The organism is Phenylobacterium sp. T106 (assembly GCF_057219735.1).
On sequence record NZ_JBXVWA010000006.1, the window covers coordinates 1 to 53748 of the forward strand.

Sequence of the window (53748 nt, forward strand, 5' to 3'; positions counted from 1 at the left end):
CAGGAGGACGACCTGGCCGACGGTGCGGGCGAAGGCGTTGGCCGTTCGGCCGCAGCGTTCGAAGCCTTCGATGTCCTGGCCCTCGGCGGCATGGGCCATGAGGCCCCTCGCGAGCTCCACGCCTTCCACGCAGGCGTCGAGGACGCGCGCCAGGGCGGCGTCCATGCGCTCAGGGGTGAGGGCTTCGGCCATAGAGAACAAAGGTAGAACATCTATCCACCAAAGTCAAGCTTGGCGGCGGCGCTGTGCGGGGTTTGCTTGAGGCGCGGAGTCTATGGGTCCCGGCTCTCCGCTTCGCTTCGGCCGGGATGACAGGTCGGGAGGGGGCGGTCAGGTTTCGACGATGAGGCGCTCCAGGCCGCGGAAGCCGGGGAGGGCGCGGTAGGTGAGAGCCTGGTCGGCGAGCTTCAGGGTCGGGAAGCGCTGGAACAGCTTCCAGAGCGCGACCTGGCCCTCCATGCGGGCCAGGGGGGCGCCGATGCAGATGTGGGCGCCGCCGCCGAAGGCCATGTGGGGCACATGCTTGCGGGTGATGTCGAAGCGGTCGGGGTCCTCGTAGACCGACGGGTCGCGGTTGGCGGCCCGCAGCGAGTTGATCAGCGCGTCCTTGCAGGCCACCGGCGCCCCGCGGATCTCGAGGTCGCGCGAGGCGATGCGGCCGGTGATGCTGATCGGCGGGTCGTAGCGCAGGATCTCCTCGACGGCCGGCGCGACCAGCCTGGGGTCGGCGCGGAGCTTGGCGAGCTCGGCCGGGTGGCGCAGGAACGCCAGCACGCCGTTGCCGATCAGGTCGGTGGTCGTGAGGTTGCCGCCCACCAGCAGGCTCTGGAGGTTCACGCTCACCTCGCTGTCGGTCAGCTCCGCGCCCTCGGCCTGCAGCTGGACCATGTCGGTGATGAGGTCGTCGCGGGGGGCCTTCCGGCGCTCGGCCATGGCCTCGGCGAAGAAGGCGTCCAGGGCGGTGGCGGCGGCGGCGAGCTGGGCCTCCTCCGCCGGCGTCCGCATGGCGTTGAGCGACTGGATGATGCCCTCGGACCACTCGCGGAATTCCCGCAGCCGCGCCTTCTCGATCCCCAGCACGGCGGCGATGACGAGGATGGGCACGGGCACGCCGTAGTCGGCGATGATGTCGAAGGACGCCCGGTCCGAGAGGCCGTCGAGGACCTCGTCGACGATCACCTCGACCTGCGGCTTCATCCGGGCCGCGCGCTTGTAGAAGGCCTGGGTGAGGGGGCCGCGGACCCGGGCGTGGTCCGGGTCGTCCATGAACAGGATCGTCTGCGGCGCCTCGCCGGAGGCGGCGGCGCCGCGGTTGAAGAGGGCGCGGGGGTTGCCGCGCGCCGGGTTCCGCCAGAGCGAGCGGTCGTTCACGACGGCGCGGACGTCCTCGTATCCCGTGAGCACCACCGCCTCGAGCACCGGGTCGTGGCGGACCGGGCATTTCTCCTGCAGCTCGGCGAGCCGAGGGTAGGGATCGGCCCGGAACTCGGGATCGATCTCCAGGAGCTGAAGTCCGGTGGGGAGCTGCTGCTCGGACATAGCCGATCTCCGTGACGCCGGCGTCAAGTTTGGAGCCGCGCGCCGCCGAGTCAACCGATGCGCGAGGGGGGAAGACCTATCTCCGCTGGTCGAGCCAGCCGCGGATGGTCTTGTTCACCTGGTCCCGGGCGTCGTGCTGCACGAAGTGCGCGGCCTGGGGGAACATGACGACCGTGGTGTCCGCGTCGACCCAGTTCCACGTACCCGCATGGCCGGCCGCGTTGAGGGCGGTGTCCTTCATGCCGTGGATGACCAGCACCGGGACCTTGATCCGCGGCGGCGCCGGCGGGGGCGCGGCGCCTTCGCCGACCCCGCGAGGATAGTTGGCGCGGTAGTAGTTCATCATGGCCGCGAAGTCCGACCGCCTGAACGCCTCGATGTAGCCCGCCTTCGCCTCCGGATCGCGCACCCATCCCGCGAGGCCCTCGGCGGTCAGGCTCTTCTCGGAGCCTTCGCGCTGGAAGTTGCGGGCGTACTGGCTGTTGCGCTGCTGGTCGGCGTTGGTGGCCAGCTCGCGGGCCATGCCGGCGGGGTGCGGCACGGACAGGATCACCAGCTTGTTGACGAGATCGGGACGCGCGAACGTCGTCTGCCAGGCGATGGCGGCGCCCCAGTCGTGGCCGACCACGGCGGCGTTCTTCTCGCCCTCGGCGGCGATCACCGCGGCGACGTCGCCGATCAGGTTGGGCATGGCGTACGCCGCCTCGCCCTGGGGCTTGTCCGAGAGGTTGTAGCCGCGCGTGTCGAGGGCGGCGGCGCGGTAGCCGGCCTTGCTGAGCTCGGCCATCAGCGGCTTCCAGGTGGCCCAGTAGTCCGGGAACCCGTGGATCAGCACCACGAGCGGGCCCTTGCCCTCCACGACGTAGTGGATCTTCACGCCGTTGTTGGTCGCGTACCTGTCCTGGGGCGCGGCGTGCGCCGCGGCGGCCACCAGGAGCGCGGCGAGGAACGCCAGGGCCTGCCGGATCATCGTCCCCTCCGTTTTTCGTTTACGACGTAGAGTAACCGCGACACGGGCGGCTGAACAGGTCCGACCCGTAGAGGCGTGCTGACGGGCAGGCTCGGGCGGGTTCGGGCCCGTGTGCGAACTGAGCTTGTCGGCGTGCGGCCGCTTTCCCTTCCCACCGCTCGCTCTTCGGCGAGCGGTCCCCCCTTCCCGCAGGCGGGAAGGGAAGGTGTGAGATACCTAGCGCCACATAGTATGTGCTAGACACTGTGTATCGCATAGTGTATGTCGCCCAGTATGCCGACTGACGCGGACATCTTCGAAACCCTCCGGCAGGAGCTTCGCCGCGGCTCGCTGATCCTCGCGGTCCTCGGGCAGCTGCAGCGCGAGCACTACGGCTACACGCTGCGCAAGGCGCTGGCCGACGCCGGCGTGGAGATCGAGGAAGGGGCGCTCTACCCGATGCTGCGCCGGCTGGAGTCCCAGGGGCTCCTGACCAGCGAGTGGCGCGAGGAAGAGCGGCGCAACAAGCGGTTCTACCGGCTCTCGACCGACGGCCGTGCGGTGCTGGACCGCCTGGTCGCGGAGTGGTCGGCCCTGAACGCCTCGGTCGACTCCATTCTCAAGGACGATGGCAGATGACACAGCCTGACGACCTCATCGAACGCTACCTGGGCGCGATCGCGCGCCACCTGCCGGAAGGCCAGAAGGGCGACGTCACCGCCGAGCTGCGGGACGTGCTGCTGAGCCAGGCCGAGGAGGAAGAGGCGCGCCTGGGCCGGCCGCAGACGCGGGAGGAGCGGGAGGCCCTGCTCGTCCGCTTCGGGCACCCGCTGACCGTCGCGGGCCGCTACCGGAAGGTGCAGCACCTGATCGGGCCCGAGATCTTCCCGTTCTGGTGGGCGGCGATCAAGGCGACGACGGCCGTGATCCTCGGGATCTGGCTGGTGCTGGTCATCCTCGTGCTGATCGGGGGCGAGCCCGTGGCCGCGGCGCGCGGGACCGACGACCCCTCGCTGGTGGGCGTCCTGGTCTTCGCGTTCGGGCTGATCACCCTCGTCTGCGCGCTCATCGAGCGGTTCGGGAAGACGGCGTTGCTGCAGAAGTGGAAGCCGGCGGAACTGCCGCCGCCCGAGGGCAAGAGCAAGAGCCGCTTCGAGCGCGCGGTCGAGATCGGGATGAACGTGGTCTTCATGCTGTGGTGGATCGGCGCGATCCGGTTCAGCCCGCTGCTGCCGGAATACCGGATGAGCATCGAACTGGCGCCGATCTGGGACGAGGTCTTCTGGCCGATCCTGATCTACGCGGGCCTCGACGTGGCCGCCAACGTCTTCGCGCTGGTCCGGCCGGGCGCCACGGCCGTGCACCGCGCGGTGTCCCTCGTCCACAACCTGCTGGGCGTCGCCCTGCTCGGGTACGTCTACCAGGCCGGACACTGGCTGGTGGTCCGGTGGGACGTCTGGACGCCGGAGGTCCGCGCGCAGGTGCAGGCCAACTTCGATGTCGGGATGCGGATCGGCATCGCGGCGACGATCCTGCTCATGCTGTCGCTGGCCGCGTTCGACGCGTGGCGGCTCTGGCAGATCCGGCAGGCGCGGCAGGGGTCTCCGGCGGCCGTCTGACCGTCGGTCAGAACGCGCCGTGCGCGGCGTTGGCGGCCACCATGATCACGCTCATCAGCGTGGCCACGGCCAAGATGAGATGGCGCATGCTGCGCTCCCGTTCCTCCTGGGAGCTACGCAGCAAGCTTCGGGCCAGATGCGCCCGGTAGGGGAACTAGTTCTTGTCGTCGGCCGCCTTGGAGACTGCCGTACCGATGCCTGCGCCCGCGGCTGCGCCGACGGGCCCGCCCACCACGGCGCCGGCGACCGCGCCGGTGGCGGCCCGCTGCTCGGTGTTGTGACCGCAGGCGCCGAGGGCCAGGGCGGCGGCGGAAAGGCTGATGGTCAGGAACGCACGCATGTCGGTCTCCGGGCAGGAACGACCCTAGAAACAGCTGAGCCTGCGGAGGGTTCCGCGAGATCTTCGCGTCTCAGGCGTAAGGTAAACGGACATGGTTTCAGAAGACTTCAGCATTACTTGAAGAACCTGTGCAGATCCTCAGGCGTTCGCGAGAAAAGGCGAGGGTTCTCAGGCAGCTGCGCCATTTGCGCGACTCGGCGTCTCCTGCGGCGTTAATGCTGCGATGCAAAAAAGTCTTGCCAGCGGCGCTTCGACGATTCATAAGCCCGCCATCATTTGCCGTCGCCTGACCCACAACGGAACTCGGGATCAGGCTTAGCCGGCGGACGCTGCCAGCATGAGCGGGGGCGGCGCCGGCACTGGAATCCGCAGAGTCGGACTCCGGGGCGACAAGTCGGGGGGCCGTTCGCCCTCGCCGTTGAGGACCGTCAGTCTTGCAGTTTGGAACATGGATGCGCGCCGAGCGGCGTGCGCCGATAAGCGCCGCATTGATCGGCCTGGGCGTCGGCCTTGGCCTGGGCGCAACCTATCTCGTCGCCGGCATGGGCGATCGCGCGGCGGATTACGCGCACGCCCAGCGGATGACCGAGGCCGCGACGCGCGGCTACGCGGGTTCGCACCTGGAAGCCGAGGGCGCCGGCCTGCGCACCGGTCTCCAGCTTTACGGGCTGCGCGATCCCGTGGATGCGCTGAACGTCGGCCATCTTTTCGGGGCGAAGCGGCCGGAGCCGGCGAAGGCGGGCAGGCGCGCCGATCTCGAGTGCCTCACCCAGGCCGTCTACTACGAAGCGCGCGGCGAGAGTTCGCGGGGCCAGTACGCCGTCGCCCAGGTGGTGATGAACCGGGTCAGGCACCCGGCCTTCCCGAAGAGCGTCTGCGCCGTGGTGTTCCAGGGCGCCGGGCGGCGGGGCTGCCAGTTCAGCTTCGCCTGCGACGGCTCCATGCGCGCGCGCCGCGAGGCCGAGGCGTGGGCCGAGGCCCGCCGGGTGGCCGCCCGCGCGCTGGCCGGGGCGGCGCTGGCCGACATCGGCTCGGCGACGCACTTCCACACCACCGCGGTGTCGCCGATCTGGGCGCCCCAGATGCTGCGCGTGAGCCAGGTCGGCATGCACGTGTTCTACCGCTTCTCGCCGCGCAAGGCGCGCTCGGCGCCGGTGCTGGCCAGCGTGGAGAAGGCCGTGCTGACCTCGGGCCCGTTGCCCGCCGGGCAGGCCCAGCCGGCGGCGGAGAAGGCCATCGAGGCCTCGCTCGAGCCGGCGGCGGCCGCCGCGCCCATCGAGATCAAGGCCAAGCCGGCCGCCCCGCCGCCGCCTGCGCCCGCGGCCGAGGAAGCCAAGCTCTCGCTGCCGCAGACGACCGGGGCCTTCTAGAGGGCCTCGGCCTGCCGCCGGAGCCGCCGGCGGACGAAGCCGGGGGCCAGCCGGTTCAGCCACCCGATCTGGCGGGCCTGGCGTCCCACCAGGTGGTGCAGCGACGGCTTGCCGTGCACCGCGGCCCAGACGGCCTCGGACACCTCCTCGACGGGGTAGATCGGCACCTTCTCGCTTCGCAGGGAGACCCGCAGGTCCTCGTTTCCCGAGAAGCGCGCCTTGTCGAGCAGCGGCGTGTCGATGAACCACGGCATGATGCACCGGACGCCGACGCCCACTCGGGCGAACTCGCCTTCGAGCGCTTCCGACAGGCCGCGCACGGCGAACTTCGTCGCCGCGTAGACGGCCATCCGCGGCGCGGCGATGACGCCGGCCACCGACGCCACGTTCACGACCATCGACCCCGGGGTGGCGCACAGCAGGTCGAAGGCGGCCTGGCAGCCGTTGAGCACGCCCTTGAGGTTCACGTCCACCTGCAGGTCGACCTCGTCAGGGCTCTGGGTCTCCAGATAGCCGCCCCTGGCGACGCCGGCGTTGTTCACCAGGACGTCGAGCCGGCCTTCCGTCCGCGCGGCGAAGGCGGCGAGCTCCCGCTTCCAGCCGCTGCGGTGGCGGACGTCGAGCGCGCAGGTCATGCCGTTCTCGGCGCCGATCGCCTCGAGCGCGGCGGCGAGACCCTTGGCGTCGATGTCGGCCAGCCCGACGAACCAGCCGCCGGCCGCGAACCTGCGGGCCGTCGCGAGGCCGATCCCGCTGGCCGCGCCGGTGATGAAGATCGCGCGGCGGCCGTCCGCCTGCGCTTTGCCGCTTGCCGCCATTCGAACGCCCCCGGAAGCTGACGCCGTGTAGCTTACGTGCGGCCGAGGAGAAACGGATGACGACCGATACGCGCGACCAGCTGGCGAAGGATCTCCTGGGCCGCCGCTACGAGGAGCTCAATCACATCCAGCGCAGCGTCATCGACCTGATCCACACCGAGGCCCCCACCGACGTCTCGGACGAGCTGAAGGTCGACGATCGAACGCCGGGGCAGAAGCTGGCCGACCGGGTCGCGGCCGTGGGCGGCTCGTGGTCGTTCATCGCGGGCTTCGGCCTGGCCCTGGTGCTGTGGATGGGCTGGAACGTCGTCACCAGGGGCGTCGGGCTCGCCTTCGACCCGTTCCCCTTCATCTTCCTGAACCTGATGCTCTCCATGCTGGCCGCGATCCAGGCGCCGATCATCATGATGAGCCAGAACCGGGCCGCGCAGCGCGACCGGGAGGCGGCCGAGCACGACTACATCGTCAACCTGCGCGCCGAGCTGGAGATCATGCACCTGCACGACAAGGTCGACGCCCTGCGGCGGCGCGAGCTCCTGGGCATCGTCAAGCGCCAGAACGAGGCCCTGCGCCTGCTGCGGGCCCACGGCCGGGCGGACTAGGGGCGCCGAGCGGCCGCGTCAGGCGCGGGCGGCGCGGCGGAGGGCCTGGGGCGGCTGGCCGAAGGCGCGGAGGAAGGCCCGGCGCATGCGCTCGGGGTCGCCGAAGCCGGCGATCTCGGCCACGCGGTCGATGGGCGCGCGGCCGGCCTCGACCTCGGTGCGTGCGGCCTCCAGGCGCAGGCGCTCGACCGCCTTGGCCGGCGTGGTCCCCGTCTCGGCGGCGAAGGCGCGCGCGAAGTTGCGCGGGCTCATGGCCGCCTGTTCGGCGAGGCGCTCGACGGTGAGCGGCTCGGCGAGGTGGGCGCGCATCCAGTCCATCAGCTCGGCGAAGCGGCCGGTGCGGCCGCCGAGGTCGACCAGCGCCGAGAACTGCGACTGCCCGCCGGGGCGGCGCTGGTGGACGACCAGCTGCTGGGCGACGCGGCGGGCCGCCTCGACGCCGAGGTCGTCTTCGACGAGCGCCAGGGCCAGGTCGATGCCGGCGGTGATGCCGGCCGAGGTCCAGACGTCGCCATCGCGCACGAAGATGCGGTCGGCGTCCAGCTTCGCCCTGGGATAGCGGCGCGCGAAGTCGTCGGTGCGGCCCCAGTGGGTGGTGCAGCGGCGGCCATCCAGCAGCCCCGCCTCGGCCAGCAGATAGGCGCCCGAGCAGACGCTGGCGCGGCGGCGCGCCGGCGTCGCCTTCAGCCAGGCGACGATGCTCGCGAGCGCGGCGAGGTCGCGGGTGCCGTCGCCCCCGGCGACCAGGACGGTGTCGAACGGCCCCGGCCCCAGCGGCTCGGCGTCCATGGCCGCGCCGCAGGAGCTGGCGATGGACCCGCCGCCCGGCGCCTGGAGCGACAGGGCGTAGGCGCCCGGCCGCAGGCGCTCGGCGATCTCGAACGCCGCGAGCGGACCGGCGGTGTCGAGGATCTGGAAGCCCGGGAAGATGACGAAGGCGATGTGGCGCGTCATGGCAGGATTCGCGGGAACTCTGTCGTTTCGGACAAGGCGTAGCGCGCCTAAACGGTGCGGGTCAACTCGCCGGAGGCCGCCCATGTCCCCACTGCAGATCGTCATCGCGCTGTACCCCGGCGTGACCCACCTGGACTTCACCGGGCCCCACCAGGTGCTGGTGCGGACGCCCGACGCCGACGTCGTCGCCGCCTCGGTCGGCGGCCAGGACATCGACGCCGAGGGGCTGACGTTCACGAAGCTGGCGGACCTGGCCAAGCTGGAGCGCTGCGACGTGCTGCTCGTGCCCGGCGGTTTCGGCACCGCCGCGGCCATGCTGGACGAGCCGTTCATGCGCGAGATCCGGCGGCTGGGCGCCGGCGCCCGCTACCTCACCTCGGTCTGCACGGGCTCGTTGATCCTGGGCGCGGCAGGGTTCCTGAAGGGCCGGCGGGCCGCGTCCCACTGGGCGTGGCGTCACCTGCTGGAGCCGCTGGGCGCCACCGTGAGCGAGGAGCGCGTCTGCCGCGACGGGAATGTCATCACCGGCGGCGGGGTCACGGCCGGCATCGACTTCGCGCTGGTGCTGCTGGAGGAGCTGGCGGGGCGCGATTTCGCCGAGTCGATCCAGCTCGGCCTGGAGTACGCCCCCGCGCCGCCCTTCGACGGCGGCCGGCCCGAGCTGGCGCGGCCGGAGATCCTGGCGCAGGTCAAGGCGAACATGGCCCAGGTGGCCGACGCCCGTTTCGCCGCGGCGACCGAGGCGGCGGCGCGGATGGAGACGGCGGGCTGAGTACGCGCTGACCGGGGCGGACGCCGTTTCCCGCTGACGCGGGATTGTCATCCCGGTTTCGCCGCAGGCGAAGACCGGGACCCATAGACTCCGCGCCTCAGAACCACCGCAGCCGCGCCGCCGCACCGCGGCGACAACCATCGGGCGCGTATGGGTCCCGGTTTTCCGCGGCGCGGAAACCGGGATGACAGCTGCGAAAGGAGCGCCTCAACCCCACTAACTGTGGGGGCGCCTCTGCAGGCGCCACGAAGGCCCCCACCCGATCAGTGCTGGCCCGACTTGCCGCGCTGGACGCTGTTCTGCTGGCTGTCCGTCTTGCCCTTGGCGTCGTGCGCGTGGTGGCGGTCGCGTTCGCCGCCGCCGCCGGACACGCCGCTGAACTGGGTGTTGGTCGGCTCGTCCGGGCCGCGCCCGTCGCGAGGCTTGTCCTTCGGCTTCGGCTCGGAGCGGTCCTCGTGGCTGGCGCCGGGGCCGCCCCAGCGTTCGGTGTCGGGATGCTTGTCCGGCATGTCAGCGGTCCTGCTGGTAACCCTGGTGGTGGGTGTTCTGGTTGATGTCGCCGTGCCGGCCCTGCTGGTCGAGGTTCGTGTCGTCGTCGCCCGGCTGGCTCGACTGATGGCCCGTGACGCGGTCGCGGCGGCCGATGTCGGCGCCGGCGACGTCCGGCTTCTCGTCGGGGGACGAGCGCTGTTCGGGCGGGATCGGGGGGGCTTTCGAAGTCATCGGGTCCTCCTCGTCTGGGACGAGGTCAACCCGCGGGCCCCGGGTTAGTTGCCGACGGCGTCGAGGCCGATGTCGAGCACCCGGGCGGAATGGGTCAGCGCGCCGACGCTGATGACGTCGACGCCGGTCTCGGCGATCTCGCGCACCGTCTCGAGCGTCACCCCGCCCGACGCCTCGATCGTGACGCGGCCGGCGGCCAGCTTCACCGCCTCGCGCATGTCCTCGAGGTTGAAGTTGTCCAGCATCACGACGTCGGGATCGTGGGCGAGGGCCTCCTGGAGCTGAACCAGGCTGTCGACCTCGACCTCGACCTTGACCAAGTGGCCGGCGAAGGCCTTGGCGCGGCGCACGGCCTCGCCCACGGAGCCGCAGGCGGCGACGTGGTTGTCCTTGATGAGGATGGCGTCGTCGAGGCCGAAGCGGTGGTTGATCCCGCCGCCGCAGCGCACCGCGTACTTCTCGAGGTGGCGCAGGCCCGGCGTGGTCTTGCGGGTGTCGGTGATCCTGGCCCCCGTGCCGGCCACGGCGTCCACGAAGTCCTGGGTCAGGGTGGCGACGCCGCAGAGGCGGCCGAGCAGGTTCAGGGCCGTGCGCTCGGCCGTGAGGATCGCGCGGGCGTTGCCGCTGACGCGCGCGAGCCGCGTGCCGGCGGGGACCGCCTGACCGTCGTCGGTGAGCAGGTCGATGGCGACGCCGGCGTCGAGCTCCGCGAGCGCGAGGCGGATGACCGACAGGCCCGCCACCACCCCGCCGCGGCGGGCGGCGAAGTCGGCGGTCAGCCGCGCGTCGGCGGGGACGCAGGCGCGGGCCGTGATGTCGCCCGCCCGGCCCAGGTCCTCGGCGAGGGCGGCGCGGACCACGGGGGCGATCAGGAGGTCGGGAAGGGGCTCGATCATTCGGCGGCGTACCTCACTCCAGGCCGGTCCACGTCGGCGAGCGTGGCCATGCTGCGCCGCGCGTCGGTTCCCGTCGCCGGGAAGTCCTTGCGGAAGTGCCCCCCACGACTCTCGCGGCGGGCGAGGGCGCCCTGCGCGACGAAGCGAGCCGCAACCAGCGCGGCGCTGCGGCCGCGCCGGGCCTCGAGCGCGTCGATCACCCCGAGAAGCCGGGAAAGGCCCTCGGCGTCCCGCACGACGCCCGCGTCGCGGCTCATGGCGCCGCGCAGGAGCTGGAGGTCGTCCGCGGGCAGCTCGGGCGCCGTCACCGCGTAGAGCGGGCGGGCCTCGGGCGTCTCCGCCGCCGCGGCGCGGCCGGCGCGCGCGCCGAGGACCGCCGCCTCCAGCAGCGAATTGGACGCGAGCCGGTTGGCCCCGTGCAGGCCGGTCGAGGCGCACTCGCCGGCGGCGTAGAGGCCGGGCAGCGAGGTGCGGCCGTCCGTGTCGGTGGCGATGCCGCCCATGTGGTAGTGGCAGGCCGGCGCCACCGGGATCGGCTGGACCCGGGGATCCACGCCGCCGCCCATGCAGGCGGCGAACACCGCCGGGAACTCGGCCGGAAAGTGCGCCCCCACCGCATCGCGCGCGTCCAGGAAGGCGCCGCGGCCGGCGGCCAGCTCGGCGTGGATAGCCCGGGCCACCACGTCGCGCGGCGCCAGCTCGGCGTCGGGATGATAGCGGGCCATGAAGCGTTCGCCGTCGGCGTTGACCAGGACGGCGCCCTCGCCGCGCAGGGCCTCGGTGGCCAGCGGCGCCGGGTCACGGCCGATGTCGATCGCCGTCGGGTGGAACTGGACGAACTCGGGGTCGGCGATGGTCGCGCCGGCCAGGGCCGCCAGGCCGAGGCCTTCGCCGAGGAGCTCGGCCGGGGTGGTCGTGACCTTGTAGAGCCCGCCGACGCCGCCGGTGGCCAGCACCACCGCGCGGGCGACGATCTCGACGGAGCGGCCGCCCATCCGGACGACCACGCCGCCGACGCGGCCGGCGGCGTCCTGCAAAAGCCCCGTGAGCTTGGCCCCGGTGCGGACCTCCACGTGCGCGGCCGCGAGCACGGCCACGGTCACCGCGTCCATGATCGCGCGGCCGGCCTGGTCGCCTTTCACGCGTGCGACCCGGGCGCGGGAGTGCGCGGCCTCGAGGCTCTGGGCGAAGTCGCCGTCGGCCGTCCGGTCGAACGGCGCGCCCAGGTCGGCCAGCCGGCGCACCGCGGCCGGGCCTTCCGCGGCCAGCAGGCGGGCGACCTCGGGCACGACCAGCCCGGCGCCGGCGGCGATGGTGTCGGCCGCGTGCAGGTCGGGCGTGTCGTCGGACGACAGCGCGGCGGCGAGGCCGCCCTGCGCCCAGGCCGACGAGCAGCCCTGGTTCAGCGGGGCCTCGCTGAGCAGCAGCACCCTGGCGGGCGTAGCGGCCAGGGCGGCGGACAGGCCGGCGAGCCCGGCGCCCACCACGACCACGCCCTCATGACGAATGCGCTCAGCCATGGACAGCCTCGTAGAAGATGTCGGTGGGCCGCGTGCGGGCGGCGAGGTCGAAGGCGCCGTGCACTTCCCAGTGCACGCCGGTCAGCCGGCGGCCCAGGCGGGCCGCGGCGTCCCTGGCGGCCTGATGAGCCGAGAGGCGTTCGGACCACGCCCCGCGATGGGTGACCTGCACCGCCTCGCCCCCGGGCGTGTTCCAGGGCGCGATGGCGCCCAGCCCCGGGAAGGGGCGCGCGACGCCGACGCCGATGCGAAGCTCCATGACGCCGTCGTCGTCCTCGCCCTCGCACAGGACCACGTCGCCCCAGTACGGGCTGTACGCGCCGCCCGCCCGGAGGGCCGCGTGGACGCGCTCCAGCGCGCCGAACACGACCTGCCCCATCTGGTCGGCGCGGACGCGCGCCGCGACGGCCGCGATGGGCCGGGCCGTCACGGTCGCGATGACCGGCGCGTGGGTCGCCTCCAGGGCCACCTCAGATCAGCTCCACGTCCACGTGATGACGGGCCTTCACGAGGTCGTAGCGGGCCGGCTGCGCCGGCGGCGGCAGGTCGACCATCCGCTGCACCGCCAGGCGCGCGCGCTCGGCGATGGCCGGATCGACGGTGACCTCGTAGCGGTCGTGCACGAGGGCCTCGTAGATGTTCTCGAGGCTGATGCGCTTCATGTGCGGGCAGAGGTTGCACGGGCGCACGAACTCGGTGTCCACCGCGTCGGCCGCCACGTTGTCGGCCATCGAGCATTCGGTGATCAGCACCACGCGCTTGGGCCGGCGCTGGATGACGTAGTCGTTCATCGCCGCCGTCGAGCCGGCGAAGTCCGACACCTCCAGCACCTCGGCGGGGCACTCGGGGTGCGCCAGAACCTCGGCGCCGGGGTAGGCGGCCTTGATCTCCAGGATGTCCTCGGCGGTGAAGCGCTCGTGCACCTCGCAGCGCCCTTTCCAGGCGATGATGCCGATGTGCGTCTGGCGCGCGACGTTGCGGGCGAGGAACTCGTCGGGGATCAGAATGACCCGGTCGACGCCCCACTGCCGCGCGGCTTCCTCCACCACCTGGACGGCGTTGGCGCTGGTGCAGCAGATGTCGGTCTCGGCCTTCACGTCGGCGGTCGTGTTGACGTAGGTGACCACCGGCAGGCCCGGGTAGCGCTGCTTGATCAGGCGCACGTCGGCGCCCGTGATCGAGGACGCGAGGCTGCAGCCGGCGCGCAGGTCGGGGATCAGGACGCGCTTCTCGGGCGACAGGATCTTCGAGGTCTCGGCCATGAAGTGCACGCCGGCCTGGACGATGATCTTCGCATCCGAGCGCGCGGCTTCCTTGGCGAGGCCCAGGCTGTCGCCCACATAGTCGCCCACGCCGTGGAAGATCTCGGGCGTCATGTAGTTGTGCGCCAGGATGACCGCGTCCTTCTCCCGCTTCAGGCGGTTGATCTCGGCGATCAGCGGGGCGTGCAGGCGCCACTCCATCGGCGTGACGTGGCGCTTCACCTTCTCCCATGCGGGGGCGGTGGCTGCCTCGACGTCTGGCGTGAACGCGAACTGGAACCCGTCGGCCATGGCGCGCCTCCTTATGCTCAAAGTGAGCATTTCTCAGGCCTATGAAAGGGCGCCTGGCCCGCAAGACCGGCGCCCGCACCCCTTATGCTCACTTCGAGCATAAGGCGCATGATATAGGCCTGACGTGGGGATGTGCAAGGGCGATTCGAACGATGATCCGGCGGGGCGGCCGCGCCGGAGCGGCACGCGATTTGCGATCAGGGGTCAAAATGCCGCCCGTTTGCGCCTATATGCGACGGCCGCAGGTTTGCTCGGAGGGGTAGTCCCTGGCGTTTTCGGATTTGAGACGGCCTCGCCCGCGCTGGGCGATGGCGAGGACCGCGGCGGTCCTGACCGTGCTCGTGGGCGCGACGGCCTGTGCGCCGCGCGAGCCCGGGCCGGCGCGCTTCGTCTCGCGCGAGATCTCGGACAAAGGCCTCCTCCAGCTGGCGTCGGGCATGGACCCGGCGATGCGCGCGCTGGCGCTGCGGCACGATCCCGGCTCCCGGGCGCCGGACCGCTGGGGCCGCACGAGCGGCTGGGAACGGCTGAATCTCGACGAGGCGCCGGACCTCGGCCTGGGCCCCGCGGACGAGCAGACCGCCGAGGAGGTCAACGCGCTGCGTCCCTTCGCCACCCTGCCGATCCGGCCGATGCGGCCCTTCGTGCTGAAGGCTTCGGGCGCCGACCGGGCGCGGGCCGTCCAGTGCCTGGCCGAGGCCGTGTACTACGAGGCCGCGCGCGAGCCAGAGGTGGGACAGGAGGCGGTCGCCCAGGTGGTGCTGAACCGGCTACGCCACCCGGCCTACCCGAAGTCGGTGTGCGGCGTGGTCTACCAGGGGTCGGCGCGCGCCACGGGCTGCCAGTTCACCTTCACCTGCGACGGATCGCTCCGCTACAAGCCGATGCCCGCCTTGTGGTCGCGGGCCCGGGCCGTGGCGGAACGCGCGCTCAACGGCTACGTCGAGACGTCCGTCGGGTCGGCCACGCACTATCACGCCCAGTACGTGGCGCCCTACTGGGCCCCCACGCTGGTCAAGATGAAGCAGGTGGGCCAGCACATCTTCTACCGCTGGACGGGGCCGTGGGGGGAGCCGCCGGCCTTCACGGGGCGCTACGCCGGGGGTGAAGCGTACCTGAGCCCGGCCGTGCTCGGCGCCATCGACGCCCGCACCCAGGGCGGCGACTTCCCGGTGCAGACCGAGGCGCAACTGGCCGAGCGCAAGATCACCCTGGCCGTCGCGGGCGAAGTCCGGACCTACAGCGTGGTCGATCCGACCATGCCCAAGGGCGAACGCCAGCGCGTCATGGGCGTGCTGATGTCGACGCGCCGCCAGCCGACGCCGGACGAGGTGCGGCGCATCAACCAGACGCTGGAGACGCTGGAACGCGATCTCGACGCCAAGGCCGCGGCGTCCGCGCCCGTGCAGCGCGCGACGGACTGATCAGCCCGAGAAGGCGTCCGGGTAGGCGATGGTGAGGGGCGCGCCGAAGGCGTCCTTCTCGAGCGCCAGGGCCATGAAGGCCGGGTTCCCGCGATAGGGACTGGCCACCTGCGCGGCGGTCTCGGCCGCGAACCCGAACCTCGGATAGTACGCCGGGTGGCCGAGCACGAGGACGCCGTGCGCGCCGAACTCCCGCGCCTGCTCCAGCGCCGCCCGCACGAGGGCCGAACCCGTCCCGCCGCGCTGCTGCCCCGGCCGCACGGCCAGCGGCGCCAGGGCGGCGAAGAGCTCGGAACGGTCGGCGTAGAGGCGGCTGAAGAGGATGTGGCCGATCACGCCGTCGTCCTCGACCGCCACCAGTTCGAACAGGACGTCGCCGTCCGCGCGCAGGCGCTCGATGAGGCGGACCTCGTCCGCGCCCCCGAAGGCGAGGGCGTTCACCTCGGCGATGGCCGCGTGATCGCCGGGGCGGGCGTGGCGGATGCTCACGCGCTCACCAGGCCCCGATCTTCTGCGCCTCGCCGTGGCTGATCGGCTGGTGGGCGGCCTTGTGGTCCTGCTCGGCCAGGAACCGCACGGCTTCGAGGGCCGCCATGCACCCCATGCCGGCGGCGGTCACCGCCTGGCGGTAGACGTCGTCGGTCACGTCCCCGGCCGCATACACCCCCTCGATGGCCGTGGAGGCGCTTCCGGGCTTCACCTTCAGGTATCCGCTGGCGTCCATCTCGAGCTGGCCCTTGAAGAGCTCGGAGGAGGGGGCGTGCCCGATGGCGATGAAGACGCCGTCGCAGGCGACGGTCCGGACCTCGCCGGTCTTGACGTTCTTGAGCCGGACGCCCGTCACGCCGAGGGGATCGGTGTCGCCCAGCACCTCGTCGATCGCGCTGTCCCAGATCACCTCGATCTTCGGGTGGTTGAAGAGGCGCTCCTGCAGGATCCGCTCGGCGCGGAACTCGCCGCGGCGGTGCACCACCGTGACCTTCGAGGCGAAGTTCGTGAGGAACAGCGCCTCCTCGACCGCCGTGTTTCCGCCGCCGACGACCACCACCTGCTTGCCGCGGTAGAAGAAGCCGTCGCACGTGGCGCAGGCCGAGACGCCGAAGCCCTGGAACCTGGCCTCGGTCGGCAGGCCCAGCCACTTGGCCTGGGCGCCGGTGGCGATGATCAGGGTCTCGGCCAGCCAGACCTGGCCGCTGTCGGTCTCCAGGCGGAACGGACGCTGCGAGAGGTCGGCCCGGGTCACGATATCGGTGACGATCTCGGTTCCCACGTGGGCGGCCTGGGCCTGCATCTGCTCCATCAGCCAGGGGCCCTGGATGACGTCGGCGAAGCCGGGGTAGTTCTCCACGTCGGTGGTGATGGTGAGCTGGCCGCCGGGCTGGATACCCTGGATCAGCACGGGCTTCAGGAGCGCGCGGGCGGCGTAGATGGCGGCGGTGTAGCCGGCGGGGCCAGACCCGACGATGAGGCAGCGGACGGAGCGAGGTTCGGACATCCCTCTTATTTAGGCGGGATTCTCGGCGCGTGCGACGGGTTCCGCCGCGGACGGCGGAACGAAGGGGGCCGCGATCTCGTTCCTGGCCGATGAGCGACAAGTTGAAGATCGCCGGGATCATCTTCCTCGGCTTCCTGGCGCTGGGCGCCGGATGGGCGTTGTGGATGGGCCTGAAGCTGCTGGCGTGGATCGCCGGCGTGGCGCTGGCCCTCGGGGTGGCCGCGGGCGTGGCCTGGGGCGCCCGCAGCCGCAAGCGGCTCGCCGGCCCCGCCGACCGTTCGCGGCTTAGTTAACGCCGGCTTCAAGGGGCGGGCGTATCGTCGCCCCCATGCCGAATCGACCCGAGATCGAGATCGCCGGCCGCCGTATCGGGGCGGACCAGCCGCCGTACGTGATCTGCGAGCTGAGCGGCAATCACAACGGCAGCCTCGACCGGGCGCTGCAGATGCTGGACGCGGCCGCCGACACGGGCTGCGACGCGATCAAGATCCAGACCTACACGGCCGACACCATCACCATGGACGTGGACCGGCCCGAGTTCACGATCCACGGCGGTCTGTGGGACGGGCGCACCCTTTACGAGCTCTACCAGGAGGCCCAGACGCCGTTCGAATGGCACGCGGCCCTGTTCGAGCGCGCGCGGGCCCGCGGGGTGACCCTGTTCTCCAGCCCGTTCGACGAGACGGCGGTGGACCTGCTCGCCGACCTGGGGGCGCCCGCCTACAAGATCGCCTCGTTCGAGGCGGTCGACCTGCCGCTGATCCGATATGCCGCGGCCAAGGGCAAGCCGCTGATCATCTCCACGGGGATGGCGAACCTGGCCGAGATCCGGACGGCGCGCGACACGGCCCTCGAGGCCGGGGCGGCAGGCGTGGTCCTGCTGCACTGCGTCTCCAGCTACCCGGCCACGTTCGCCGACGCCAACGTGCGCACGGTCACCGACATGGCCGCCCGCTTCGACTGCCCGATCGGCCTTTCGGACCACACCCCGGGCACGGCCGCCTCGGTCGCCGCGGTGGCCATGGGCGCCAGCGTGATCGAGAAGCACTTCACCCTGGCGCGGGCCGACGGCGGTCCCGACGCGGCCTTCAGCCTGGAGCCGGCCGAGTTCAAGGCGCTGGTCGACGACACGAAGGCGGCCTGGGCGTCCCTCGGCAAGGCGCACTACGACGTCCTGGGGTCGGAGCGCGGAAACCTGCTCTTCCGCCGCTCGCTCTACGTCTCGGCGGACGTGAAGGCCGGCGAGCTCCTCAGCCGCGCCAACGTGCGGTCCATCCGGCCGGGCAACGGCCTGCCGCCCGCCTGCCTCGACGAGGTGCTCGGACGCGCCGCGAGCCGGGACCTGCGGCGGGGTGAACCGCTCGCCTGGGACATGCTGGCCTGAGGGCGTAGGCCCCCTCAGGCGACGGCGGCGTTCCGCCGGCGCAGCGCGGCGCCGGCCAGGCCGAACCCGGCGATCATCAGGGCCCAGGCGCCCGGCTCCGGCACGCCCGCGCCGACGCTGCCGCCGGTGAAGTCGACCTCGTCGATGAAGGACCACGGCCCGTAGCCGCCGCCCTGGTTGCGCACCTCGAGACGGACGTACTGCGCGTCGAAGCTGGCGCCGCTGAGCGTCAGGAAGACGTGCGGAGCTGTGGAGAGGTCCGGGTTGTTGTTCGCGCTGCTGGGCGGCGTGACGAGAGACCAGCGCTCGAGCCAGTCCACGCCGTTGTTCGAGGAGAAGACCCGCAGGTTCGGGAGGACGACGTCGAGCAGGTTGTCCTGGGTCGTGCCGACGTCGACGCGGGTGAAGTTGAACGCGCCGCCGAACGCGAAGTCGATGTTCACGACGCTGTCGGTCCAGCCGACCCAGGGTGCGGCCCCGTCCACCGCCCAGCCGGCGTAGCCGAGGACTCCGTCGGTCAGCTCGCCGAACGGGGTGACCGGCTGGGGCGACCCGGCCCCCGTGAAGACGCCCGCGTCGTGGTAGCAGAACGACCCGCAGTCGGTGGCCACGTCGAAGGTGTAGCCCGTCGGGTTCAGGGTGGCGGCCGAAACGGCCGTCGAGAGCCCCAGGGCGGCGACCGCGCCCGCGACAATGGCCTTGATCAACATGAGTTCTCCCCCCGACGCCAAGCCGTCCCCGCGCGGGACCGCCGGGCCTTGTCGCCTGGCAGGCCCGGGCAGACACCCCCCGATTGGGGGCCCCGCCTTGACCGTAGGCGCCGACGCGGCATGTTCGCGCGATGGTTCGGTTCGCGGCGCCCTATGCCATCGCCCTGGCGGCAGGGGCCTTCCTGCTGCAGTGGCTGGAGTACCGCCAGCTCAGTCACGGCCTGGCGCTGGAGGCCTATATCGCGATCCTGGCGCTGGCCTTCTCGGCCGGCGGGGCGTGGCTCGGCTGGCGTCTCGCCGCCCGGCGGCGCGGGCCCGGCTTCGTCCGCAACGAGGCGGCGCTGGCCTCGCTGCGGCTGACGCGGCAGGAGCTGCGCGTGCTCGAGATCCTCGCCACCGGCCAGTCCAACAAGGAGATCGGCCGAACCCTGGGGCTCTCGCCCAATACGGTGAAGACGCATCTGGCCAACGCCTGCGCCAAGCTCGGCGTCAGCCGAAGGACCGAGGCTGTCGGGCGCGCCCGGGAACTGGACCTGATTCCGTAGTCCGAACGGCCGATCGGGGCGAATTCACCCGTTTGGGCGATAGGCCGCCGGGGCCGGGAGCGACGAGGCTGGTTGCGTCAACACGCAACGCGGAGGAGCGGCATGGCCCGCATCGTATTCGTCTATGGCCTCATCTCGGGGCTCGTCGTGATCGGGGGGATCATCGCGACCGTCGTGGTCAACGGCGACACGCCCCACGGCAATGTCTGGCTGGGCTACCTGATCATGCTGCTGGGGCTGTCCCTCGTCCTGGTCGGCGTGAAGCAGTACCGCGACCAGGTGCGTGGGGGCGTCATCGGCTTCCTGCCAGCGCTGGGCGTGGGGCTCGCGATCGCCGTCCTGGCGTCGCTGGCCTATGTGGCGGCGTGGGAGGCGTATCTCGCGGCCACGGACTATGCGTTCATGGACCAGTACGTCAGCGCCACGCTGCAGGCCCGGCGCGCGGAAGGCCTCACCGGCGAGGCCTACAAGGCGCTGGAGCGCGATCTCGCCGAGATGGCCGTGAACTACCGCTCGCCGGTCTTCCGGCTGCCGATGACCTTCATCGAGATCTTCCCGGTGGGCGTGCTCGTGGCGCTGGTCAGCGCCGGGCTCCTGCGCAACAGCCGCTTCCTGCCGGCGAAGTCGCGGTCCTAGGGGAACGCGCCGCGCCACCCCTACCCGCGCCGCCGCGGGCAGGGTTGCCGGTTGACGCCTCCGAATTCGTTATCAATGATAACTTAGCTTGATCTCGATCAAGGCCGAGCAGGCCCGCGGCGCGGACGCTGACGGCGAAAACAATCCCGGGGAGGCCTGACGTGACCGCTGAGCATTTCGATGTCCTGATCGTCGGAGCCGGTATTTCCGGCGTCGGCGCCGCCTACCACCTGCAGACCCAGTGCCCCGGCAAGAGCTATGTGGTGCTCGAGGCGCTGGAGAGCTTCGGCGGCACCTGGCTGACGCACAAGTATCCGGGCATCCGTTCCGACAGCGACCTCTACACTTTCGGCTACCGCTTCAAGCCGTGGGTGGGCCCGCCGATCGCCACGGCCGAGGAGATCCTCTCGTACATGGGCGAGGTGATCGAGGAGAACGACCTCGCGCGCCACATCCGCTACCGGCACAGGATCGCCCGGGCCAGCTGGTCCTCGAAGGCCAACGCCTGGACGATCGAGGCCACGGACGGCGACGGCAATCCCGTCACCATCACCGCCAACTTCCTGTGGATGTGCCAGGGCTACTACCGGCACTCGGAAGGCTACACGCCCGAGTGGCCGGGCATGGCCGACTTCGACGGCCGCATCATCCATCCGCAGACCTGGCCGGACGACCTGGACCTGAAGGGCAAGAAGGTCGTCATGATCGGCTCGGGCGCGACGGCGGCGACGGTCCTCCCCGCGATCGCCGGCGACGTCGGCCATGTGACGCTGCTGCAGCGTTCGCCGACCTACTTCATCCCCGGCCGCAACGCCAACGAGCTCGCCGACGTGCTGCGCGAGCTGAAGATCGACGAGACCTGGATCCACGAGATCGTGCGCCGCAAGATCCTGCACGACCAGGACGCCTTCACCCGGCGCTCGTTCGACGAGCCCGAGGCGGTCAAGCAGGAGCTGCTCGCGGGCGTCAGCGCCTTCGTGGGCCCCGAGATCACAGCCAAGCACTTCACGCCCACGTACCGCCCGTGGCGGCAGCGGATCGCGTTCGTGCCCGACGGGGACATCTTCGAGGCCGTCAAGGCCGGCAAGGCGTCGGTCGTCACCGACGAGATCGAGCGCTTCGAGAAGGGCGGCGTGCGGCTGAAGTCCGGCGACCTGCTGGAAGCCGACGTCGTCATCAGCGCCACCGGCTTCAACCTGAACGTCCTGGGCGACATCGAATTCGTGGTCGACGGCAAGCCGCTGAACTTCGCCGACACGGTGACCTACCGGGGCATGATGTTCACGGGCGTCCCGAACATGGTCTGGGTGTTCGGCTACTTCCGCGCCAGCTGGACGCTGCGCGCCGACCTGGTGGGCGACTTCGTGTGCCGGCTCCTGAACCACATGGACGCCAAGCAGGCGAAGAAGGTGTCGGTGGCGCTGCGCCCCGAGGACGCCGACATGCCGCTCTCGACCTGGATCGATCCCGAGAACTTCAATCCGGGCTATCTGATGCGCGGCATGCACCTCCTGCCCAAGCGCGGGGACAAGCCGGAGTGGCAGCATAGCCAGGACTACTGGCGCGAGAAGGACGAGCTGCCGCTCATCGACCTGGACGACGCCGCCTTCGTCTACGAAGGCGCAGTCCGCCCGGATTCGATCGCCGCCTGACGCCGGCCTGGCGTCCGTCCCCAATTTCCGGTCATCCCGGCGAAGGCCGGGATCCAGATGGAAGGGCTCGGAGGCGGGATTCGTACGCTCGAAGCCCTTCCCACCACGATCTCGCGGGTGGATCTGGGTCCCGGCATTCGCCGGGACGGTCGGACGTTGTTGAGATCGCTAGTCTAGCCGAGTCTGAACTCTAGGGCCGGCTGCGCTCCGGCGGCTCGGCCCGCGCCGCGACCAGGGCCAGGAAGGCCTGGGCCGCACGCCCTGCGCCCAGGCCGTCACACAGGTCCGCGCTCCTGCGGGCGAGGTCGCGCCGCAGCTCGGCGTCGCGCATGAGCCGCGTCAGGGCCCGATCGAAGGCGGCCTCGAACTCCGGCGCCTCCAGGTCGACCACCAGGGCGGCGCCGCGCTCCTGCATCGCGAGGGCCGCCGGCCTCTGATTGTCGGCGAGCACCACCAGGATGGAGGGCAGGCCCAGGGCGCAGCGTTCCCAGTTGGACGAGCCCGGCGCGCCCACGCCGATGTCGGCCTCCGCCGTGAGGCGGGCCATGTGCGGGGTGTCGACGTGGAGGGCCAGGCGCGCGTCCCGGCGGGCGACCTTGGCGAGCCCCGGCAGGCTGGGGGCGGCGGCGCCGAGCACGATGTCGAGGCCCTCATCGGCCAGGCGGGGACGGATGCGCTCCACGAGCCGCGCCGTGATTCCGCCGACGTCCGTCAGGCCCATGGCCACGAGGATCCGCTGCACCGGCTCGCCCCGCCAGGCCAGCGCGGGCTCGCGAAGCGCGGCGAACTCGGGCCGCACCAGCGCGTAGTCGGGCCCGAGCAGCAGGCGCGCGCGTTCGGGGACAAGGTCCGCATAGTCCGCCGCGGTCCGGGCCGGCCCCGCGTCGAGCAGGAGGTCCGCGCCGAGCGGCCGGTCGGCCAGATCGTCGATGACGAGCACGGGCTTGCCCTGGGAGATCGCGCGATGGTCCGGCTCGGAGAGCCGGTAATGGTCGAACACGATGGCGTCGAACGTCTCGGCCATGGCCGTGGCGCCCAGATCCGCGGCCGGGACGCGCGCCGTCGCGGGCGCGAACGCATCCAGCATGTCGGCCATGGCCGGCGGGCCCACGAAGGTGGTGCTCGCGCCCTGGGCTTCCAGGGCGCCCGCGAGCGTGAGGGAGCGCATCACGTGGCCGCCGCCGACGGCGGGTCCGGCGTCTACGACAAAGAGGATTCGGGGACCGGTCATGGCCGACGATGCGCCAGGAAGCGGGCAGCAACGGGGCGGCCGGAGAGGCGCGCCGGCGGTCGGCTGGCGGCGCAGGCGGCCGTGCGTCGGCGGCGCGTCGAGGCGAGGGTCACCAGGCGGATCATCGGCTTCGAATGCGCTGATGCGCGCCAAAAGCAAAGGGCCGCCCCGAAGGGCGGCCCCGCAGGTCCCGGATCGTCGGGCGGCTAGATGAAGCTGGCCGAGGTCACCGTGCCGCCGCCGACGAGGAGCACCGACTGGTCGGCGGTTCCATCCCCGTTGGTGTCGACGAACACGATGTTGTCGGCGCCCACCGTGTAGACGGCGTAGATGACGGTGCCGTTCATCGCGGTGTTCGCCGCCGCGAGGGCCGCGGCGTAGTCCGCCACGGCGCCGCCGTCGGTGAAGTTGGTCCCCGAACCCGCCGACAGGCCGAACTCGAAGCGGTCGGCCGCCGCGAAGTCGGTGATCTGGTCCGAGGTCGCGAGCGTGATGCCGGTGTCGCCGGCCGCGAAGAAGTAGGTGTCGGCCGCGCCGCCGCCGGTAAGGGTGTCGACCCCCGTCCCGCCGGTGATGCTGTCCGTTCCCGCGCCGCCCAGCACCGAGTCGCCGCCGCCGCCGGCCACCACCACGTTGGCGCCGTCGCCGGCGGTGATGGTGTCCGTACCGACGCCGGTGGTGACGGTGTCCGCGTCCGCGCCGCCGGTGATGCTGTTGTTGCCGTCGCCGCCGTTGATCACGTTCGCGCCCGCGCCGGCGTCGATCGTGTCGGCGCCGGAGGTGGTCGTGATGTTGTCGACGCCGGCGCCGCCGACGATGCTGTCGTTGCCGCCGCCGCCGCTGACGGTGTTGGAGCCGTCGCCGGTGGTGATGGTGTCGGTCCCGGAGCCGCCGGTGATCTGATCGTTGCCGTTGCCGGCCGTGATCTGGTCGCTGCCGCCGCCGCCCACGAGGGTGTTGTTGCCCGCGCCGGCGTTGATCGTGTCGTTGCCGCTCGAGAGCGTGATGGCGTCGTTGCCGCCGGCCGTGGTGACGCGGTCGCCGCCGCCCTGGCCGTTGATGACGTTGTCGCCGCCCGCGTCGGTGATCGTGTCGTCGCCGACCCCGGCGTTGATCGTGTCGGCGCCCGTCCCCGAGGTGATGCTGTCGTTGCCGCTCGAGGTGTCGATGATGCTGTCGACGGCGCTGGCGGAGCCGTCGACGGTGTCGTCGCCGATGTCCGCCGTGACCGAACCGCGGCCCGAGTAGGTGATCAGGTCGTTGCCGGCGCCGCCGTTCAGGATGTCGAGGCCGGTCGTCGTCGTGAGCGTGTCGTTGCCCGCGCCGCCGGTCATGGTGTCGTTGCCGGCGCCGGTCGTGATGATGTCGTTGCCGCCGCCGCCGGTGACGCTGTTGTTGCCGGCGCCCGCCGCGGCGGTGTTCTCGCCTTCGCCGGTGGAGATGGTGTCGTTGCCGCCGGTGGTGGTGATGTTGTCGCCGCCGGCGCCGCCGCTGACGCTGTCGTTGCCGCCGCCGCCGGAGTAGGTGTCGTCGCCGTCGCTGAGGTCGGCGCTGTCGTTGCCGGCGCCCGACGAGATGGAGTCGTTGCCCGCGCCGACGCTGTAGACGGTGTCGAGCGCCGCGCCGGAGACGGTGTCCGTGCCCGTGCCGGTCGTGACCGACCCGCCGCCGCCGCCCATGGTGACGACGTTGACGCCCGCGCCCCCGTTGATGGTGTCGTTGCCGCCGCCCGCGGCGATGGTGTCGTCACCGGTGTCGGTGGACACCACGTCGTCGCCGGCGCCCACGGTGACGCTGTCGTCGCCCGTGCCGGAGTTGACGGTGTTGTTGCCCGAGCTGGCGCTGATGGTGTCGTTGCCAGCGCCGGAGTCGATGGAGTCGTTGTCGACCAGCGCCGAGATGGAGTCGTTGCCCGACCCCGCGGTGATGGTGTTGGCCCCCGCGCCGCCCTGGAGGACGTTGTTGCCTTCGCCGCCCGAGATGTTGTCGGCCGCCGCGCCGCCCACGACCGAGTCGGCGCCGCCGCCGGCCAGGACCACGTTGGCCCCGGCGCCCGTGGTCACGGTGTCGTCGCCATTCCCGGCGTCGAGGGTGTCGTTGCCGGAGCCGCCCACGAGCGAGTCGTTGCCTTCGCCGCCGTCGAGCGAGTCGGCGCCGCCGCCGCCGCCGTCCAGGACGTCCGCGCCGTCCTGGCCGCCCAGGGTGTCGGAGCCGGCCGCGGCGCCCAGGACGCTGTCGTCGCCGAGGTTGCCGAGCATGAAGTCGCCGCCGCCGGTCGAGCCGTCGATGGTGTCGTTGCCCTGGCCGCCGAGCATCAGGTCGGCGCCCGAGCCGCCGACGATCGAGTCGTTGCCGAGGTTGCCCTGGGCGAACTGGCGCAGGTCGGCCGTGCCGCCCGCGTTGCCGGTGATGGTGTCGTTGTCCCGGCCGCCGTACATCACGTCGAGGCCGGCGCCGCCGACGATGGAGTCGTCGCCCTGGTTGCCCTGCAGGACGTCGTTGCCGCCGAGGCCGTCCAGCGTGTCGCTGCCGGTGGAGCCGTAGAGGCCGTCGGCCGCCGCGCTGCCCGCGAACGAGTCGTCGCCCGCGTTGCCGACGTACAGCCTGGAGCTGTCCTGGAAGACGAAGTCGGATTCGCCCCGGATCGAGCCCGGGTCATTGAAGGTCAGGGTCTTGAACGGCGCCTGGATCTGGATGAAGTCCGGCGTGGTGGCGGTGAACGGGATGAAGATCACCGCGACCTGGGCCGCGGACAGCGACGCCGTGGTGAAGACGATTTGGTCGGCAGGCGTGTAGGCGAGCGCCTGATCCGCCGTCATGTCCTCGAAGAAAAAGATCGCCACTGTGCGGCCCCCAAAATGCGAATCGGATTCGTCCCTCGTGCGGGATCGTATCCACAATTCCTTAGCTAAGGTTACCGAGACGGGCGAGCCCGGCAAGAAACCATTGCCTACGGTTAAGCTTCCCGGATCGTTCAGCCTGAGCCGTCGTATCGGCGCAACACCTCGCGGGCGGCCCGGTCGGTTTCTAGCAGAGGTTCATACGGTTCCGCTGTCAGCTCGCCGACGAACGGCGCCGCCAGGCCGCGGCGCCGTAGCTCGGCATGGAAGCGGGCCAGCTTGGCGCTGCGCCCCTGCATGGGCAGGACGAAGATCGGCCGGCCGGTGGCCGCGGCGTCGGTGGCGAGATTGGTGGAGTCTTCCGTCACGAGGATCGCATCCGCCGCGGCGAGGTAGGCGAAGTAGGGGTTCTCGCCGGACCCGTCCCAGATCACGCCCGGCAGGCGGGCGAGCGCGGCGGCCAGCGCCTCGCGCGCGGGCGCGGGCGTGCGCCGGGTGAAGGTGACCATCACCGAGCCGCCGGCCGCGCCGACGGACCGCACGATGCGCTCGCCGAGCTCGGTCGCCAGGCCGGCCGGCAGGTCGTGGGCCTTCGAGCGGCCCCCGATCACGACGGCGACCCGCGGGTGCGGCAGGGGGTCCAGCGTGTCGCGGAAGCGGGCGAGGTCCAGCGAGAGCCTCTCGGGCGTCACGCGGTTGGGCGCGCCCAGGATGGGGAAGACGTTGTCGCCCGACAGCCCGTCGTGCTCCGGCGGGATCACGAGGTCGAAACGGTCGAGCGGGGCCCGGGGGTCCTGGGTCTGGACGACGAAGGTCTTCCCCTCGGCCCACGCGAGCATGCGCGTCGACAGCGGCAGGGTCGCGCGGCCCGCGGCGATCCAGAGGTCGGGGTAGGGCGCCGCGATCGGGTCGCCCGTCCGCGCCGCCGGCGGGATCAGGCGCCAGGGCAGGCGTCCGAGACCGAACCGCCAGCCGATGCGCTTGGGGGTGATGTGCGCCGGCCGCAGCCGGGCGATGGCTTCCGCCAGGCCGAGCGCCTGCGCCTCGATCCCGGCGCGACCGTCGGAGACCGCCCAGATCCGTAAGGGACGGGGCGCGCCCATCGGCGTGGGGCTAGACCCACTCCACCTTGGTGATTTCGTACGCCTTCACGCCGCCGGGCGTGTTCACCTCGACCACGTCGCCGGTTTCCTTGCCGATGATGGCGCGGGCGATGGGGGAGGTGATGGAGACGCGACCGCGCTTCACGTCGGCCTCGTGCTCGCCGACGATCTGGTAGCGGGCCTCTTCCTCGGTGTCCTCGTCCACCACCGAGACGGTGGCGCCGAACTTCACCTGGCTGCCCGAGAGCTTCGAGACGTCGATGACCTGCGCGCGGGCCATCTTGTCCTCGATCTCGGCGATCTGCCCCTCGATCCAGCCCTGGCGTTCCTTGGCCGCGTGGTATTCGGCGTTCTCGCTGAGGTCGCCGTGCGAGCGCGCCTCGGCGATCGCGGCGATGACCGCCGGCCGCTCCACCGTCTTCAAACGCTTCAGTTCTTCGTCGAGGGCCTTGTAGCCCTCGGCGGTCATCGGGACTTTTTCCATCGTAACTCGAGGTTCGCCTTGGTGATCCCCAACCCGGCCGCGGGCGCAAGCGACCCGGGGGCAGGGAAGCTAGGATTGTGCGGCGCAAAAATCAAGGCCCGGCGGTCGCGCCAGGCGGCCTAGGGAAGATCGGGGAGGGGAAGGGCGCCGTCCGGCGGGGCGGGGACCTCGGCCACGTTCAAGGTCATCGAGACAAGATCGTAGTATCCGCTGACGGCGATCAGGTCGACGACGCCCTGCTCGCCCAGCGCCGCCTTCGCGGCGCCGAAGGTCCGGTCGCCCACCCGCCTCTCGCGGCGGAGCTCGGTCGCGAAGTCGTAGACGGCCGCCTCGTCGGCCGCCATGCCGGCCGGACGACGCCCCTGCGCGAGGTCGGCCGCGATCTCGCGCTTCAGTCCGGCCTGCAGCGCCAGCGGATAGTGCGCGTACCACTCGTACTTGGCGTTCCAGTGGCGGGCGGTGATGAGGATGGCGAACTCGTTCAGCCTCGCGGGCAGGCTCGAGCGGAAGCGGATGTACTCGCCCACCTTCTGCGCCCGGTCGGCGAACTCGGGACTGCGCAGCCAGGCGTTGAACGGACCGCCCAGCGAGCGCCGGGGCCCCGACTGGATGGCGTCGGCGACCGCCCTCTGCGCCGGCGTCATCGCCTCGGGCGCGAGCTGCGGAAACCGCTCGGCCGCGTTTGCACCCGTCGCCATCATCACCCCCAGGACCAGGATCGTCCGACGCATCGCGCCCCCTCCGCCGTTCACGCGCTCTCGCTGATGATCGCGCCTTCGAGTTCGGCGGGCTCCGGCGCCTCGAACACGCCTTCGACGAACTCGAACATCTCGGGCGTGACCTCGATGGCGAAGTTCTCGCCGCGCACGACATTGCGGTCCGCCACCCGGGCGCGCCGCGTCTCCGCGCTCGCCGTGACGAAGTGGAACTGCAGCGGCAGTTCGGCGGCCTCGGCGATCTCGCGGACCCTGGCGCGGTCGGCGCGGCGCATGAGGCCGATATCGAGGATCACCGAGGTTCCGGCGGCCAGGCAGGCCGCGGCGGTCGACCAGATCTGCGCCTCGCAGCGCTGCACGCGCTCGATCATCCACTCGTATTCGATGGGCTCGGGCATGTCGGGCGCGAAGAGGCGGGCCATCCAGTCGTCGAGGATGAACGGCACGGCGCGTTCCCGGCGGGCGAAGGCGTGGGCGTAGGTCGTCTTGCCGGCGCCGGAGGGGCCGAAGATCACGTGCAGGGTCGCGGGAGCGGACATGGCGTCGACTTAGCCCGCCCCCGGGGGATGACCAACATCCTGCAGGACCGCCGTGCCCGGGGCGGCGGACGGGCGCCGGACGTTTTTCGCCTTCAACGGGGTTGACAAAGGCCTAGACCTGAACCGGACGCGCCAAAAATCTTCAATAGAAACAATGTGCTTGACCCCGGCGCGTCTGCGTTGTTGCGCTCCTTGCGTCTCTGCGCGGAGGGCGATGACATGGCTGACGGTTCCGAGGATCCCTTCCTCTCCCGCGGCTTCCGGCCGTTGCGCGAGGAGCTCGATTGCCCCGACCTGGCCATCGAGGGCGCGTTTCCGCCGGACCTCGCCGGAACCTACTATCGCATCGGGCCGAACCCGCAGTTCCCGCCGCGGCCGCCGTACAACCCGCTGATGGGCGACGGCATGGTCCATGCGTTCCGGATCGCCGGCGGGCGGGTGAGCTACCGCAACCGCTGGGTCCGGACCGGCCGCTGGAGCCGGGAGCATGCCGCCGGGCGCGCGCTGTTCGCGACCGCGGGGCCGTTCGGCGACGACCCCGAGGCGGGGCCGCGGCCGGTCGACGGCGTGGCCAACACCAACCTCGTCTGGCACGCCGGCCGCCTCCTGGCGCTGGAGGAGGGCTCGCCGCCCGTGGAGATCGACCCCCGGACCCTGGCGACCCTCGGCCCCTACGGCTTCGACGGCCGGCTTGGGCGGAACATGACCGCGCACCCCAAGGTCGATCCGGCCACCGGCGCCCTGGCGCTGTTCGCGAACCTGCCGCGAGGACGGCTGACCGGCGAGCTCGCGCTGTACGAGGCCGACGCCGGCGGCCGGCTGTCCGAGGCTGTCGTCATCCAGGGGCCGCACGCCTCCATCGTCCACGACTTCGCCCTGACGCCCCGGTTCGCGGTGTTCGTCGTCTGCCCGGTCACGCTGTCGGTCGAGCGGGCCAGGGCGGGGAAGCCGACGATCGCCTGGGAGCCCGATCTGGGGGTCGAGGTCATCGTCGCGCCGCGAGCCGGGGGCGAGACGCTGCGCTACCGCACGGACGCCTGCATGGTCTGGCACGTGATGAACGCCTTCGAGGACGGCGACCGGATCGTGCTGGACGTGTGCGAGCAGGACGCCGCCATGTTCCCGACCGCCGACGGCGAGCCGCCGGACGCCGCAAGGGCGGCCCAGCGGCTGGCGCGCTGGGAGCTGGACGCGGCGCGGCCGGGCGGGATCGGCCGCCGCCGGCTGCACGACTTCGTCTGCGAGTATCCCAGGATCGACGAGCGGCGGACGGGGCGGCCGTATCGCTATGGCTACGTCGCCGGCCTGGGCGGGCCGGGCACGGGCGACCTCTTCCAGCGCGGCCTGGCCCGGTTCGACCACGCGACGGGCGAGATGGCCGTTTGGGACGCGGGGCCCGCCGTGGCGGTGTCGGAGCCCGTGTTCGTGGCCCGCGGGCCGGAGGAGGGCGACGGCTGGTTGCTGGCCAACCTCTACGACGAGGCCACGGACACGGGCTCGCTCGTGATGCTGGACGCCCAGGATGTGGCGTCAGGCCCCCTGGCCCGCGCCCGCCTCTCGCACCGCATGCCGATGGGCTTCCACGGCCTGTGGATCAGCGGACGGTGAGCCCGCCGTCGATGACCAGCTCCTGGCCCGTCACGTAGCGCGCCTCGTCCGAGCACAGCCAGAGGACGCCGTTGGCGATGTCCAGCGGCCAGCCCTTCACGCCCATGGGCACGGCCATGGTCGACATGGCGTCGAGGTCCGGCGGGGCGTTGGCGCCGGGGTTCACGGCCTGTCCGACGGTGACCCAGATCGGCGTCTCGATGAGGCCGGGGTGGACCGAGTTCACGCGGATGCCGTCCTTGGCGTTGGCGCATTCCATGGCGATGGCCTTGGTGAACAGGCGCACGGCGCCCTTGGTGGCGCAGTAGCCGGCCAGCCCGGCCGAGCCCTTGAGCCCCGCCACCGACGAGATGTTCACGATGGACCCGCCGTCGCCGCTGGCCCGCATCAGCGGAAGGCCGTGCTTCACGCCCAGGAACACGCCGTCGACGTTGATGGCCATCTGCCGCCGCCAGGCGTCGAGGGTCATGTCCGTGATCGGGCCGCCGATGCCGATGCCGGCGTTGTTCACCAGGATGTCCAGCCGGCCGTGCCCGGCCCGGATCCCCTCGACCACGTCGATCCAGGCCTGTTCGTCGGTGACGTCGTGGCTCTGGTACTCGGCCTTGCCGCCGGCCTTGGCGATCCCCGCCACCACCTCGGCGCCCAGCGCGTCCTGGATGTCGGTGACGACGACCGTCGCGCCTTCCTCCGCCAGCCGCTCCGCGGTGCCGCGTCCGATACCGCTCGCCCCGCCGGTGACCAGCGCGACCTTGCCTGCAACCCGACCTGCCATGGCGTCTCCCCTTCTCGTTGCGCCGTTGGTAGCGCAGGCGCAGGCGGCGGAACAGCCGTGCCGTCGGGGAACGGGGAGAGGCGGCGCCGCCCGCCGGGCCTTCCGCGCAACCCTCCGGCGCGCGGGCCCGCCCGGCGGGCGCGCTGTGGCTCAGGATCCGCCGATCCCCCTTGGGAGTCGGCGGCGGCGACCGGCTCGGCGTCTACTGCATCCAGCGGGGCTCGGTCGAACCCGTGGTGACGATGCCGTAGATGAGGCCGATCGCGAGGAGCACGATGGCGGCCACCATGACGACGCCGATCATCCCCTCGAACTTCTCGGCCAGATGCCGCGGCTTGTGATGCTTCACGTCGCCGGTGTGCGGCTCGGTATGCATGACTCTTCCTCGCAATCCGTTGTGGAGTGTCTTGGCTCTCCACGCCGTCCTGCGGCAGACGCCAGCCGGGCGTCCCCCGGAAGTTCGTTGACCCCGCGAGCGGGACCGAGCGGGCCGCCGGGGCGCGCCCTTGCCGCCTGTCTCAGTCAGGCGATGGCGGGAGTCTGCGCCTCATCGCGGTCGTCGTCAATCGGCGCACGGGCTAAGCCTCTGACGGCTCAGAGCTTTTGCGAGCGGCTCGCAGAAGCGCCGTAGATGTCCACGCCCGTGGTCCAGTCGTTCATGACCCCGACGACGCGTCGCCCGTTCGCTTCGCCGGTGACGAAGCTCCCGTTCCAGAGCCGGTCGTAGACGGGGATCTGGTAGCGCACGAGGGCCGACAGGCGGCCCGGCCAGTCCACGCCGGACTTGAGCCGCCAGACGACGTCGCGGGCGGCGCCCGGCGGGTCGAGGCGCATGTCCGCCAGCGGCTCCTCGCGCCCGTCCACCTGCCAGCCGCCGGTGGCCCCGCGGTCGAGCAGGAGCGTCGTCGCCGACAGGCCTTCGCCGGCGAGCCAGGCGTAGTTGAACGGCGCCTCGAACCGCGGCGCCTCCTGGCGCTGCTCGTGGAACTTGGCCTGGCCCGAGTGGCGGAACTTGCGGCCGGCGATCTCCACCTCGGCCTCGACGAAGCCATAGACCTCCTGCCGTCCGTCAAGCACCTGCGCCGCGAGCGCGCTGACGCCCAGGAACTGGCCGTCGAGGCGCATCGGGACCCGCCCCGGCCCGTGCGGCGCGCGGACGCTGCGATGGCCCTTCAGGTCGGCCGAAAGCCGCACCGCGGGCGGCCTGTCGCCGCGCCGGACCCGCACCAGCTCGGCCTTGGCGCCCGGCGCCGACCACGACGCCTGGTCCTGCGACGCCAGCCGCACCTTGGCGCTGGGGAGGTCGTGCGTGGTGAAGGCGTAGAGCTCGCCGTCGCGGACCACATGACACCACAGCCACGTCTGGTCCTCATCCGGAAAGCGGCAGAACCGCAGCGTCAGCGCGCTGCGGCCGTCGTCCGACACGGTCATCACCATGGCGGACTCGGAGTAGGCCTTCGAGCCCCGCACGAGGACGTCGCGGCTCCGCGCGAGCGCGGGCGCGGCCGCCAGGGCCGGGGCGGCGGCCAGGACCGTACGGCGGCGGATCACTTCGGCGCCTCCGTCGAGGGGAAGGGCGGTCGCGGCTCGTCGTCGGGCACGCCCATGGACCGCCGCAGACGGTCGATGGTGGCCTTGCTGGCGTCGCGGGCGGGGTCCGCGCCCGGCGGGTTCAGCACCTCGCGCTCGAGGAAGCGCAGGCCGTCGCGGAAACGGGCGGTGATCGTGCGCCCGGTATGGTCGGCGTTGCGGACGAGGCGGTATTCGTGCGGGACGCCGTGGTCCCACATCACCCGGTGGAGGAACTCCGTGCCCTCGTCGAGCTTGAACATGTCGATGTCGCCCACCTCGATGTAGATGGCGAGCCCGGACTTCAGGATCGCCGCCTTGTTGGCGATGACCATGTTGGCCGGGTTGGCCTTCTGCCAGAACGCGCGGTCGACCGGGTCGCCGAAGATCGACCGGAAGAAGCGGTCGTCGCGCTGGAATCGGTTGCGCATCTTCACGTCCTCGAACCGCAGGGCCGGCTCGATGCCCGGCTCCATCGCGGCGAGGCCGCCGAACATCTCGGGGTGGTTGAAGCCCAGCCGCAGCGATCCCAGGCCGCCCATCGAGATGCCGGTGACCATCGTGCGGTTGCGCTCGGCCGAGAGGCCGTAGCGGCGGCGCAGCTCGGGGACCAGTTCGGTGACGATGAACGTCTCCCACTTCTGGGAGCCGTCCTTGAAGTCCATGTAGAGCGAGCGGCCCACGTCCGGCGTGACGACGACCGCGGGCGAGAACTCCTTGGCGGCCCAGGCCGCCTCGATGGCCGGCTGCATGCGCGCCAGGAAGCCGTTGTCGCCCCCGCCGCCGTGGAGCAGCAGGAGCAGCGGCAGCTTGCGGTCCGGCGAATGGCCGTCGGGGAGGAGAACCGAGACCTTCACGGGCGAAGGGACCAGCTTCGAGGTGAGCTCGATCGTCTCGAGCCGCGCCGCGGCCTGCGCCGCTCCGGCCACCATCAGCGTCGCCAGGACGCCCAGCATCGCACGCAACATCGCCGCCTCCCTTCGTGTTTGCCCCACGCTACCATCGTCGGGACGGACCGGAAGGCGCGGGCGGCATGGCTTTCGGCTATGCGCCGTGGCACATCGGCGCCACTGATCCGGAGGCGCAGATGGTCCACCTCGACGATTTCATCGATGACGGGAGCGACGACGAGGGGCCGGACGTGGCGGCCGATTTCGCCGCGCTGAGGGACTCGCTGAAGGCCCTCGCCGATGCGGTGGCCAGCACCAACCTGGCGGTCATCAACGCCGCCCAGGGCGATCCCGGCGCGGCCACCCAGCGCGTGCAGGCCTCGGTGGCGGCGCTGAAGCGCTTCCACGACGCGATGAAGATCCTGGAGGCCGGGACCGAGGACGAGCGCGCGGACGAGGCGGACGAAGGCTAGGACCCCCCGAAGGCCGGGCGAGCGTGGGTCGATCCCACGCCCAGGACGGACCCTACGCCGCCACGCCGAAGAGGGCGCCGACGCCGGCGGTGGCGGCCAGCGCCAGGGCGCCCCAGAAGGTGACGCGGATCACCGCCTTCAGCATGCCGGCCCCGCCGGCGCGGGCGCCGACCGCTCCCAGGACGGCGAGGAAGACGATCGCGGCGGCCGACACGACCACGGCCATCGCGCCCTCCGGGGCCAGCAGCGCAGCGCCGAGGGGCAGGGCGGCGCCGGCCGAGAAGGTGAGCGCGGAGGTGACGGCGGCCTGCACCGGCCGCGCGGTGGTCATGTCGGAGATCCCGAGCTCGTCGCGGGCGTGGGCGCCGAGGGCGTCCTTGGCCATCATCTGGTCCGCGACCTGGCGCGCGAGGCCGATCTCGACGCCCCGGGCGACATAGATCGCGGCCAGTTCCTCGCGCTCGAACGCAGGCTGGTCCCGCAGTTCCGCCCGCTCGCGCGACAGGTCCGCGGTCTCGGTGTCGGCCTGAGAGCTGACCGAGACGTACTCGCCCGCCGCCATCGAGAAGGCGCCGGCCACCAGCGCGGCGACCCCGGCGAGCAGGACCTCGCTGCGGCCCTGAGAGGCCGCGGCCACGCCCACGATGAGGCTGGCGGTCGAGACGATGCCGTCGTTGGCGCCCAGGACCGCGGCGCGCAGCCACCCGATCCGCTGCACGGCGTGGCGTTCAAGGTGGCGTGGCGCCATCGGACGGGCTCCTTTCCGCGGGCCAGGGGGCGCGCGACCGTCGGCCTCTGTGGCGGATACGGCAAGGGTCCGCCTTGAGGCAGGTCATGCCCCGGCCGCAGGAACTCCTGCCCGTCCGGCCGACGCCTCAGGCGTAGCTCTGCAGCGGCCGCACTTCCAGCGGCGCCTGCGCCGTCGCGGCGATGGCGCGGGCGGCGGCCAGGGCGGCGGGCGTGGTGGTGAAGTAGGGGATCTTCATCATCAGCGCCGTGCGGCGGATCTCGAACGAGTCCAGCAGCGACTGCTTGCCCTCGGTGGTGTTGAAGACCAGCTGCACCTCGCCGTTCTTCATGGCGTCGACGATGTGGGGACGGCCCTCCAGCACCTTCTTGACCACCTCGACCTTGAGGCCCTGTTCGGCGAGGTAGGCCGCAGTGCCCGACGTGGCGAGCACGCGGAAACCGTTGGCGATCATCTGGCGCACCGGCTCGGCGATCCAGGCCTTGTCGGCGTCCTTCACCGACACGAACAGGCAGCCCGCCTGGGGCAGCAGCGTGCCGCCGCCCAGCTGGCTCTTGGCGAAGGCGCGCGCGAACGCGGGGCCGGCGTCCTCGCCCGGGCGGATCCAGTCCAGGCCCATGACCTCGCCGGTGGAGCGCATCTCGGGGCCGAGGATGGTGTCGACGCCCTGGAAGCGGGCGAAGGGGAACACCGCCTCCTTCACCGCGATGTGGTCGTAGGGCGTGTCCGTGAGGTTGAAGTCCGAGAGCGGCCTGCCGGCCATCAGCTTGGCGGCGATGGCGGCCACGGGTTCGCCGATGGTCTTGGCGACGAAGGGCACCGTGCGGCTGGCGCGCGGGTTCACCTCGAGCACGAAGATCCGCGGGCTGGCCGAGTGCGGCTCCTCGATGGCGAACTGCACGTTCATCAGGCCGCGCACGTTCAACGCCTTGGCCATGGCCTCGGTCTGGCGCTTCAGCTCGTCGATGGTCTCGGCGCGGAGGCTGAAGGGCGGCAGCGAGCAGGCGGAGTCGCCCGAGTGCACGCCGGCTTCCTCGATGTGCTCCATGACGCCGGCCACGAAGACCTCGCCGTTCGCGTCGCAGAGGGCGTCCACGTCCACCTCGGTGGCGCGCGAGAGGTACTGGTCGATCAGGACGGGGCTGTCGCCCGAGACCTGCACCGCGGTGGTGATGTAGCGCTCGAGCTGCTCGTCGTCGCGGACGATCTCCATGGCCCGGCCGCCCAGCACGTAGGAGGGGCGGATCACCACCGGGTAGCCCACCTTGTGGACCGCGGCGAAGGCCTCTTCGCGGCTACGGGCGATGCCGTTCACCGGCTGGGCGATCTGGAGCCTGTGCAGCAGCTGCTGGAAGCGCTCGCGGTCCTCGGCCAGGTCGATGGCGTCGGGGCTGGTGCCGAGGATCGGCACGCCGGCGTCCTCCAGCGGCTTGGCCAGCTTCAGCGGCGTCTGCCCGCCGAACTGGACGATGACGCCCAGCAGCTTGCCCTTCGACTGCTCGACGTCGATCAGCTCCAGCACGTCCTCGGCGGTCAAAGGCTCGAAGTAGAGGCGGTCGGAGGTGTCGTAGTCGGTGGAGACCGTTTCGGGGTTGCAGTTCACCATGATCGACTCCACGCCGATCTCGTCGAGCGCGAAGGCCGCGTGGCAGCAGCAGTAGTCGAACTCGATCCCCTGTCCGATCCGGTTGGGGCCGCCGCCGAGGATGATGGCCTTCTGCCGGTCCGACGGGTCGCTCTCGCAGTCGGGGACCTGGCCGAGGGCGCCGGTCTCGTAGGTCGAGTACATGTACGGCGTGTCGGCGCGGAACTCACCGGCGCAGGTGTCGATGCGCTTGAACACCGGCCGCACGCCGAGGGCGCGGCGGCGGGCGCGGACGTCGGTTTCGGACGCGCCGGTCAGCCTGGCGAGGCGGGCGTCCGAAAAGCCCAGGGCCTTCAGGCGGCGGAACCCGGGCGCGTCGGCGGGGAGACCCTCGGCGCGGACCCTGGCCTCCTCCTTCACCAGGGTTTCGAGCTGGCGCAGGAACCACGGCTCGTAACTGCAGGCGCCGTGGATCTCGTCGCAGGTCAGGCCGGCGCGGAAGGCCTGGGCGATGACGCGCAGGCGGTCGGGCGTGGGGGTCGCCAGCGCGCGCAGGATCGCGGCGTGGCCCATCTCGGGATCGTCGCCGCCCTCGATCGCCACCTCGTCCAGCCCGGTGAGGCCGGTTTCGAGGCCGCGCAGGGCCTTCTGCAGGCTCTCGGCGAAGGTGCGGCCGATGGCCATGACCTCGCCCACCGACTTCATCTGGGTCGTGAGGTAGGGCTCGGAGCCCGGGAACTTCTCGAAGGCGAAGCGCGGGATCTTGGTGACGACGTAGTCGATGCTGGGCTCGAACGAGGCCGGCGTGGCGCCTGTGATGTCGTTCATCAGTTCGTCGAGGGTGTAGCCGACCGCCAGCCGCGCGGCGACCTTGGCGATCGGGAAGCCGGTGGCCTTGGAGGCCAGCGCCGAGCTGCGCGACACCCGCGGGTTCATCTCGATGACCACCATGCGGCCGTCGGCGGGGTTCACCGCGAACTGCACGTTGGAGCCGCCCGTCTCGACGCCGATCTCGCGCAGGACGTCGATCGAGGCCTTGCGCATCCGCTGGTATTCCTTGTCGGTCAGCGTGAGCGCGGGGGCGACGGTGATGGAGTCGCCCGTGTGGACGCCCATCGGGTCGATGTTCTCGATCGAACAGACGATGATGCAGTTGTCGGCCTTATCGCGGACAACCTCCATCTCGTATTCCTTCCACCCCAGCACGCTCTCCTCGATGAGCACCTCGGTGGTGGGCGAGAGGTCCAGGCCGCGTTCCACGATCTCGCGGAACTCCTGGGCGTTGTAGGCGATGCCGCCGCCGGTCCCGGCCAGGGTGAACGACGGGCGGATGATCGCCGGCAGGCCCACGAACTCCAGGCCTTCCAGGGCCTCTTCCATCGTGTGGGCCGCCTTGGACTTGGGGCTCTCGAGGCCGATCTTGTCCATGGCGTCGCGGAATTTCTGACGGTCCTCGGCCTTGTCGATCACATCGGCCTTCGCGCCGATCATCTCGACGCCGTACTTCTTCAGGACGCCGCGGCTTTCGAGGGCGAGCGCCGTGTTGAGCGCGGTCTGGCCGCCCATGGTGGGCAAGAGGGCGTCGGGGCGCTCCTTCTCGATGATCTTCTCGACCATCTCGGGCGTGATCGGCTCGATGTAGGTGGCGTCGGCGACGTTCGGATCCGTCATGATCGTCGCCGGGTTCGAGTTCACGAGGACGATGCGATAGCCCTCGGCCCGGAGCGCCTTGCACGCCTGGACGCCCGAGTAGTCGAACTCGCAGGCCTGGCCGATCACGATCGGTCCCGCGCCGATGATCAGGATCGAGGAGATGTCGGTGCGTTTCGGCATGGCTCTCGCGCGCAAGGGCGGCCGCGCTGCGACGCGCGCCGTCACCGGTCAGGACTTCAGGTTAAGGCGCCCCAATAGAGGGGGAGTTCCCCGCGCGCAAGCTTGCGCTGCCCTCCGAAGCGGATACGCGGCCCATGGCGGCGTCCGCCGCTCGGGCCGTGTTGCGCCGCCGCCGATTGGTTCCCGAGAATTTCTCTTTCGAATCACGCAACTAACGCGCGGCTCGGGCTCTATCCCTTGGCGCGCCGAATCCCCGGCGGCGGCAGAGCGGAGTCGCCCGATGAGCTTGGTGGACAGAATCCCGACCTTGAGCGACGAGGAGGTCGTGAACCTGCTGGCCAACGCGCAGCGGCTGGCCGAGACCGGCGACGACAAGCAGAAGGCGGCGGCCGCGGACCTGCTCCCCGCGCTGGAGACCGAGGCGGCGGCCCGCAAGGACGCGCGCCTGGAACGCGCGAAGGCCAAGCGGGCGGCGACCCGCAAGGCGACCGTCAAGGCCAAGGCCGCGGCGTAGACGTCCACTGCTCAGGCTGAGCGCCCGGCGCCTTGCGGCGCCGGCCCGCCGGCGGCAGGGTCGTCGCCATGCGACGCGCCCTGATCCTGTTTCTCGCCGCGGCAGCCTTCCCCGCTGCGGCCCAGACCCCGCCTGCGCCGGGGAAGCCGGTCACGATCGACTCCACGCTCACGGGCCAGCCGATCCGCGCTGCGTCGGGCGACCTGCGCGTCAGCATCAGCCAGGTCGAGCTGCCGGTCGGCGGCCGCCTTGCGGCGCACAAGCATCCCTATGCCCGCGTGGTCAACGTCCTCGCCGGACGCCTGCGGGTGATCAACCTGGACACGGGGGACGTCCGCGAGGTCGCGGCTGGGGACTGGGTCGTGGACGCCGTCGAGCAGTGGCATGAGGCGTCGGTGGTGGGACCGGAACCCGTCCGCCTGATCACCATCGACCTCGCGCCGCCGGGGGCCCTTGTGACAATCCAACGCACACCGTAACAACCAGCGCTTGCCTAACGGTGCGGCTGAAGGCAGCTTCGCAGTGGCTGCCCGACCTTCGGCGGCCTCAACCGTAGGATCTCACTTGGCCGCCGTTGCGACCTCCTCCGAAAGCCTCAATCCGCTGATGGCGCGGATCGCCGAGGGCGACCGCGGCGCCCTGCGACAACTTTACGAGGCGACGTCCGCGAAGCTTTTTGGCGTATGCCTCCGTATCCTCTCCGACCGCGAGGAGAGTGAGGACGTTTTGCAGGACGTGTACGTCACCATATGGCGACGCGCCGACCGGTTCGACGCCTCCCGTGCCAGCGTGATGACCTGGGTCAGCACGATCGCACGCAACCGCGCGATCGACCGGCTGCGGGCGCGGGGGCCGATGGCCTACGCGGAGCCGGTGGAAGAGTTGGAGATCCCGGATGGGTCCGAGAGCGCCGAAGCGCTGCTTTCGGCCGCCGACGACCGGAACCGCCTGTCGCACTGCCTGGGCGAACTGGACGATCGGACGGAAAAGGTCATCCGGACCGCCTTCTTCGAAGGCGTCACGTACGAAGCGCTGGCCCGGCGAATGGATGCGCCGCTGGGCACGGTGAAGAGTTGGATTCGTCGGGGACTGGCGAAGCTTAAGGGATGCCTCCAGTCATGAGCGAAGCCCCCGACCTTTCGGAAGCTGAAGCCCTGGCCGCAGAGCATGCGCTGGGGGTGTTGAACGCGCGGGAACGTGCGGACGCCGAGACGCGGATGGCGCAGGATCCGGCCTTCGCGGCCGACGTCGAGGCGTGGCGGCAACGCCTCGCGCCGATGCTGGACAGCGTGAAGGCCATCCCGCCGCCCTCAGACACCTGGGCGCGGATCGAGCGGCTGCTCCCGGCCAACGACAACACGCTGGCGAACCGCGTGCGGTTCTGGCGCAACTCGGCCATGGGCGGGTTCGGCCTTGCCGCGGCGGGCATCGTCGCCGCCGTCGTGGTCGCCGCGCAGGGACCGCAGATCGTGACGCAGGAGGTCCCGGTCCAGCCGCAGGGCCAGCTGCTCTCGGCCAGCGTGGTCAGCCAGGACACCCGGGTCCAGCCGCTGTTCGTCGCGGCCTACGACCCCGACCGCAAGCAGCTGATCGTCACCTCGCTGCTGCCCGAGGGCTCCGAGCGCGACAAGGTCCACCAGCTCTGGCTCATCGCGGGCCAGGAGAACCCCAAGTCGCTGGGTCTGGTCGAGTCCGGCAAGGCCAAGGTGATCGCCCTGCCGGCCGAGCTGCTCGCCAAGATGAGCGAAGGCGCCGCCCTCGCGGTCTCGCTCGAACCGCCCGGCGGCTCCAAGAACCCCGACGGCCCCAGCGGGCCCGTCATCGGCGTGGGCAAGCTTTCGCGGCTGTAGCGCCGGCCGTCACGTCCGACCTCTCCGAAGCCGCCGCGGGCCACCGCGGCGGCTTCTGCATTCCTGCCGACCTATCCTGCGGAATCGGCGTGGGAAACGCCGCATCGGCTGCGGCGGACAGGGCGGTATCCGGGGTGTCGCCAGATCGAGGCGATGACCCCAAGGAAGACTCCCACATGACCGCCAAGTTCCTCGCCGCCGTCGCGGCCGGACTCGCCCTCGCCGCCGCCGTCACCCCGGCGTCCGCGGCCGAAAAGACCGTCCAGGTCGGGGGCGCGCCCATGTACCCCTCCAGGACCATCGTGCAGAACGCGGTGAACTCGAAGGACCACACCACCCTGGTCGCCGCGGTGAAGGCGGCGGACCTCGTGCCGACGCTCTCCAGCCCCGGGCCCTTCACCGTCTTCGCCCCGACCAACGCGGCGTTCGGCAAGCTGCCGCCGGGCACGGTGGACACGCTGGTCAGGCCCGAGAACAAGGGCGCCCTGACCAAGGTCCTGACCTACCATGTGGTCCCCGGCCGGCTCTCGGCCAGCGACCTGTCGGCCAGGGTGAAGGCGGGCGGCGGCAAGGCCGTCCTGAAGACCGCCCAGGGCGAGGCCCTGTCCGTGACGTCGAGGAACGGGGCGCTCTGGATCACGGACGCTAAGGGCGGCATGAGCCGCGTCACGATCGCCAACGTGTTCCAGTCCAACGGCGTCATCCACGTCGTCGACACCGTCCTGATGCCGTGAGGCCCTGGGGCCGGGGTGGGAGCCGGCCCCTTCGCCCGAACGCGAACGAGGCAGCGCATGTGCGATCGGACATTCCTGTACTGCCCGCGACGTCTGGTGGGCCTCTGCTCGCCGGACGGTTGCGACCCCGGACAACCGGCCGCGCCGGCGCGGCGTGCTCACGCCAGCGAGCGGACCCACCCCGGCAGCTCCGAGATGGCGGCGAGCTCGGTGAACCGCGGGTGGCCCTCCGGCGCGTCGGCCACCTCGTGCGCCCAGGTGATCGGGTAGGGGATGTAGGCGCCCCAGCCGCCGGCCTCGAGCGCCGGCAGGATGTCCGATCGCAGCGAATTGCCGGCCATCACCGCCTCGGCCGCCCCTGTGCCATAGCGATCGAAGACGCGCGCATAGGTCTGGGCGTCCTTCTCGCTGACGATCTCGACGGCCGCGAACAGGTCGCCGAGCCCGGAGGCGGCCAGCTTCTGCTCCTGGTGAAGAAGGTCGCCCTTGGTGATCAGGATCAGGCGGTAGCCGGCCTCGGAGAGTTCGGCCAGGGCGTGGTCCACGCCGGGCAGGGGCTCGACCGGCTCGGACAGCATCTCGCGCCCCGCGGCCAGGATGTCGGCGATGAGACGTCCCGGCGGGTCGCCGCCGGTCAATTCCATCGCGGTCTCGATCATCGAGAGCGTGAAGCCCTTCACGCCGTAGCCGTAGAGCCTGAGGTTCCGCTTCTCCACCTCGGCCAGCTTGGCGGTCGTGACCTCATGGCTGGCGAAGCCGGACAGCATCTCGCGCAGCCGGTCCTGGCTGAGCCGGAAGATCGTCTCGTTGTGCCAAAGGGTGTCGTCGGCATCGAGGCCGATCGTGGTGATGCGCATGCGCGCTCATAAGGCGCAGACCGGAGGTTGCGCAATCGCCGGGCGCCGGCTGCGCGGGCCGCGGGCGCCGAACCGCTTTCGCCGCCGCAACCCCCGATTGACGCACGCGGTTAAGGGTCGGCGGACATCCTGGACCTGCTGGAACAGGGGGAGGCGAGGCATGGCGGGAAGCGGGCTCTGGGCGCGGGTCGCCCGGCTGTTCGGCGGCCGGGCGCTTGCGGAGGCCCGCGACCAGGCCGCCCGGGCGGAGGCCCGCCTGCGGGACGCCATCGAGGCCATCCCCGAAGGCGTGGTCTTCCTCGACGCGGAGGGCCGCTACGTCCTCTGGAACGCGCGCTACGCCGAGATCTACCACCGCTCGGCCGACCTGTTCCGGCCCGGGACCCGGCTGGTGGACACGCTGCGCGAGGGCGTGCGCCGCGGCGATTACCCGGACGCCATCGGACGCGAGGAGGCATGGCTGGCGTCGCGCCTCGCGAAGCTCGCCGCGGCTACCGGCGAACGCCACGAGCAGCAGGTCGCCGACGGGCGCTGGCTGATGATCGAGGAGCGGCGGACGTCCGACGGCGGCGTCATCGGCCTGCGCGTGGACATCACCGAGATGAAGCGGCAGGCGGCGCTGCTGGAGCACGCCCTCGCCCACGCCGAAGCCGCGCACCGGGCCAAGGCCGAGTTCCTGGCCGACATGAGCCACGAGTTGCGCACGCCGCTGAACGGCGTGCTCGGCCTGGCCCAGGCGCTGGACGCCATGGAGCTGGGCCCCGGGCAGCGCGCGCTGGTCTCGGAAATCCGCACGGCCGCGCGGCAGCTGGATCGGCTGGTCACGGGGCTCCTCGACTACGGGGACGCCGACCTCGCCGGCGACGAGCACGCGGTGCATGCCGCCCCGGACCAGCCGCTGCGGGTGCTGGCGGCCGACGACAATCCCACGAACCGCAAGGTGATCGCGCTGATGCTGGAGGCGACCGGGGCCCGGGTGGTGACGGTGGAGAACGGCTACGAGGCGGTGGAGGCGTGGCGGGTCGGCGCCTTCGACGTGGTCCTGATGGACCTGCGCATGCCCGTCCTCGACGGCCTGGCGGCCATCCGCATGATCCGCGCCGAGGAACAGGCGGGCGGCCGGCCGCGGACGCCGATGATCGTGCTTTCGGCCAACACGTCGGTCGAGGACCGGGCGGCCAGCTCGGCCGCCGGGGCGGACGGGCATATCGCCAAGCCGATCCGGACCGAGGCGCTGTTCGCGGCGCTCGAGGCGTCCCTGGCCGCGCGGGCGGCCTGAGTCCGCTCCGGCCGCCCGCCAAGTCCGTACTCATACCCGGTCATCCCGGCGAAGGCCGGGATCCAGATGGGATGGCTCAGACGTGGGTTCCGCAGGTGCGGAGCCCCTCCAACCACGGTCTCGCACCTGGGCCTGGGTCCCGGCCTTCGCCGGGACGGTCGGAAGTTGTTGGAAACCGGGTCTGACCCTAGGCGGCGCAGGCCTTGTGGGGCTTCAGGACGCGTTCCGTCGAGGCGGGGAAGCGGGCCAGGGCGGCGGCCGGCCGGATCGGGCGGCGCACGAGCTCGCCGCCGCAGTTGGGACAACGTCCTTCCAGCCGATGGTCGGCGCACTCGGCGCAGAAGGTGCATTCGAAGCTGCAGATGCGCGCGTCGGGGCTGGCGGGCGGCAGATCCCGGTCGCAGCACTCGCAGTTGGGGCGAAGGGCAAGCATGGCCATGAGGATCGTCCGGCGCCCGCCGGGGCGAAAGGACAGGCTTGCCTCCTTTCCCGCCAGCTACTCGCCGAAGCCCTCGCCGAGCTCCCGGACCGGGTCGAGGCGCAGGAGGCGCGAGTCCGCCACGCCCGCCGTCCGATGCTTCACGAACTCGCGGTACTCCGGATCGCGGACCATGGCGATGAAGGCGTCGGCCGAGGGGTATTCGGCGATGAAGGCGATGTCCCACGCCTCGGAGGTAGGCCCGGTCACCATCACCTGCGGCCTGCCCGCCCACACCTGGCGTCCGCCGAGGCGCGAGAAGATGTGCGCCGTCGTCCGGCCATAGGCGCGGTAGGCGTCGAGGCCCGTGAGGTCCTTGCCGTGGTCGGGATGGTCCGGCGGGTACTCGGCCTTCGGCTTCAGCCGGACGAGGTTCAGCATGTGGATCGGCTGATCGCGGGGCAGGCCCTTGAAGATGTCCCAGGCCTCCCGGCCGGGATCGATGTAGCTTTCCGCCATGACGTCCTCGATCGGCTCACGGCCCCGCGGGCCGAAGCCTCGCCGTAGCATGCGGGAACGCGGTCGTCTGCGGGGCGGGTCGCTCGGCAGGCGCGCTGGGCAGGGTGAAGTAGAAGGCCGCGCCGCCGCCGGACGCGCGCTCGCACCACAGCCGGCCGCCATGCGCCTCGACGATCGCCCGCGAGATCGAGAGGCCGAGACCCATCCCCTGCGGCTTGTCGGTCACGAAGGGCTCGAACAGCCGATCGGCCAGGCTCGAGGCGATGCCCGGTCCCGAGTCGATCACGTGGACGCGGACCATGTCGGAGCCGTCCGCCGTCGCGCCGACGCGCAGCTCGCGCCAGGGCGATGCGGCCATCGCCTCCAGCGCATTGCGCACGAGGTTGACGATGACCTGCTGCAGCTGGACCCGGTCGGCCAGGACCTCGGGCGCCCGCTGCCGGAAGTCGTAGTGCAGCACCACCGATTCGCGGGCGATGTCGGCCATGGCGAGGTCGATCGCCTCGGCCACCAGTTCATGCAGGGGCCAGGCCGCCGTCGCCACCTCGCCGCGATGCGCGCCGTCGCGGACGCGGTTGACGATCTCGGCGGCGCGCGCCGCCTGGTCGCCCAGCTTGCGAAGGAGGTCGGCCATCTCCGGGTCGCCCCGCGCGGCCAGCCGGTGCGCGGCGGCGGCGTAGCTGGTGATCGCGGCCAGCGGCTGGTTGAGTTCGTGAGCCAGGGTGACGGCCAGCTCGCCCATGGCGTTCAGCCGGGCCGCCTGGGTGAACTGGAACTGGGTTTCGGCGCGGCGCTGCGCCCAGCGCTCCGCGAGCGAGCCTTGCCGATCCTCGGATGTCGCCATCAGACGCGAGAATCCCGCGACGCGCCGCGCGAACGCGGCGATCGGACCTTGGGCGGACTCCGCGGCCCAACCCGCGGTGCTCGACCGTGCACGCTTCACGTTACTTCTGCCCCCTAGAGCAGGTTCAGCCTACAATTCCAGATAGAATTTACAATAGAATTCCTACCAGGGCGGGCGGTCACGGCGCCGCGCATTGACCCCGCCCCGGCGACTGACTAGGTACCCCGCCGTTTGCCCACAAGGAGCCGCCGATGAGCCGTGACCTCTTGCCTGGCGTCACCGGCGTTCTTGCGCTGGCCGACGGGACCGTGCTGCAGGGCCTCGGCGTCGGCGCGGTCGGCGAAGCCGTGGGCGAGGTCTGCTTCAATACCGCCATGACGGGCTATCAGGAGATCCTGACCGACCCGTCGTACATGGCGCAGATCGTCGCGTTCACCTTCCCGCACGTGGGCAACGTGGGCACGAACGTCGAGGACATCGAGCAGATGTCGGGCTCGGCCGAGACCGCGGCGCGCGGTGCGATCTTCCGCGACGTCCCCACGCGGCCGGCCAACTGGCGCTCGGACGCCGACCTCGAGACCTGGATGGCGCGGCGCGGGGTCGTGGGCCTCGCCGGCGTGGACACGCGGGCGCTGACGCGCTCGATCCGCGAGAACGGCATGCCGCACGGCGTGATCGCCCACGATCCGGACGGCCGTTTCGATCTGGACGCCCTGATCGCCAAGGCGCGGGCGTGGTCGGGGCTGGAGGGCCTGGACCTGGCCAAGGACGCCTCGTGCCTGCAGCCCTTCGTCTACGAAGAGGGCCTGTGGGACTGGGAGGGCGGCTACGCGAAGGCCCCGGCCTCGCCGAAGTACGAGGTCGTGGTGATCGACTACGGCGTGAAGCGCAACATCCTGCGGGCCCTCAACTCGGTGGGCGCACGGGTCACCGTGGTGCCGGCCAAGACCACGGCCGAGGAGATCCTGGCGCGCAATCCCGACGGGGTCCTGCTCTCGAACGGCCCCGGCGACCCGGCGGCGACCGGCGAGTACGCGGTCCCCGAGATCCGCAAGCTGGTGGAGAGCGGCAAGCCGGTCTTCGGCATCTGCCTGGGCCACCAGATGCTGGCCCGCGCGCTGGGCGCGAAGACCGTGAAGATGGACCAGGGCCACCACGGGGCGAACCATCCGGTGAAGGACCTGACCACCGGCAAGGTCGAGATCGTCTCGATGAACCACGGCTTCACGGTCGACCGCGACAGCCTGCCCGAGCCGGTGGTGGAGACGCACGTCTCGCTCTTCGACGGGACGAACGCGGGCATCGCGCTGAGGGACAAGCCGGTCTTCTCGATCCAGCACCACCCCGAAGCCTCGCCCGGCCCCACTGACAGCCTCTACCTCTTCGAACGCTTCGCCGGCCTGATGGACAAGGCGAAGTAGGGCGACATCGTCGGCCGCGAAGCGGCAAGTGTTGTCCACGGAAGCACACGGAAACACACGGACTGGGTGTTTCCGTGGAGGGCTCCGGGCTCCATTCGATATCTGGGGCTTCAACAGCTTCCGACCGTCCCGGCGAATGCCGGGACCCAGATCCACGCGCGGCGTCCTGATGGGAGGGGCTCCGAGCCTGCGGAACGCGCGTCCGAGAAATCCCATCTGGATCCCGGCCTTCGCCGGGATGACCGGTGTTGAGTGCGGACCCAGCGGAGTTTGTCCGACCACAACCGAGGGATCGAAGCAGACGCGAACATATCTGCGATGTCACACGCAGGCTTCCTGAGCCGTCCTTGCCGTGAACAGGACGGAGATGAGCCTTGCGGTTGTGGGAGCGGGGTTTGGCGGCGTTGACGGCGCTGCTGTTTGCGGCGAACGGGGCGGCGATGCTGGTTGCGCCGCTGGGGTGGTACGACGCCGTGCCGGGCGTGCCGGCCACCGGGCCGTTCAACGCGCACTTCGTCCGTGACATCGGCTGCGTCTACCTGGTCTGCGCGCTGGGCGCCGGCTGGTACGCCTGGCGGCCGGCCCAGGGCTGGCCGGCGCTGGCGGCCGCAGCGGCCTGGCTGGCCGCGCACGCCGCCGTCCACGTCTACGACGCCTCGTGCGGGAGCACGCCGCTGGCCGACCTGCGGCGCGACCTCGTGGGCGTCTACCTCTTCGCGGCCATTCCGCTGGCCCTCGCGATCCTCGGCAGACCCAAAGGAGCCTCCGCATGCTGAAGGCGATCTTCACCCGCGTCATCGACCGCTTCGAACGGCGCTGGCGCTACGACGCGAGCTACATGCGCCACATCCTGCGCGGCTCGCCTGCGAGCTTCGCCCGGTTCAGCGTGATCCCGTTCGTCGTGGATCGCAGGGCCGCGCCGGCGGAAGCCCTGGCGGCCGCGGGCATCGTCGGGACCATCGCGGAGGATTGCGGGCCCTGCACCCAGATCTCGGTGGACATGGCGGCGGCGGGCGGGGCCCGGCCCGAGGTGCTCCGCGCGATCCTGGCCGGGGACGAGGCGGCCATGGGCGACGACGCCCGGCTGGCCTGGCGGTTCGCGCGGGCGAGCCTGGCCCGCGACCTGGACGCCGTCGATCCGCTCCGCGAGGAGGTGGTGCGCCGCTGGGGCGACCGGGGCCTCGTGGCGCTGAGCCTCTCGCTCATGACCGCGCGGATGTATCCGACGGTGAAGTACGCGCTGGGCTACGGCCGGACGTGCTCGAAGGTGACGGTGGCGGGCCGCGAGACAGCCGTCGCGCCCGTCGCGCTGGCGGCATAGGGTCGGGCATGGAAGCGACGCTCGCCAGCGCGTTCGAGGCGAACCGGGACCGGCTGAAGCGGCTGGCCTACCGGATGCTGGGCTCGGTCACCGAGGCCGAGGACGCCGTTCAGGACGCCTGGCTGCGCTGGGCGCGGGCCGGCGAGGGCGTGACCGACCCTGCGGCCTGGCTGGTGCGCGCCACGACCCGCCTCTGCATCGACCGCCTGCGGGCGGCCAAGGCGGAGCGCGCCGCCTACAAGGGCCCCTGGCTGCCCGAACCCCTGATCGAGCCGCTCACCGACGATCCGGTCGAGAAGGCCGAAGAGGTTTCGATCGCCTTCCTGCTGGCCCTGGAGCGGCTGTCGCCGCTGGAGCGGGCGGTCTTCCTGCTGCACGACGTGTTCGAGCAGGACTACGGCGAAGTGGCGCAGACGCTCGGACGCTCGGAGTCGGCCGTCCGGCAACTTGCGAGCCGGGCGCGCGAGCACGTGCAGGACGCGCGGCCGCGCTTCTCCGTCGACCGGGAGCGCGCGCTGAAGCTCGCCGCCGCCTTCGGGGCCGCAGCCGCGACCGCCGACGTGCGCGCGCTGCGCGAGCTGCTGGCCGAGGACGCCATCCTGGTCAGCGACGGCGGGGGCAAGCGCACGGCGGCGCTCCGGGTGCTGGTCGGCCGCGACGACGTCATCGGGCTCATCCAGGGCATCGTCTGGCGCCATGGCGACCTGGGCGTTCGCCGCGTCGAGCCGGTGCGCATCAACGGGCTGCCGGGCCTGCTGATCGAGGTCTCGGACGGCCCCGAGACGTTCGCGCTGGAGCCCAGCGACGACGGTCGGATCGCCGCCGTCTACATCATGCGAAACCCCGAGAAGCTGCGCCACCTGGACGGCGCCGCGCCGCCTGTTTCCTAGGCGCCCTGCGCGCGGGAGGCGCCTCCGGGCCACGCGTTCGCGCGAAACGCACACGCGGCCGCCCCGCCGCCCTTGCGATCTGAACACTGTTCACTATGTGCCAGCCGTTCCGGGAAGCGTGGCCGTGAGACCGCGCGTCGGAACGAGGAACATCAGGAACTGGGTCGACCCTTGAGCCCGTCTGAGGAACGACCGTCATGCGCACTGTTGCACTCGCCTTCGCCGCCGCCGCGCTTCTGGCCACGCCCGCCGCTGCGGAAACCGCCAAGCTGAACGTGGCCGGCAAGACCCCCGAACAGGTCGCCAAGGCCGTCTGGGACGCCGCCCAGAAGACCTGCCGCGACCGCGAGGTCATGATCACGATGATCGAAGCCCACCGCGCCTGCGTGGTCTCGACCTACCGCACCACGCTCGCCAACTCGGGCAACGCCCAGCTCGCGGCGCTCGCGGACACCCTGCCGTCGTCCTAATCCGTCACCCTGGCGGAAACCGCGCCGGGCGTCTCGACGCCGCTCGTCCCACGGGCAGGTGGAGCGAACCTCCATCCGCCCGTGCGGCGGTCGGTAGATGACCGCCGAACTCACGGAAAACGCAGAAGGGTGGCCTCTAGAGAAGCTTGGTGGACGGCCTCACTGTCCCGAGAGCTTATCGCGCTGCAGAACAATACAGGAACGAAATTCCGCGTCTTCCGCGTTTTCCGCGGTTATGATGGCCGGAGTTCACGATCCACAGGCGATTGGATGTGATGCACAGCCTTCGCCATGGGCGATGTGTTAGCTGAAGGCGATGGTCGGGCGGTTCGACGAGCGGTTCCTGGAGGAGATCAAGTCGCGGCTGCGGCCCAGCGACGTGATCGGCCGCACCGTCAAGCTGCGCAAGCAGGGGCGCGAGTACGTCGGCCTCTCGCCCTTCAACAAGGAGAAGACCCCGTCGTTCTACGTGAACGACGACAAGGGGATGTTCTTCGATTTCTCGTCCGGCAAGACCGGCGACCTCATCACCTTCCTGCAGGAGACCGAGCGCCTCAGCTTCTCCGAGGCGGTCGAGCGGCTGGCCGGCGAGGCCGGCGTGCCGCTGCCGGCGCTGGACCCGCGGGGCGCCGAGCAGGAGAGGGCGCGGCAGGGGCTCGCCGACTGGCTGGAACTGGCGGCGCAGTGGTTCGAGGCCGAGCTGCGGCGGCCCGGCGGGCGCGAGGCGCGCGCCTACCTGGAAGGCCGCGGCCTGCCGGAGGCCGAGTGGAGCCGCTTCCGCCTGGGGTTCTCGCCGTCGGGCCGCACCGCGCTCAAGGACTACCTCGTGGCCAAGGGCGCGCGGCCGGGCGAGCTGGTCGAGGCGGGCCTGCTGGTCGCGCCGGAGGACGGCGGCCAGCCCTACGACCGCTTCCGCGACCGCATCATCTTCCCGATCCTCGACGTCAGGGGCCGGGTCGTCTCGTTCGGCGGCCGGGCGATGGATCCGCAGGCGCGCGCCAAGTACCTGAACGGCCCAGAGACGGTGGTCTTCCACAAGGGCCACCAGCTCTACGGCCTCTCCGAGGCGCGCAAGATCCTGGCGGCGGCCAAGGCCGATGAGGCGCCGCCGCTGGTGGTGGTCGAAGGCTACATGGACGTGATCGCCTGCCAGCGGGCGGGGATCGCCGGCGTCGCGGCCATGGGCACGGCGCTGGGCGAGGACCAGATGGAGGTCCTGTGGCGGCACCATCCCGAGCCCACCATCTGCCTCGACGGCGACCGCGCGGGCCGCGCGGCCGCGGGGCGGGTGATCGATCGGGCGCTGCCGCTGCTGAAGCCCGGCAAGAGCCTCCGGTTCGCGATCGTCGAGGGCGGCAAGGACCCGGACGACGTGCTGCGCGAACAGGGGCCGGCCGCGTTGCGCGCGCAGCTCGCCAGGACCACGCCCTTCGCCGAGGCGCTGTTCGTCCGGGAGCGCGACGCGGAGGACCTGGACACGCCCGAGCGGCGGACCGCGCTGAAGGTGCGGCTGCGCAAGCTGGCGGCGACCATCGCCGACCCGGACCTGGCGGCGGCGTACAAGGAGGACCTGCTGGCGCGCTTCGAGGCGCTCTGGCCCACGCGGAACCCGGTCTACACGGTGGGCGCCGCGGGGCGGGAACTGTCGCGCGCGCGCTGGGACCGGCGCAAGGCGGTGCTGGCCGGCGCCACGGCCGAGACCAAGGACGCCACCGAACGCCTGCGGCGCGCCCCGAGGGCCCTGCCCGCCGCGCTGGCCCAGGCGGCGCTGCGCGACCCTTCGGTGATCGACGACGCCATCGAGCTGGTCGGCCGCCACGGCTTCGGCGACGAGAAGCTCGACCAGCTGGCGCACGAGCTCGTCCGCCTGCGCTACGAGACCGACCACCTGGAGCTGGAGGCGCTGCAGCGGCGGCTGCTGGCCAGCGGGATCGCGCCGGAAGACCTCGCCCGCGTCGAACGCGAGTCGCAGCGGGCCGGGGTGGCGGCTCCGTTCCTGAAGGAGAGCGGCGCGCGCGCCCGCCAGCTCTGGCGGCAGGCGTTCGACCTCCTGATGCAGCTGGAGAGCCTGGAGCGGGCCGTCGAGGCCGCGGCCCGCGACCTCGACCGCGACCGCGACGCGACCACCCTGATGAGCCTGAAGGCCGAGCGCGACCACCTCCGCCGCCTGATCAACAGCGACTGGGCCAACGGCGACGAAGCCGCGACGCCCGTGCTGCCGCACTGACCGGCGCGCGGCGGGCCTAGCGCCTAGGGCTGGCCGCCGGAAAGCCCCAGCAGATTGGCGAACTCGCGCCGCGTGCGCGGTCCGTAGGTAGCGAACGAGGGGTTCGGCCGCTCGGCGTAGTCGGCCTTCTCCCGAGCGACGGCGTCGCCTGCCGTGTACTTGCGCAGCTCGGCCGGATCGAGGCCGTAGGGCTTCACGGCGTTGAGCCCGAACACCTTGCGGCGCAGCTCGGGCGTCATCTTGGGATAGCCGTGGCGGGCCTGGAGTTCGTCGGAGATCTGGAAGGTCCGGAACGCCTGGATCTGGTCCTGCGGCGAGCCGTACCAGATGGAGTCGGTGCCCCAGAGCACGTTGTCCTGGCCGACGGCCTTGAACAGCTTCCCCAGCACATGGGCGGCGGTCGTCGGGTCCCGCATGGCCACGAAGCGCCAGGTCGAGCCCAGCTCGGCGTAGACGTTGCTGTTGGGGGCGACGCCGGCCTCGGCCAGCGAGGTCACGAGGGCGTCGACGCCGTCCGTCTTGGCCGGGTCATAGGGCCCCTCGGCCTGCCCGGCGACGTAGCCCGAGTGGTAGATCAGGAAGTTCATGTCGGGGAAGCGCTTCGCGATCGGCCCGATGTCGCGGCACGTCGAGTGCTCGTAGCTGCGTGGCCCGAAGGGCAGGCCCTTGTGGATGCAGATGTTTCGCACCCCGAGCTTGCGGGCGCGCTCGACGAAGGCGACGCCGACGTCGTCCGTCATCCAGAACCCGGCGCCGGAGGGGCCCCACTGGGTGTAGGTCTTGAAGGCGCTGACGCCGAAGCCCTTCAGACGCTCCATGTCCTCCAGGTCGCCCTTCTGGTTGGGATTGACCCGGCCATGCAGCATCAGGCGCTTGGAGCCCTGCATCCGCTCGACGATGGCGCGGGTGGCGACGGCCTCTTCGATGGTGAGCGGCTCGCCCTCGCGGGTCGAAGGCACGAACGACAGCACCATGATGTCCGTGTCGGAATCGAGGAACACGTCCTTGATGAACTCCTCGGCGCCCAGCCGCTGCAGGTAGCTGCGGTCGCCCGGGGGCGTGTTCAGCGCCCGGGCCTTCGGCATCTCGGCCAGGGGGCGCGCGTTCGGCGGCAGCGTCTTCAGCCACGCGCCGGTGGGGTTCACGAAGTGGCCCTGGACATCGAAGATGAACTCCGACTTGCCCAGCTGGGCCTTCGCGACGTCGGGCTCGAGCGCCGCGGCGTCCGCCAGCTCGAAGTAGCCGCCGGTGCGTCCCGCCTCGGCGTGGGCGGCGTTGAAGGCCAGCAGCGTCGAGGCCGCGCCGCAGGAGGAGGTGAGGAACCGGCGGCGCGCGACGCCGAGCCGGCGCGCATTCCGCTCGGCCATCTCGCGCGCCACGTGGTTCGCCTTGCGCAGGCTGGCGTCGAGCGGGATGGGCGCGAACTCGCCGTTGGACGTGGAGTCCAGCTTGATCGGGAGCCGCAGCCCGTGAGGATCGAGGTCTTCAGCCATCGCCAGTCTCCTTGCGTGGACTGACAGTGGCGCGCCCGGACCGGTGGGACAATGCGCCTCATCCCCGTCGGCGCGCCTTGACAGAACCGGGCGGCCGCGCCATCTGCGGCAATGCGGATTTAGCGCGCTACGACAGACATCGATGGGCCGCTGCGGCATTCGGGCGCGCCCCCTTCGCGGATGTGATGTCTCCCTCGCGGTGCGGAAATCCCGGTGGTCGCGCCGTACTATCGGCCGGCGCGCATGCTGGACGTCGCGAAGGGGAACCTCCGCGGCCGCGTTCTTGCATGGCGCGTCGTGTTCGTTGCGGACGCGTATCCACCGGCGCACTCGATCAGAACGGGAACATTAGGGCGGACCACGGGTCGTATTGTCGCGACCTCTCGATCGTGGGCCGCCGGGCACCATCTTCGGCCCGCTCCGCGCCCTTCCAAGGGGCAGGGGGCGGCAGCCGAGTTCGGAGAAATAGATGAGCGCAAACACGGCCGAGACCGAAGCCCCGGAAACCACGGCTGGCGACGGTCCGCTGCTCGACCTCACGGACGCCGCGGTCAAGAAGTTCATCAAGCAGGCCAAGACGCGCGGCTACGTCACGATGGACGAGCTGAACAAGGTCCTGCCCTCGGAGGAAGTCACCTCCGAGCAGATCGAAGACACCCTCGCCATGCTGAGCGAGATGGGCGTCAACGTGGTCGAGTCCGAGGACGACGCCGAGGGCGGCGAGGTCGTGGTCCGCGAGGAGTCCGCGGTCGTCGAGACGACCAAGGAGCCCGCCTACGACCGCACCGACGATCCGGTCCGGATGTACCTGCGCGAGATGGGCTCGGTGGAGCTGCTCAGCCGCGAGGGCGAGATCGCCATCGCCAAGCGCATCGAGGCCGGCCGCGACACCATGATCCGCGGGCTCTGCGAGAGCGCGCTGACCTTCGAGGCCATCATGGTGTGGCGCGAGGAGCTCGAGGGCGGCCGGATCCTGCTCCGCGAGGTCATCGACCTCGAGCAGACGTACGGCGGCC

At 71.4% G+C, this 53748-nt stretch carries 58 protein-coding genes (1 of these 58 only partly in view); 26 read left to right on the forward strand and 32 right to left on the reverse strand.

Going from position 1 to position 53748, the window contains the following annotated elements:
* From AC2D8W_RS14410 to AC2D8W_RS14420, 3 genes are all read right to left on the reverse strand, one after another.
* Positions 1 to 192 (reverse strand): hypothetical protein (locus AC2D8W_RS14410; RefSeq protein ID WP_484672088.1); only part of this gene is annotated, 192 nt, incomplete at its 3' end.
* Positions 193 to 330: 138 nt separating this feature from the next.
* Positions 331 to 1539, reverse strand: coding sequence for a cytochrome P450 (locus AC2D8W_RS14415; RefSeq protein ID WP_484672089.1), 1209 nt, complete (start codon positions 1537 to 1539; stop codon positions 331 to 333).
* Between the two features lie 76 nt (positions 1540 to 1615).
* Positions 1616 to 2509: an alpha/beta fold hydrolase gene (locus tag AC2D8W_RS14420; protein WP_484672090.1), complete on the reverse strand. Its 894-nt coding sequence runs from the start codon at positions 2507 to 2509 to the stop codon at positions 1616 to 1618.
* 273 nt (positions 2510 to 2782) lie between these two features.
* Between AC2D8W_RS14420 and AC2D8W_RS14425 the strand changes: the two genes are divergently transcribed.
* Together AC2D8W_RS14425 and AC2D8W_RS14430 are read left to right on the forward strand one after the other, a co-directional pair.
* The gene (locus AC2D8W_RS14425) at positions 2783 to 3127 is read left to right on the forward strand and encodes a PadR family transcriptional regulator (RefSeq protein ID WP_293485270.1); all 345 of its coding nucleotides are present in this window, start codon (positions 2783 to 2785) and stop codon (positions 3125 to 3127) included.
* Positions 3124 to 4107: an HAAS signaling domain-containing protein gene (locus tag AC2D8W_RS14430; protein WP_484672091.1), complete on the forward strand. Its 984-nt coding sequence runs from the start codon at positions 3124 to 3126 to the stop codon at positions 4105 to 4107. Before AC2D8W_RS14425 ends, AC2D8W_RS14430 begins: the two co-directional genes overlap by 4 nt.
* 154 nt (positions 4108 to 4261) lie before the next feature.
* Here the strand turns inward: AC2D8W_RS14430 and AC2D8W_RS14435 are convergent, their stop codons facing one another.
* Positions 4262 to 4447, reverse strand: a complete 186-nt coding sequence (locus AC2D8W_RS14435; protein WP_484672092.1) for a hypothetical protein — start codon at positions 4445 to 4447, stop codon at positions 4262 to 4264.
* A 488-nt stretch (positions 4448 to 4935) separates the two neighbouring features.
* On the opposite strand from AC2D8W_RS14435, the gene AC2D8W_RS14440 reads away from it, so the two are divergent.
* Positions 4936 to 5817, forward strand: coding sequence for a cell wall hydrolase (locus AC2D8W_RS14440; RefSeq protein WP_293485262.1), 882 nt, complete (start codon positions 4936 to 4938; stop codon positions 5815 to 5817).
* On the opposite strand, the gene AC2D8W_RS14445 is transcribed toward AC2D8W_RS14440, so the two are convergent.
* Entirely contained in the window at positions 5814 to 6635 is an 822-nt protein-coding gene (locus tag AC2D8W_RS14445; protein ID WP_484672093.1) for an SDR family oxidoreductase, read from the reverse strand. The two genes, AC2D8W_RS14440 and AC2D8W_RS14445, sit on opposite strands and share 4 nt — an antisense overlap.
* 56 nt (positions 6636 to 6691) lie before the next feature.
* On the opposite strand from AC2D8W_RS14445, the gene AC2D8W_RS14450 reads away from it, so the two are divergent.
* Complete coding sequence (locus AC2D8W_RS14450; protein ID WP_484672094.1) at positions 6692 to 7237, forward strand: DUF1003 domain-containing protein; 546 nt, start codon at positions 6692 to 6694, stop codon at positions 7235 to 7237.
* An 18-nt stretch (positions 7238 to 7255) separates the two neighbouring features.
* Here AC2D8W_RS14450 and AC2D8W_RS14455 read toward each other — a convergent pair whose 3' ends face one another.
* The gene (locus tag AC2D8W_RS14455) at positions 7256 to 8191 is read right to left on the reverse strand and encodes a GlxA family transcriptional regulator (RefSeq protein ID WP_484672095.1); all 936 of its coding nucleotides are present in this window, start codon (positions 8189 to 8191) and stop codon (positions 7256 to 7258) included.
* An 82-nt stretch (positions 8192 to 8273) separates the two neighbouring features.
* On the opposite strand from AC2D8W_RS14455, the gene AC2D8W_RS14460 reads away from it, so the two are divergent.
* Positions 8274 to 8963: a DJ-1/PfpI family protein gene (locus tag AC2D8W_RS14460; RefSeq protein WP_484672096.1), complete on the forward strand. Its 690-nt coding sequence runs from the start codon at positions 8274 to 8276 to the stop codon at positions 8961 to 8963.
* A gap of 263 nt (positions 8964 to 9226) precedes the next feature.
* Here AC2D8W_RS14460 and AC2D8W_RS14465 read toward each other — a convergent pair whose 3' ends face one another.
* Genes AC2D8W_RS14465 through nadA form a run of 6 tightly spaced genes read right to left on the reverse strand, consistent with a single transcriptional unit; the run spans position 9227 to position 13655 of the window.
* Entirely contained in the window at positions 9227 to 9472 is a 246-nt protein-coding gene (locus AC2D8W_RS14465) for a hypothetical protein (protein ID WP_293484187.1), read from the reverse strand.
* Position 9473: 1 nt separating this feature from the next.
* A complete protein-coding gene (locus tag AC2D8W_RS14470; protein WP_293484188.1) occupies positions 9474 to 9686 on the reverse strand; it encodes a hypothetical protein in 213 nt (70 codons plus the stop codon).
* A gap of 44 nt (positions 9687 to 9730) precedes the next feature.
* Positions 9731 to 10582, reverse strand: a complete 852-nt coding sequence (nadC, locus tag AC2D8W_RS14475; RefSeq protein WP_484672097.1) for a carboxylating nicotinate-nucleotide diphosphorylase — start codon at positions 10580 to 10582, stop codon at positions 9731 to 9733.
* Entirely contained in the window at positions 10579 to 12102 is a 1524-nt protein-coding gene (locus AC2D8W_RS14480) for an L-aspartate oxidase (protein WP_484672098.1), read from the reverse strand. The genes nadC and AC2D8W_RS14480 overlap by 4 nt, the downstream gene beginning before the upstream one ends.
* Positions 12095 to 12571, reverse strand: coding sequence for a GyrI-like domain-containing protein (locus tag AC2D8W_RS14485; RefSeq protein ID WP_484672099.1), 477 nt, complete (start codon positions 12569 to 12571; stop codon positions 12095 to 12097). The genes AC2D8W_RS14480 and AC2D8W_RS14485 overlap by 8 nt, the downstream gene beginning before the upstream one ends.
* Position 12572: 1 nt before the next feature.
* Positions 12573 to 13655 carry a quinolinate synthase NadA gene (gene nadA, locus AC2D8W_RS14490; RefSeq protein WP_293484194.1) on the reverse strand — a complete coding sequence of 361 codons (1083 nt, stop codon included), beginning with the start codon at positions 13653 to 13655 and terminating at the stop codon, positions 12573 to 12575.
* Positions 13656 to 13963: 308 nt separating this feature from the next.
* Here nadA and AC2D8W_RS14495 point away from each other — a divergent pair, with 308 nt between their 5' ends.
* The gene (locus tag AC2D8W_RS14495; RefSeq protein ID WP_484672100.1) at positions 13964 to 15079 is read left to right on the forward strand and encodes a cell wall hydrolase; all 1116 of its coding nucleotides are present in this window, start codon (positions 13964 to 13966) and stop codon (positions 15077 to 15079) included.
* Here AC2D8W_RS14495 and AC2D8W_RS14500 read toward each other — a convergent pair whose 3' ends face one another.
* Positions 15080 to 15568, reverse strand: a complete 489-nt coding sequence (locus tag AC2D8W_RS14500) for a GNAT family N-acetyltransferase (protein WP_484672101.1) — start codon at positions 15566 to 15568, stop codon at positions 15080 to 15082. It lies immediately after the preceding gene.
* Positions 15569 to 15572: 4 nt separating this feature from the next.
* Entirely contained in the window at positions 15573 to 16574 is a 1002-nt protein-coding gene (trxB, locus tag AC2D8W_RS14505; RefSeq protein WP_484672102.1) for a thioredoxin-disulfide reductase, read from the reverse strand.
* A gap of 89 nt (positions 16575 to 16663) precedes the next feature.
* Between trxB and AC2D8W_RS14510 the strand changes: the two genes are divergently transcribed.
* Both AC2D8W_RS14510 and pseI read left to right on the forward strand, forming a co-directional pair.
* A complete protein-coding gene (locus tag AC2D8W_RS14510; RefSeq protein ID WP_484672103.1) occupies positions 16664 to 16867 on the forward strand; it encodes a hypothetical protein in 204 nt (67 codons plus the stop codon).
* Between the two features lie 35 nt (positions 16868 to 16902).
* Positions 16903 to 17958, forward strand: a complete 1056-nt coding sequence (gene pseI / locus AC2D8W_RS14515; protein ID WP_484672104.1) for a pseudaminic acid synthase — start codon at positions 16903 to 16905, stop codon at positions 17956 to 17958.
* Between the two features lie 14 nt (positions 17959 to 17972).
* Here the strand turns inward: pseI and AC2D8W_RS14520 are convergent, their stop codons facing one another.
* The gene (locus AC2D8W_RS14520; protein ID WP_484672105.1) at positions 17973 to 18668 is read right to left on the reverse strand and encodes a PEPxxWA-CTERM sorting domain-containing protein; all 696 of its coding nucleotides are present in this window, start codon (positions 18666 to 18668) and stop codon (positions 17973 to 17975) included.
* 131 nt (positions 18669 to 18799) lie between these two features.
* On the opposite strand from AC2D8W_RS14520, the gene AC2D8W_RS14525 reads away from it, so the two are divergent.
* The 3 genes from AC2D8W_RS14525 (at position 18800) to AC2D8W_RS14535 (ending at position 21501) form a co-directional block, all read left to right on the forward strand.
* On the forward strand, positions 18800 to 19213 hold the full coding sequence (locus tag AC2D8W_RS14525; RefSeq protein WP_293484205.1) for a helix-turn-helix transcriptional regulator: 414 nt from the start codon (positions 18800 to 18802) through the stop codon (positions 19211 to 19213).
* Positions 19214 to 19315: 102 nt separating this feature from the next.
* Positions 19316 to 19849, forward strand: coding sequence for a DUF4199 domain-containing protein (locus AC2D8W_RS14530; RefSeq protein WP_484672106.1), 534 nt, complete (start codon positions 19316 to 19318; stop codon positions 19847 to 19849).
* Positions 19850 to 19977: 128 nt separating this feature from the next.
* Complete coding sequence (locus AC2D8W_RS14535) at positions 19978 to 21501, forward strand: flavin-containing monooxygenase (protein WP_484672321.1); 1524 nt, start codon at positions 19978 to 19980, stop codon at positions 21499 to 21501.
* 190 nt (positions 21502 to 21691) lie between these two features.
* On the opposite strand, the gene pseG is transcribed toward AC2D8W_RS14535, so the two are convergent.
* From pseG to AC2D8W_RS14565, 6 genes are all read right to left on the reverse strand, one after another.
* The gene (pseG, locus tag AC2D8W_RS14540; protein ID WP_484672107.1) at positions 21692 to 22732 is read right to left on the reverse strand and encodes a UDP-2,4-diacetamido-2,4,6-trideoxy-beta-L-altropyranose hydrolase; all 1041 of its coding nucleotides are present in this window, start codon (positions 22730 to 22732) and stop codon (positions 21692 to 21694) included.
* A 206-nt stretch (positions 22733 to 22938) separates the two neighbouring features.
* Positions 22939 to 25575 (reverse strand): beta strand repeat-containing protein, encoded by a 2637-nt coding sequence (locus tag AC2D8W_RS14545; RefSeq protein ID WP_484672108.1) that lies wholly within the window; start codon positions 25573 to 25575, stop codon positions 22939 to 22941.
* 131 nt (positions 25576 to 25706) lie between these two features.
* Entirely contained in the window at positions 25707 to 26675 is a 969-nt protein-coding gene (locus AC2D8W_RS14550) for a mitochondrial fission ELM1 family protein (RefSeq protein WP_484672109.1), read from the reverse strand.
* Positions 26676 to 26685: 10 nt separating this feature from the next.
* A complete protein-coding gene (gene greA, locus AC2D8W_RS14555; protein ID WP_293484215.1) occupies positions 26686 to 27159 on the reverse strand; it encodes a transcription elongation factor GreA in 474 nt (157 codons plus the stop codon).
* Between the two features lie 119 nt (positions 27160 to 27278).
* A complete protein-coding gene (locus AC2D8W_RS14560; protein ID WP_484672110.1) occupies positions 27279 to 27890 on the reverse strand; it encodes a carboxymuconolactone decarboxylase family protein in 612 nt (203 codons plus the stop codon).
* A gap of 17 nt (positions 27891 to 27907) precedes the next feature.
* Positions 27908 to 28414 (reverse strand): P-loop nucleotide/nucleoside kinase family protein, encoded by a 507-nt coding sequence (locus AC2D8W_RS14565; protein WP_293484218.1) that lies wholly within the window; start codon positions 28412 to 28414, stop codon positions 27908 to 27910.
* A gap of 219 nt (positions 28415 to 28633) precedes the next feature.
* On the opposite strand from AC2D8W_RS14565, the gene AC2D8W_RS14570 reads away from it, so the two are divergent.
* On the forward strand, positions 28634 to 30022 hold the full coding sequence (locus tag AC2D8W_RS14570) for a carotenoid oxygenase family protein (RefSeq protein WP_484672111.1): 1389 nt from the start codon (positions 28634 to 28636) through the stop codon (positions 30020 to 30022).
* On the opposite strand, the gene AC2D8W_RS14575 is transcribed toward AC2D8W_RS14570, so the two are convergent.
* The 4 genes from AC2D8W_RS14575 to AC2D8W_RS14590 all read right to left on the reverse strand — a co-directional run bounded on the left by AC2D8W_RS14575 (position 30009) and on the right by AC2D8W_RS14590 (position 33334).
* Positions 30009 to 30797: an SDR family NAD(P)-dependent oxidoreductase gene (locus AC2D8W_RS14575; RefSeq protein WP_484672112.1), complete on the reverse strand. Its 789-nt coding sequence runs from the start codon at positions 30795 to 30797 to the stop codon at positions 30009 to 30011. The genes AC2D8W_RS14570 and AC2D8W_RS14575 overlap by 14 nt on opposite strands.
* 202 nt (positions 30798 to 30999) lie before the next feature.
* Complete coding sequence (locus tag AC2D8W_RS14580; protein ID WP_293479435.1) at positions 31000 to 31173, reverse strand: hypothetical protein; 174 nt, start codon at positions 31171 to 31173, stop codon at positions 31000 to 31002.
* A gap of 218 nt (positions 31174 to 31391) precedes the next feature.
* Positions 31392 to 32348: a hypothetical protein gene (locus tag AC2D8W_RS14585; protein WP_293479433.1), complete on the reverse strand. Its 957-nt coding sequence runs from the start codon at positions 32346 to 32348 to the stop codon at positions 31392 to 31394.
* Positions 32345 to 33334 (reverse strand): alpha/beta hydrolase, encoded by a 990-nt coding sequence (locus AC2D8W_RS14590; RefSeq protein WP_484672113.1) that lies wholly within the window; start codon positions 33332 to 33334, stop codon positions 32345 to 32347. Before AC2D8W_RS14590 ends, AC2D8W_RS14585 begins: the two co-directional genes overlap by 4 nt.
* A 65-nt stretch (positions 33335 to 33399) precedes the next feature.
* Here AC2D8W_RS14590 and AC2D8W_RS14595 point away from each other — a divergent pair, with 65 nt between their 5' ends.
* Positions 33400 to 33729, forward strand: coding sequence for a hypothetical protein (locus tag AC2D8W_RS14595; protein WP_484672114.1), 330 nt, complete (start codon positions 33400 to 33402; stop codon positions 33727 to 33729).
* Positions 33730 to 33781: 52 nt separating this feature from the next.
* On the opposite strand, the gene AC2D8W_RS14600 is transcribed toward AC2D8W_RS14595, so the two are convergent.
* Together AC2D8W_RS14600 and carB are read right to left on the reverse strand one after the other, a co-directional pair.
* Complete coding sequence (locus tag AC2D8W_RS14600) at positions 33782 to 34477, reverse strand: VIT1/CCC1 transporter family protein (protein ID WP_484672115.1); 696 nt, start codon at positions 34475 to 34477, stop codon at positions 33782 to 33784.
* 127 nt (positions 34478 to 34604) lie between these two features.
* Entirely contained in the window at positions 34605 to 37895 is a 3291-nt protein-coding gene (carB, locus tag AC2D8W_RS14605; RefSeq protein WP_484672116.1) for a carbamoyl-phosphate synthase large subunit, read from the reverse strand.
* A gap of 307 nt (positions 37896 to 38202) precedes the next feature.
* On the opposite strand from carB, the gene AC2D8W_RS14610 reads away from it, so the two are divergent.
* The 5 genes from AC2D8W_RS14610 to AC2D8W_RS14630 all read left to right on the forward strand — a co-directional run bounded on the left by AC2D8W_RS14610 (position 38203) and on the right by AC2D8W_RS14630 (position 40993).
* A complete protein-coding gene (locus AC2D8W_RS14610) occupies positions 38203 to 38409 on the forward strand; it encodes a hypothetical protein (RefSeq protein WP_484672117.1) in 207 nt (68 codons plus the stop codon).
* Between the two features lie 68 nt (positions 38410 to 38477).
* Entirely contained in the window at positions 38478 to 38888 is a 411-nt protein-coding gene (locus tag AC2D8W_RS14615) for a cupin domain-containing protein (RefSeq protein ID WP_484672118.1), read from the forward strand.
* Positions 38889 to 38973: 85 nt separating this feature from the next.
* On the forward strand, positions 38974 to 39531 hold the full coding sequence (locus AC2D8W_RS14620; protein ID WP_293479419.1) for a sigma-70 family RNA polymerase sigma factor: 558 nt from the start codon (positions 38974 to 38976) through the stop codon (positions 39529 to 39531).
* The gene (locus tag AC2D8W_RS14625) at positions 39528 to 40259 is read left to right on the forward strand and encodes an anti-sigma factor (RefSeq protein WP_293479417.1); all 732 of its coding nucleotides are present in this window, start codon (positions 39528 to 39530) and stop codon (positions 40257 to 40259) included. The genes AC2D8W_RS14620 and AC2D8W_RS14625 overlap by 4 nt, the downstream gene beginning before the upstream one ends.
* A gap of 176 nt (positions 40260 to 40435) precedes the next feature.
* A complete protein-coding gene (locus tag AC2D8W_RS14630) occupies positions 40436 to 40993 on the forward strand; it encodes a fasciclin domain-containing protein (protein ID WP_484672119.1) in 558 nt (185 codons plus the stop codon).
* 158 nt (positions 40994 to 41151) lie between these two features.
* Here the strand turns inward: AC2D8W_RS14630 and AC2D8W_RS14635 are convergent, their stop codons facing one another.
* Entirely contained in the window at positions 41152 to 41850 is a 699-nt protein-coding gene (locus AC2D8W_RS14635; RefSeq protein WP_293479413.1) for an HAD family hydrolase, read from the reverse strand.
* 160 nt (positions 41851 to 42010) lie between these two features.
* On the opposite strand from AC2D8W_RS14635, the gene AC2D8W_RS14640 reads away from it, so the two are divergent.
* Positions 42011 to 43129, forward strand: a complete 1119-nt coding sequence (locus AC2D8W_RS14640) for a response regulator (protein ID WP_484672120.1) — start codon at positions 42011 to 42013, stop codon at positions 43127 to 43129.
* 187 nt (positions 43130 to 43316) lie between these two features.
* Here AC2D8W_RS14640 and AC2D8W_RS14645 read toward each other — a convergent pair whose 3' ends face one another.
* The 3 genes from AC2D8W_RS14645 to AC2D8W_RS14655 form a co-directional block, all read right to left on the reverse strand.
* On the reverse strand, positions 43317 to 43562 hold the full coding sequence (locus AC2D8W_RS14645) for a DUF1272 domain-containing protein (RefSeq protein WP_484672121.1): 246 nt from the start codon (positions 43560 to 43562) through the stop codon (positions 43317 to 43319).
* A 63-nt stretch (positions 43563 to 43625) separates the two neighbouring features.
* Positions 43626 to 44066 (reverse strand): DUF1330 domain-containing protein, encoded by a 441-nt coding sequence (locus tag AC2D8W_RS14650; protein ID WP_484672122.1) that lies wholly within the window; start codon positions 44064 to 44066, stop codon positions 43626 to 43628.
* A gap of 16 nt (positions 44067 to 44082) precedes the next feature.
* Positions 44083 to 44910 (reverse strand): sensor histidine kinase, encoded by an 828-nt coding sequence (locus AC2D8W_RS14655; protein WP_484672123.1) that lies wholly within the window; start codon positions 44908 to 44910, stop codon positions 44083 to 44085.
* 251 nt (positions 44911 to 45161) lie between these two features.
* On the opposite strand from AC2D8W_RS14655, the gene carA reads away from it, so the two are divergent.
* The 6 genes from carA to dnaG all read left to right on the forward strand — a co-directional run bounded on the left by carA (position 45162) and on the right by dnaG (position 51239).
* A complete protein-coding gene (gene carA, locus AC2D8W_RS14660) occupies positions 45162 to 46331 on the forward strand; it encodes a glutamine-hydrolyzing carbamoyl-phosphate synthase small subunit (protein WP_293479404.1) in 1170 nt (389 codons plus the stop codon).
* A gap of 395 nt (positions 46332 to 46726) precedes the next feature.
* Complete coding sequence (locus AC2D8W_RS14665; protein ID WP_484672124.1) at positions 46727 to 47107, forward strand: hypothetical protein; 381 nt, start codon at positions 46727 to 46729, stop codon at positions 47105 to 47107.
* Positions 47101 to 47652 carry a hypothetical protein gene (locus AC2D8W_RS14670; protein WP_293479400.1) on the forward strand — a complete coding sequence of 184 codons (552 nt, stop codon included), beginning with the start codon at positions 47101 to 47103 and terminating at the stop codon, positions 47650 to 47652. Before AC2D8W_RS14665 ends, AC2D8W_RS14670 begins: the two co-directional genes overlap by 7 nt.
* Positions 47653 to 47660: 8 nt before the next feature.
* Positions 47661 to 48542, forward strand: a complete 882-nt coding sequence (sigJ, locus tag AC2D8W_RS14675) for an RNA polymerase sigma factor SigJ (protein WP_484672125.1) — start codon at positions 47661 to 47663, stop codon at positions 48540 to 48542.
* Positions 48543 to 48739: 197 nt separating this feature from the next.
* Positions 48740 to 49012, forward strand: coding sequence for a hypothetical protein (locus AC2D8W_RS14680; protein ID WP_484672126.1), 273 nt, complete (start codon positions 48740 to 48742; stop codon positions 49010 to 49012).
* A gap of 316 nt (positions 49013 to 49328) precedes the next feature.
* The gene (dnaG, locus tag AC2D8W_RS14685) at positions 49329 to 51239 is read left to right on the forward strand and encodes a DNA primase (RefSeq protein WP_484672127.1); all 1911 of its coding nucleotides are present in this window, start codon (positions 49329 to 49331) and stop codon (positions 51237 to 51239) included.
* Positions 51240 to 51262: 23 nt separating this feature from the next.
* Here the strand turns inward: dnaG and AC2D8W_RS14690 are convergent, their stop codons facing one another.
* Positions 51263 to 52732 (reverse strand): amidohydrolase family protein, encoded by a 1470-nt coding sequence (locus AC2D8W_RS14690; RefSeq protein WP_484672128.1) that lies wholly within the window; start codon positions 52730 to 52732, stop codon positions 51263 to 51265.
* Between the two features lie 469 nt (positions 52733 to 53201).
* On the opposite strand from AC2D8W_RS14690, the gene rpoD reads away from it, so the two are divergent.
* A protein-coding gene (gene rpoD, locus AC2D8W_RS14695; protein ID WP_293479390.1) for an RNA polymerase sigma factor RpoD crosses the window boundary here: on the forward strand, positions 53202 to 53748 show its beginning. It continues 1385 nt past the right edge of the window; only the first 547 of its 1932 coding nucleotides appear in the window; the start codon lies at positions 53202 to 53204; its stop codon lies beyond the right edge, outside the window.

Bases quoted from the DNA above. Each gene is read 5' to 3' on its own strand.
- AC2D8W_RS14415 (WP_484672089.1), bottom strand. From the start codon at position 1,539: ATGTCCGAGCAGCAGCTCCCCACCGGACTTCAGCTCCTGGAGATCGAT.
- AC2D8W_RS14420 (WP_484672090.1), bottom strand. From the start codon at position 2,509: ATGATCCGGCAGGCCCTGGCGTTCCTCGCCGCGCTCCTGGTGGCCGCC.
- AC2D8W_RS14425 (WP_293485270.1), top strand. From the start codon at position 2,783: ATGCCGACTGACGCGGACATCTTCGAAACCCTCCGGCAGGAGCTTCGC.
- AC2D8W_RS14430 (WP_484672091.1), top strand. From the start codon at position 3,124: ATGACACAGCCTGACGACCTCATCGAACGCTACCTGGGCGCGATCGCG.
- AC2D8W_RS14435 (WP_484672092.1), bottom strand. From the start codon at position 4,447: ATGCGTGCGTTCCTGACCATCAGCCTTTCCGCCGCCGCCCTGGCCCTC.
- AC2D8W_RS14445 (WP_484672093.1), bottom strand. From the start codon at position 6,635: ATGGCGGCAAGCGGCAAAGCGCAGGCGGACGGCCGCCGCGCGATCTTC.
- AC2D8W_RS14450 (WP_484672094.1), top strand. From the start codon at position 6,692: ATGACGACCGATACGCGCGACCAGCTGGCGAAGGATCTCCTGGGCCGC.
- AC2D8W_RS14455 (WP_484672095.1), bottom strand. From the start codon at position 8,191: ATGACGCGCCACATCGCCTTCGTCATCTTCCCGGGCTTCCAGATCCTC.
- AC2D8W_RS14460 (WP_484672096.1), top strand. From the start codon at position 8,274: ATGTCCCCACTGCAGATCGTCATCGCGCTGTACCCCGGCGTGACCCAC.
- AC2D8W_RS14465 (WP_293484187.1), bottom strand. From the start codon at position 9,472: ATGCCGGACAAGCATCCCGACACCGAACGCTGGGGCGGCCCCGGCGCC.
- AC2D8W_RS14470 (WP_293484188.1), bottom strand. From the start codon at position 9,686: ATGACTTCGAAAGCCCCCCCGATCCCGCCCGAACAGCGCTCGTCCCCC.
- nadC (WP_484672097.1), bottom strand. From the start codon at position 10,582: ATGATCGAGCCCCTTCCCGACCTCCTGATCGCCCCCGTGGTCCGCGCC.
- AC2D8W_RS14480 (WP_484672098.1), bottom strand. From the start codon at position 12,102: ATGGCTGAGCGCATTCGTCATGAGGGCGTGGTCGTGGTGGGCGCCGGG.
- nadA (WP_293484194.1), bottom strand. From the start codon at position 13,655: ATGGCCGACGGGTTCCAGTTCGCGTTCACGCCAGACGTCGAGGCAGCC.
- AC2D8W_RS14495 (WP_484672100.1), top strand. From the start codon at position 13,964: ATGGCGAGGACCGCGGCGGTCCTGACCGTGCTCGTGGGCGCGACGGCC.
- trxB (WP_484672102.1), bottom strand. From the start codon at position 16,574: ATGTCCGAACCTCGCTCCGTCCGCTGCCTCATCGTCGGGTCTGGCCCC.
- AC2D8W_RS14510 (WP_484672103.1), top strand. From the start codon at position 16,664: ATGAGCGACAAGTTGAAGATCGCCGGGATCATCTTCCTCGGCTTCCTG.
- pseI (WP_484672104.1), top strand. From the start codon at position 16,903: ATGCCGAATCGACCCGAGATCGAGATCGCCGGCCGCCGTATCGGGGCG.
- AC2D8W_RS14520 (WP_484672105.1), bottom strand. From the start codon at position 18,668: ATGTTGATCAAGGCCATTGTCGCGGGCGCGGTCGCCGCCCTGGGGCTC.
- AC2D8W_RS14525 (WP_293484205.1), top strand. From the start codon at position 18,800: ATGGTTCGGTTCGCGGCGCCCTATGCCATCGCCCTGGCGGCAGGGGCC.
- AC2D8W_RS14530 (WP_484672106.1), top strand. From the start codon at position 19,316: ATGGCCCGCATCGTATTCGTCTATGGCCTCATCTCGGGGCTCGTCGTG.
- pseG (WP_484672107.1), bottom strand. From the start codon at position 22,732: ATGACCGGTCCCCGAATCCTCTTTGTCGTAGACGCCGGACCCGCCGTC.
- AC2D8W_RS14550 (WP_484672109.1), bottom strand. From the start codon at position 26,675: ATGGGCGCGCCCCGTCCCTTACGGATCTGGGCGGTCTCCGACGGTCGC.
- greA (WP_293484215.1), bottom strand. From the start codon at position 27,159: ATGGAAAAAGTCCCGATGACCGCCGAGGGCTACAAGGCCCTCGACGAA.
- AC2D8W_RS14560 (WP_484672110.1), bottom strand. From the start codon at position 27,890: ATGCGTCGGACGATCCTGGTCCTGGGGGTGATGATGGCGACGGGTGCA.
- AC2D8W_RS14565 (WP_293484218.1), bottom strand. From the start codon at position 28,414: ATGTCCGCTCCCGCGACCCTGCACGTGATCTTCGGCCCCTCCGGCGCC.
- AC2D8W_RS14570 (WP_484672111.1), top strand. From the start codon at position 28,634: ATGGCTGACGGTTCCGAGGATCCCTTCCTCTCCCGCGGCTTCCGGCCG.
- AC2D8W_RS14575 (WP_484672112.1), bottom strand. From the start codon at position 30,797: ATGGCAGGTCGGGTTGCAGGCAAGGTCGCGCTGGTCACCGGCGGGGCG.
- AC2D8W_RS14580 (WP_293479435.1), bottom strand. From the start codon at position 31,173: ATGCATACCGAGCCGCACACCGGCGACGTGAAGCATCACAAGCCGCGG.
- AC2D8W_RS14590 (WP_484672113.1), bottom strand. From the start codon at position 33,334: ATGTTGCGTGCGATGCTGGGCGTCCTGGCGACGCTGATGGTGGCCGGA.
- AC2D8W_RS14595 (WP_484672114.1), top strand. From the start codon at position 33,400: ATGGCTTTCGGCTATGCGCCGTGGCACATCGGCGCCACTGATCCGGAG.
- AC2D8W_RS14600 (WP_484672115.1), bottom strand. From the start codon at position 34,477: ATGGCGCCACGCCACCTTGAACGCCACGCCGTGCAGCGGATCGGGTGG.
- carB (WP_484672116.1), bottom strand. From the start codon at position 37,895: ATGCCGAAACGCACCGACATCTCCTCGATCCTGATCATCGGCGCGGGA.
- AC2D8W_RS14615 (WP_484672118.1), top strand. From the start codon at position 38,478: ATGCGACGCGCCCTGATCCTGTTTCTCGCCGCGGCAGCCTTCCCCGCT.
- AC2D8W_RS14625 (WP_293479417.1), top strand. From the start codon at position 39,528: ATGAGCGAAGCCCCCGACCTTTCGGAAGCTGAAGCCCTGGCCGCAGAG.
- AC2D8W_RS14630 (WP_484672119.1), top strand. From the start codon at position 40,436: ATGACCGCCAAGTTCCTCGCCGCCGTCGCGGCCGGACTCGCCCTCGCC.
- AC2D8W_RS14635 (WP_293479413.1), bottom strand. From the start codon at position 41,850: ATGCGCATCACCACGATCGGCCTCGATGCCGACGACACCCTTTGGCAC.
- AC2D8W_RS14640 (WP_484672120.1), top strand. From the start codon at position 42,011: ATGGCGGGAAGCGGGCTCTGGGCGCGGGTCGCCCGGCTGTTCGGCGGC.
- AC2D8W_RS14645 (WP_484672121.1), bottom strand. From the start codon at position 43,562: ATGCTTGCCCTTCGCCCCAACTGCGAGTGCTGCGACCGGGATCTGCCG.
- AC2D8W_RS14650 (WP_484672122.1), bottom strand. From the start codon at position 44,066: ATGGCGGAAAGCTACATCGATCCCGGCCGGGAGGCCTGGGACATCTTC.
- AC2D8W_RS14655 (WP_484672123.1), bottom strand. From the start codon at position 44,910: ATGGCGACATCCGAGGATCGGCAAGGCTCGCTCGCGGAGCGCTGGGCG.
- carA (WP_293479404.1), top strand. From the start codon at position 45,162: ATGAGCCGTGACCTCTTGCCTGGCGTCACCGGCGTTCTTGCGCTGGCC.
- AC2D8W_RS14670 (WP_293479400.1), top strand. From the start codon at position 47,101: ATGCTGAAGGCGATCTTCACCCGCGTCATCGACCGCTTCGAACGGCGC.
- sigJ (WP_484672125.1), top strand. From the start codon at position 47,661: ATGGAAGCGACGCTCGCCAGCGCGTTCGAGGCGAACCGGGACCGGCTG.
- AC2D8W_RS14680 (WP_484672126.1), top strand. From the start codon at position 48,740: ATGCGCACTGTTGCACTCGCCTTCGCCGCCGCCGCGCTTCTGGCCACG.
- dnaG (WP_484672127.1), top strand. From the start codon at position 49,329: ATGGTCGGGCGGTTCGACGAGCGGTTCCTGGAGGAGATCAAGTCGCGG.
- AC2D8W_RS14690 (WP_484672128.1), bottom strand. From the start codon at position 52,732: ATGGCTGAAGACCTCGATCCTCACGGGCTGCGGCTCCCGATCAAGCTG.